This is a genomic window from Microvirgula aerodenitrificans DSM 15089, assembly GCF_000620105.1.
GTDB classification, from domain to species: domain Bacteria; phylum Pseudomonadota; class Gammaproteobacteria; order Burkholderiales; family Aquaspirillaceae; genus Microvirgula; species Microvirgula aerodenitrificans.
In genome coordinates this window covers 203,529-258,899 of the sequence record NZ_JHVK01000003.1, presented here as the reverse complement: position 1 = coordinate 258,899, position 55,371 = coordinate 203,529, and the positions used below count along the sequence as shown (strand labels likewise).

At 64.5% G+C, this 55,371-nt stretch carries 55 protein-coding genes and 1 pseudogene (1 of these 56 cut by a window edge); 25 read left to right on the top strand and 31 right to left on the bottom strand.

The annotated features are described in order from the left end of the window. The 7 genes from Q352_RS19885 to Q352_RS0104855 all read left to right on the top strand — a co-directional run. Positions 1-259 carry the end of a phage baseplate assembly protein gene (locus tag Q352_RS19885; RefSeq protein WP_036385268.1) on the top strand. 815 nt of this gene lie to the left of the window's left edge, so 259 of the gene's 1,074 nt are visible here — the last part of the coding sequence; the start codon falls outside the window, past its left edge; it ends in the stop codon at positions 257-259. 12 nt (positions 260-271) lie between these two features. After that, positions 272-898, top strand: coding sequence for a phage baseplate assembly protein V (locus tag Q352_RS0104880; protein ID WP_036385267.1), 627 nt, complete (start codon positions 272-274; stop codon positions 896-898). Positions 899-1,023: 125 nt separating this feature from the next. Then, complete coding sequence (locus Q352_RS0104875) at positions 1,024-1,383, top strand: phage GP46 family protein (protein WP_028498368.1); 360 nt, start codon at positions 1,024-1,026, stop codon at positions 1,381-1,383. Continuing rightward, a complete protein-coding gene (locus Q352_RS0104870) occupies positions 1,383-2,444 on the top strand; it encodes a baseplate J/gp47 family protein (RefSeq protein ID WP_028498367.1) in 1,062 nt (353 codons plus the stop codon). The genes Q352_RS0104875 and Q352_RS0104870 overlap by 1 nt, the downstream gene beginning before the upstream one ends. Further along, complete coding sequence (locus Q352_RS0104865; protein ID WP_028498366.1) at positions 2,444-3,013, top strand: YmfQ family protein; 570 nt, start codon at positions 2,444-2,446, stop codon at positions 3,011-3,013. The genes Q352_RS0104870 and Q352_RS0104865 overlap by 1 nt, the downstream gene beginning before the upstream one ends. A gap of 13 nt (positions 3,014-3,026) precedes the next feature. Next, a complete protein-coding gene (locus Q352_RS22180) occupies positions 3,027-4,223 on the top strand; it encodes a phage tail protein (protein ID WP_028498365.1) in 1,197 nt (398 codons plus the stop codon). 9 nt (positions 4,224-4,232) lie between these two features. After that, on the top strand, positions 4,233-4,604 hold the full coding sequence (locus Q352_RS0104855; RefSeq protein ID WP_036385264.1) for a tail fiber assembly protein: 372 nt from the start codon (positions 4,233-4,235) through the stop codon (positions 4,602-4,604). Between the two features lie 43 nt (positions 4,605-4,647). Here Q352_RS0104855 and Q352_RS0104850 read toward each other — a convergent pair whose 3' ends face one another. The 18 genes and pseudogenes from Q352_RS0104850 to Q352_RS23240 form a co-directional block, all read right to left on the bottom strand. Continuing rightward, a complete protein-coding gene (locus tag Q352_RS0104850) occupies positions 4,648-5,421 on the bottom strand; it encodes an ABC transporter permease (RefSeq protein ID WP_028498363.1) in 774 nt (257 codons plus the stop codon). A 13-nt stretch (positions 5,422-5,434) separates the two neighbouring features. Then, positions 5,435-6,106 (bottom strand): energy-coupling factor ABC transporter permease, encoded by a 672-nt coding sequence (locus Q352_RS0104845; protein WP_028498362.1) that lies wholly within the window; start codon positions 6,104-6,106, stop codon positions 5,435-5,437. A 71-nt stretch (positions 6,107-6,177) separates the two neighbouring features. Beyond that, a complete protein-coding gene (locus Q352_RS24420) occupies positions 6,178-6,588 on the bottom strand; it encodes a CZB domain-containing protein (protein ID WP_233495217.1) in 411 nt (136 codons plus the stop codon). Between the two features lie 24 nt (positions 6,589-6,612). Further along, positions 6,613-6,891: pseudogene (locus Q352_RS24415) on the bottom strand (methyl-accepting chemotaxis protein); the annotation flags it as partial. Between the two features lie 578 nt (positions 6,892-7,469). Beyond that, positions 7,470-8,987, bottom strand: a complete 1,518-nt coding sequence (locus tag Q352_RS0104835) for a TadE/TadG family type IV pilus assembly protein (RefSeq protein WP_028498361.1) — start codon at positions 8,985-8,987, stop codon at positions 7,470-7,472. After that, entirely contained in the window at positions 8,987-9,568 is a 582-nt protein-coding gene (locus Q352_RS19870; RefSeq protein ID WP_036385262.1) for a TadE/TadG family type IV pilus assembly protein, read from the bottom strand. The genes Q352_RS0104835 and Q352_RS19870 overlap by 1 nt, the downstream gene beginning before the upstream one ends. Further along, positions 9,565-10,110: a TadE/TadG family type IV pilus assembly protein gene (locus Q352_RS0104825; RefSeq protein ID WP_028498360.1), complete on the bottom strand. Its 546-nt coding sequence runs from the start codon at positions 10,108-10,110 to the stop codon at positions 9,565-9,567. The genes Q352_RS19870 and Q352_RS0104825 overlap by 4 nt, the downstream gene beginning before the upstream one ends. Beyond that, positions 10,107-10,886, bottom strand: coding sequence for a tetratricopeptide repeat protein (locus Q352_RS19865; protein ID WP_036385372.1), 780 nt, complete (start codon positions 10,884-10,886; stop codon positions 10,107-10,109). Before Q352_RS19865 ends, Q352_RS0104825 begins: the two co-directional genes overlap by 4 nt. Then, positions 10,886-11,821 (bottom strand): type II secretion system F family protein, encoded by a 936-nt coding sequence (locus Q352_RS0104815; RefSeq protein ID WP_036385260.1) that lies wholly within the window; start codon positions 11,819-11,821, stop codon positions 10,886-10,888. Before Q352_RS0104815 ends, Q352_RS19865 begins: the two co-directional genes overlap by 1 nt. 1 nt (position 11,822) lies before the next feature. After that, positions 11,823-12,800, bottom strand: a complete 978-nt coding sequence (locus Q352_RS0104810) for a type II secretion system F family protein (RefSeq protein WP_028498358.1) — start codon at positions 12,798-12,800, stop codon at positions 11,823-11,825. Beyond that, positions 12,797-14,179 carry a TadA family conjugal transfer-associated ATPase gene (locus tag Q352_RS0104805; RefSeq protein WP_028498357.1) on the bottom strand — a complete coding sequence of 461 codons (1,383 nt, stop codon included), beginning with the start codon at positions 14,177-14,179 and terminating at the stop codon, positions 12,797-12,799. Before Q352_RS0104805 ends, Q352_RS0104810 begins: the two co-directional genes overlap by 4 nt. Positions 14,180-14,181: 2 nt before the next feature. After that, entirely contained in the window at positions 14,182-15,396 is a 1,215-nt protein-coding gene (locus Q352_RS0104800) for a CpaE/TadZ family protein (RefSeq protein ID WP_028498356.1), read from the bottom strand. Continuing rightward, entirely contained in the window at positions 15,393-15,809 is a 417-nt protein-coding gene (locus Q352_RS19860; RefSeq protein ID WP_169735632.1) for a CpaD family pilus assembly lipoprotein, read from the bottom strand. The genes Q352_RS0104800 and Q352_RS19860 overlap by 4 nt, the downstream gene beginning before the upstream one ends. Before the next feature lie 14 nt (positions 15,810-15,823). Next, on the bottom strand, positions 15,824-17,203 hold the full coding sequence (locus Q352_RS0104790; RefSeq protein ID WP_084299854.1) for a type II and III secretion system protein family protein: 1,380 nt from the start codon (positions 17,201-17,203) through the stop codon (positions 15,824-15,826). A gap of 14 nt (positions 17,204-17,217) precedes the next feature. Further along, positions 17,218-18,165 carry a Flp pilus assembly protein CpaB gene (gene cpaB, locus Q352_RS0104785; RefSeq protein WP_028498354.1) on the bottom strand — a complete coding sequence of 316 codons (948 nt, stop codon included), beginning with the start codon at positions 18,163-18,165 and terminating at the stop codon, positions 17,218-17,220. A gap of 17 nt (positions 18,166-18,182) precedes the next feature. Then, positions 18,183-18,710, bottom strand: coding sequence for an A24 family peptidase (locus tag Q352_RS0104780; RefSeq protein WP_051528688.1), 528 nt, complete (start codon positions 18,708-18,710; stop codon positions 18,183-18,185). Positions 18,711-18,730: 20 nt separating this feature from the next. After that, the gene (locus Q352_RS19855) at positions 18,731-18,928 is read right to left on the bottom strand and encodes a Flp family type IVb pilin (protein ID WP_051528687.1); all 198 of its coding nucleotides are present in this window, start codon (positions 18,926-18,928) and stop codon (positions 18,731-18,733) included. A 20-nt stretch (positions 18,929-18,948) separates the two neighbouring features. Beyond that, positions 18,949-19,230, bottom strand: coding sequence for a hypothetical protein (locus Q352_RS23240; RefSeq protein WP_156952472.1), 282 nt, complete (start codon positions 19,228-19,230; stop codon positions 18,949-18,951). Positions 19,231-19,318: 88 nt separating this feature from the next. On the opposite strand from Q352_RS23240, the gene Q352_RS0104770 reads away from it, so the two are divergent. After that, positions 19,319-20,215: an EamA family transporter gene (locus Q352_RS0104770; protein ID WP_028498352.1), complete on the top strand. Its 897-nt coding sequence runs from the start codon at positions 19,319-19,321 to the stop codon at positions 20,213-20,215. Here Q352_RS0104770 and Q352_RS0104765 read toward each other — a convergent pair whose 3' ends face one another. The 4 genes from Q352_RS0104765 to rdgB are packed head-to-tail and all read right to left on the bottom strand — an operon-like array spanning position 20,216 to position 24,025. Beyond that, positions 20,216-21,802 (bottom strand): mechanosensitive ion channel family protein, encoded by a 1,587-nt coding sequence (locus Q352_RS0104765; protein WP_028498351.1) that lies wholly within the window; start codon positions 21,800-21,802, stop codon positions 20,216-20,218. A gap of 51 nt (positions 21,803-21,853) precedes the next feature. Continuing rightward, on the bottom strand, positions 21,854-22,234 hold the full coding sequence (ridA, locus tag Q352_RS0104760; protein WP_028498350.1) for a deaminase RidA: 381 nt from the start codon (positions 22,232-22,234) through the stop codon (positions 21,854-21,856). Between the two features lies 1 nt (position 22,235). Beyond that, on the bottom strand, positions 22,236-23,429 hold the full coding sequence (gene hemW / locus Q352_RS0104755; protein WP_036385258.1) for a radical SAM family heme chaperone HemW: 1,194 nt from the start codon (positions 23,427-23,429) through the stop codon (positions 22,236-22,238). Then, complete coding sequence (gene rdgB, locus Q352_RS0104750) at positions 23,426-24,025, bottom strand: RdgB/HAM1 family non-canonical purine NTP pyrophosphatase (RefSeq protein ID WP_028498348.1); 600 nt, start codon at positions 24,023-24,025, stop codon at positions 23,426-23,428. Before rdgB ends, hemW begins: the two co-directional genes overlap by 4 nt. Positions 24,026-24,287: 262 nt before the next feature. Between rdgB and Q352_RS0104745 the strand changes: the two genes are divergently transcribed. Both Q352_RS0104745 and Q352_RS19850 read left to right on the top strand, forming a co-directional pair. Next, a complete protein-coding gene (locus Q352_RS0104745) occupies positions 24,288-26,474 on the top strand; it encodes a patatin-like phospholipase family protein (protein ID WP_158537413.1) in 2,187 nt (728 codons plus the stop codon). Positions 26,475-26,529: 55 nt separating this feature from the next. Next, on the top strand, positions 26,530-26,892 hold the full coding sequence (locus tag Q352_RS19850; RefSeq protein ID WP_051528686.1) for a hypothetical protein: 363 nt from the start codon (positions 26,530-26,532) through the stop codon (positions 26,890-26,892). 61 nt (positions 26,893-26,953) lie between these two features. Here Q352_RS19850 and Q352_RS0104735 read toward each other — a convergent pair whose 3' ends face one another. From Q352_RS0104735 to aotJ, 3 genes are all read right to left on the bottom strand, one after another. Further along, a complete protein-coding gene (locus Q352_RS0104735) occupies positions 26,954-27,976 on the bottom strand; it encodes a GlxA family transcriptional regulator (RefSeq protein WP_084299850.1) in 1,023 nt (340 codons plus the stop codon). A gap of 309 nt (positions 27,977-28,285) precedes the next feature. Then, positions 28,286-29,413 carry a succinylglutamate desuccinylase/aspartoacylase family protein gene (locus Q352_RS0104730; RefSeq protein ID WP_028498345.1) on the bottom strand — a complete coding sequence of 376 codons (1,128 nt, stop codon included), beginning with the start codon at positions 29,411-29,413 and terminating at the stop codon, positions 28,286-28,288. A gap of 26 nt (positions 29,414-29,439) precedes the next feature. After that, complete coding sequence (gene aotJ / locus Q352_RS0104725) at positions 29,440-30,204, bottom strand: L-arginine-binding protein AotJ (RefSeq protein ID WP_028498344.1); 765 nt, start codon at positions 30,202-30,204, stop codon at positions 29,440-29,442. Positions 30,205-30,742: 538 nt separating this feature from the next. Between aotJ and Q352_RS0104720 the strand changes: the two genes are divergently transcribed. Further along, positions 30,743-35,536: an NAD-glutamate dehydrogenase gene (locus Q352_RS0104720; protein WP_028498343.1), complete on the top strand. Its 4,794-nt coding sequence runs from the start codon at positions 30,743-30,745 to the stop codon at positions 35,534-35,536. Between the two features lie 75 nt (positions 35,537-35,611). Here the strand turns inward: Q352_RS0104720 and Q352_RS0104715 are convergent, their stop codons facing one another. Then, complete coding sequence (locus tag Q352_RS0104715; RefSeq protein WP_028498342.1) at positions 35,612-36,493, bottom strand: LysR family transcriptional regulator; 882 nt, start codon at positions 36,491-36,493, stop codon at positions 35,612-35,614. Positions 36,494-36,608: 115 nt separating this feature from the next. On the opposite strand from Q352_RS0104715, the gene Q352_RS0104710 reads away from it, so the two are divergent. Both Q352_RS0104710 and Q352_RS19845 read left to right on the top strand, forming a co-directional pair. Continuing rightward, the gene (locus tag Q352_RS0104710) at positions 36,609-37,802 is read left to right on the top strand and encodes a serine hydrolase domain-containing protein (protein ID WP_028498341.1); all 1,194 of its coding nucleotides are present in this window, start codon (positions 36,609-36,611) and stop codon (positions 37,800-37,802) included. Next, on the top strand, positions 37,799-38,971 hold the full coding sequence (locus Q352_RS19845) for an MFS transporter (RefSeq protein WP_036385256.1): 1,173 nt from the start codon (positions 37,799-37,801) through the stop codon (positions 38,969-38,971). Before Q352_RS0104710 ends, Q352_RS19845 begins: the two co-directional genes overlap by 4 nt. Here the strand turns inward: Q352_RS19845 and Q352_RS0104700 are convergent. After that, entirely contained in the window at positions 38,961-39,455 is a 495-nt protein-coding gene (locus Q352_RS0104700; RefSeq protein ID WP_028498340.1) for a prolyl-tRNA synthetase associated domain-containing protein, read from the bottom strand. The genes Q352_RS19845 and Q352_RS0104700 overlap by 11 nt on opposite strands. Before the next feature lie 22 nt (positions 39,456-39,477). Further along, entirely contained in the window at positions 39,478-40,158 is a 681-nt protein-coding gene (locus Q352_RS0104695; RefSeq protein ID WP_028498339.1) for a winged helix-turn-helix domain-containing protein, read from the bottom strand. 222 nt (positions 40,159-40,380) lie between these two features. Between Q352_RS0104695 and Q352_RS0104690 the strand changes: the two genes are divergently transcribed. The 3 genes from Q352_RS0104690 (at position 40,381) to Q352_RS0104680 (ending at position 43,366) form a co-directional block, all read left to right on the top strand. Then, positions 40,381-41,352, top strand: coding sequence for a Bug family tripartite tricarboxylate transporter substrate binding protein (locus tag Q352_RS0104690; protein WP_028498338.1), 972 nt, complete (start codon positions 40,381-40,383; stop codon positions 41,350-41,352). A gap of 70 nt (positions 41,353-41,422) precedes the next feature. Further along, the gene (locus tag Q352_RS0104685) at positions 41,423-41,857 is read left to right on the top strand and encodes a tripartite tricarboxylate transporter TctB family protein (RefSeq protein ID WP_028498337.1); all 435 of its coding nucleotides are present in this window, start codon (positions 41,423-41,425) and stop codon (positions 41,855-41,857) included. Between the two features lie 9 nt (positions 41,858-41,866). Beyond that, on the top strand, positions 41,867-43,366 hold the full coding sequence (locus Q352_RS0104680; protein ID WP_028498336.1) for a tripartite tricarboxylate transporter permease: 1,500 nt from the start codon (positions 41,867-41,869) through the stop codon (positions 43,364-43,366). On the opposite strand, the gene dut is transcribed toward Q352_RS0104680, so the two are convergent. Continuing rightward, on the bottom strand, positions 43,363-43,812 hold the full coding sequence (dut, locus tag Q352_RS0104675; protein ID WP_028498335.1) for a dUTP diphosphatase: 450 nt from the start codon (positions 43,810-43,812) through the stop codon (positions 43,363-43,365). The two genes, Q352_RS0104680 and dut, sit on opposite strands and share 4 nt — an antisense overlap. A 97-nt stretch (positions 43,813-43,909) precedes the next feature. Further along, on the bottom strand, positions 43,910-45,091 hold the full coding sequence (gene coaBC, locus Q352_RS0104670; RefSeq protein WP_028498334.1) for a bifunctional phosphopantothenoylcysteine decarboxylase/phosphopantothenate--cysteine ligase CoaBC: 1,182 nt from the start codon (positions 45,089-45,091) through the stop codon (positions 43,910-43,912). 175 nt (positions 45,092-45,266) lie between these two features. On the opposite strand from coaBC, the gene radC reads away from it, so the two are divergent. The 6 genes from radC to Q352_RS0104640 all read left to right on the top strand — a co-directional run bounded on the left by radC (position 45,267) and on the right by Q352_RS0104640 (position 51,039). Further along, entirely contained in the window at positions 45,267-45,941 is a 675-nt protein-coding gene (gene radC, locus Q352_RS0104665; protein ID WP_028498333.1) for a RadC family protein, read from the top strand. 52 nt (positions 45,942-45,993) lie between these two features. Continuing rightward, entirely contained in the window at positions 45,994-46,245 is a 252-nt protein-coding gene (locus Q352_RS0104660; RefSeq protein ID WP_028498332.1) for a hypothetical protein, read from the top strand. A gap of 351 nt (positions 46,246-46,596) precedes the next feature. Continuing rightward, a complete protein-coding gene (locus tag Q352_RS0104655; RefSeq protein ID WP_028498331.1) occupies positions 46,597-47,697 on the top strand; it encodes an ABC transporter ATP-binding protein in 1,101 nt (366 codons plus the stop codon). An 87-nt stretch (positions 47,698-47,784) separates the two neighbouring features. Next, the gene (locus tag Q352_RS0104650) at positions 47,785-48,822 is read left to right on the top strand and encodes an ABC transporter substrate-binding protein (RefSeq protein WP_028498330.1); all 1,038 of its coding nucleotides are present in this window, start codon (positions 47,785-47,787) and stop codon (positions 48,820-48,822) included. A gap of 103 nt (positions 48,823-48,925) precedes the next feature. After that, positions 48,926-50,185: an ABC transporter permease gene (locus Q352_RS0104645; RefSeq protein ID WP_233495206.1), complete on the top strand. Its 1,260-nt coding sequence runs from the start codon at positions 48,926-48,928 to the stop codon at positions 50,183-50,185. Between the two features lie 23 nt (positions 50,186-50,208). Continuing rightward, a complete protein-coding gene (locus Q352_RS0104640) occupies positions 50,209-51,039 on the top strand; it encodes an ABC transporter permease (RefSeq protein WP_028498328.1) in 831 nt (276 codons plus the stop codon). 2 nt (positions 51,040-51,041) lie between these two features. On the opposite strand, the gene Q352_RS0104635 is transcribed toward Q352_RS0104640, so the two are convergent. Then, positions 51,042-51,887 (bottom strand): 23S rRNA (adenine(2030)-N(6))-methyltransferase RlmJ, encoded by an 846-nt coding sequence (locus Q352_RS0104635; protein ID WP_028498327.1) that lies wholly within the window; start codon positions 51,885-51,887, stop codon positions 51,042-51,044. A gap of 385 nt (positions 51,888-52,272) precedes the next feature. Here Q352_RS0104635 and Q352_RS0104630 point away from each other — a divergent pair, with 385 nt between their 5' ends. Genes Q352_RS0104630 through Q352_RS19840 form a run of 3 tightly spaced genes read left to right on the top strand, consistent with a single transcriptional unit; the run spans position 52,273 to position 55,204 of the window. Continuing rightward, positions 52,273-52,929: a heteromeric transposase endonuclease subunit TnsA gene (locus Q352_RS0104630; RefSeq protein WP_028498326.1), complete on the top strand. Its 657-nt coding sequence runs from the start codon at positions 52,273-52,275 to the stop codon at positions 52,927-52,929. Continuing rightward, positions 52,926-54,803, top strand: a complete 1,878-nt coding sequence (locus Q352_RS0104625) for a TnsB C-terminal domain-containing protein (protein ID WP_036385251.1) — start codon at positions 52,926-52,928, stop codon at positions 54,801-54,803. The genes Q352_RS0104630 and Q352_RS0104625 overlap by 4 nt, the downstream gene beginning before the upstream one ends. After that, entirely contained in the window at positions 54,800-55,204 is a 405-nt protein-coding gene (locus Q352_RS19840) for a TniB family NTP-binding protein (RefSeq protein ID WP_084299846.1), read from the top strand. Before Q352_RS0104625 ends, Q352_RS19840 begins: the two co-directional genes overlap by 4 nt. Positions 55,205-55,371: the final 167 nt, after the last annotated feature.

The window sequence follows — 55,371 nt, the reverse complement described above, 5'->3', positions numbered from 1 at the left end:
CGGCAGCTTTGCGCTGACCGCCGTGGTCAGTGGCCATCGCACCAGCGACGGCGTGCTGTGGGAACCGGGCCAGCGCATCCATGTGCTGTGCGAGCCGCACGACATCGACGGTGAGTACTTCCTGATGTCGCGCAAGTTCCAGGGTGGACGCGAGCAGCAGGCGACCACCACGCTGACCCTGGTCGAGGACGGCGTATGGGTCGTGGATGCCGATCCGGGCAAATGGACCCGCCGCGCCAGACGCGGCAGCAAGAAATGACAGGAGAACATGATGTGGAATGATGTGGACCAACGAATCCAGCGGGCAATGTCGGGCGTGCGCCAGGCGTTTCGCGGCGTGCTGACGCGCGCCGACAGCGCATCGGCCACGCAACTGGTCCAGGCTGACGGCCTGGCCGGCGAGCGCTTGCAGGACAACGAACTGTTCCAGCACTACGGCTTTACCTCGAACCCGCTGCCGGGAACGATGGCGGTGGTGCTGCCGATCGGCGGACGAACCAGCCACGGCATCGTGATCGCCACCGAGCACGGCAGTTACCGGCTGAAGGCGCTCGAAGCCGGCGAAGTGGCGCTGTACACCGACGAGGGCGCGAAAATCGTGCTGAAGCGCGGACGGGTGATCGAGACCGAGTGCGACGTGTTCCGCGTCAACTGCAAGCAGTGGGAGGTCAATGCCAGCGACAAGGCCGACTTCAACACGCCGATGCTGACCACCAGCGCCCAGCTGACCGCCCAGGGCCAGTTCAGCGGCAATGGCGGCATGGCGCTGCAGGGCGGCAGCGGTGCGGCGATCACCGGCGGGCTGATCGCGACCGCCGACGTGGTGGCCGGCGGCAAGAGCCTGATGAGCCACACCCACCCGGGCGACTCCGGCGGCGTGACCGGCGCGCCGAACTAGGCTGTGCCATACCCGATGCAGAAAGGCAGCGCGATGCGCTGCCTTTCTGCATTTATGGCCGGCTGTCGCTGTGCACTGAAAGCACCCAACTGAGCGCCATCCGGGCCGCCCGGCACAATCGGTTCATGGACGCTCTTATCGACCCGCAAACCGGCGACTACGCCGGTACCCGCACCGACACCCTGGCCAACGCAGTCTACCTGCGGCTGATGACGCCGCTCGGCAGCTACTGGGCCGATCCGACGCTGGGCTCGCGCCTGCATGAACTGCAGCGCGAGAAGGATGTCAGCCGCGTTGCCGTACTGGCCCGCCAGTACAGCGAACAAGCGCTGGCCCCCCTGCTCAAGGACGGTCGCGCCACCCTGATCGACGTCACCACCTCGCGGCCCGACACGCCGTCGACCGGCTGGCTGGCGCTGCAGATCGGGGTGACGGACGCCAGCGGTCGTCTCCATCACTTCCAACATCCCGTGAAGGTGGCCTGATGCCGTTTACCGTACCCGCTTTCGCCAGCATTCGCGACGCCCTGCTGCGCGACATCAAGAACCAGCTGCCCGACGCCGACACCGGCGCCGACAGCGACTATTTCATCCGCGCCACCTCGGTGGCCAGCGCGGTCGAGGGGCTGTACCAGCACCAGACCTGGATCGTGCGCCAGATTTTTCCCGACACCGCCGACCGCGAGTACCTGGAACTGCACGCCCGCGTGCGCGGCCTGAGCCGCAAGCCGGCGGTGGCGGCTCAGGGGGTGTTGCAGGTGACCGGCACGCCGGGTGCGGCACTGCCGGCCGGTCTGACCGCCCGGCTGGGCGAGCAGAGCTATGTCACCACCCGGGCGGCAGCGATTGATGCGGCCGGCAAGGCCAGCGTCGCCATTGCCGCCGCCAGCGCCGGTACCGTGGGCAATGTCGGCATCGACACGACCGTTGAGCTGACCGCGGCACCATCCGGCGTATCCAGCCAGGCTGTCCTGCATGACATGACCGGCGGCGTCGATGAAGAATCGGACAGCGAACTGCTGGCTCGCCTGCTGGAACTGATCCGTCGCCCGCCGGCCGGTGGCAACAAGTACGACTACCGGCGCTGGGCGATGGAAGTCGCCGGCGTCTCGGCCGCCTATGTGTACCCGTTGCGCCGTGGCCTCGGCACCGTTGACGTGGTCATCACCGCCGGCGGCGCGCTGCCGTCCGATGCCACGCTGGCCGCCGTGCAGGCGCATATCGACGACCTGCGGCCGGTTACCGCCCGCAACAGCCTGGTGCTGGCACCGACGCCGAAGACCATCGACATCGACATCCGGGTCTCCCTGTCCGGGCTGACCCTGCCCGCCGCCCAGGCCCAGATCCAGACCGCGCTGGCCGGCTACTTCAACCAGCTTTCGCCCGGTGACAGCGTGATCCGCAGCCGCATCGAGGCGCTGGTCTCCGACCTGCCCGGCGTGGTCGACCGCGCCATCGTCCAGCCGACGGCCAATGTGGTGCCGCTGGTCGACGCCGGCAAGGTCGAGTGGGTTCGCCTCGGCAACGTCACGGTGGGGGCGCTGTAATGAGCGGACATCGCGAGCTACTGACCCTGCTGCTGCCTCCGGTCAGCTACGCCCCGGACGGCAGCGCGCTGCGTGCCGGCCTGCGGGCCGAGGGCGGCGCGCTCGACGCCACGCAGACCGGCGCCGGCCGGGTCCGGGGTGCGGTGACGCCGTTCTTCGCCGAACAACTGCTGCCGGACTGGGAGCGGGTGTGCGGCATCACCCCGTCGGTCGACATGCCCTACCAGCAGCGCCTGCAGAACGTGCTGGCCAAGCTGGCCGAAACCGGCGGACTCAGCATCCCGTACTTCATCCGCCTGGCGGCCGGCATGGGCTACCGCATCACCATCGCCGAACCCCAGCCGTTCCGCGCCGGCATCAACCGCGCCGGCGACCGGCTGTGGGCGGCCGACATCCACTGGGTATGGCAGGTGATCGTCCATGGCGGACAGCAACTCGTCTACCGCTTCCGCGCCGGCCAGTCTGCCGCCGGCGAACGCCTGACCGCGTTTGGTGACCCGGTCATCGAGGCGGTGATGAACGACCTGAAACCGGCGCACACCTTTGTGTACTTCGCATATCAATCCTGATTGAGAGGCTTCAATGCAACAGATCAATACGCCGGATGGCTTGTTCCATGACGGCGCCCCGTCCACCGGGGAACTGGGAACCATCGTCTCCGCCAGCTGGCTGAATAGCGTGGCGAATGAACTGGAAAACGTCGTCACCGGCCTCGGCGGCACGCTCGACCCGGCCCGTGACGACCAGATCAAGTCGCTGCTGACCGAGACGTTTGCCAGCAAGCACGACGCTGTCCTGACCGGCACGCCGGTCGCACCGACCGCGGCGGCCGGCACGGCAACCGACCAGCTCGCCACGACCGGCTTCGTCAGCAAGGCCATGAGCAAAAATACCGGCCTGCCGCTGCTGTTTCCGCTGTGGTGCCCGAACCGTGCCGCGATTCCGGCTGGCTACGCGCCGGCCGATGGCCAGGCGCTGTCGCGCAGCCTGTACCCGGACGCCTGGGCCGGCATCGCCGCCGGCAATGTGCCGGTTGTCACCGACGCCGCCTGGCTGGCCACGCCGACCGAGCGCGGCAAGTTCACGGCCGGGGATGGGGCGACCACGTTCCGGCTGCCGGACTACAACGGCAAGTCGGCGGGGAGTCTCGGGGCGGTGTTCATGCGCGGGGATGGGGCGCTGTCGGCTGGGGCGGATGGGGTGATTCAGCCGGACGAGCTGCGGTCGCATGTGCACACCATCCCGTATGGCAACCTGCAGTTCCCCATCAGTTCGTCATCCGGGACGTCACTGGCCTACGCTGGCGGAGGCCAAATGACCGGCACATCTTCCGTGGGCGGCGCCGAGACCCGCCCCCTCAACGTCACCGGCTGCTGGGTCATCCGCCTGTTCGGTGCGGCGGTCAATCCCGGTGCGGCCGATGCGGCGCAACTGGCGACCGAGGTCAGCAAGCTGCGGTCGGACAAGGTGCCGTTTGCGGCGTTCCTGGGAGCGAATCAGTCGCTGACCGTGAATGGCTATCAGCGATTGCCGGGGGGCATGATCATCCAGCTGGGGAAACTGACCACCACAGCCGGCGGTGTCGCCACCTGGACATACCCCATCTCGTACCCTGTCAGGGCACTGGGCGAAGTTCCCGGGTCTCCGAATGCCAAAGTTGTCATCCAGGGGGGCGCAGTGGATACCCCGTCGCAGCGTTCATTCAATCTGGTGGACTCCAATAGTGGTGCAGCAATAGGTGCCGGTGTCAGTTTCAATGTCATTTCTATCGGGATTTGAGGGATGAAAATGTTCTATTCAAAATCGAAGTGCGGTTTCTATAACCGGGAAATCCATGGTGACAATATTCCCGCTGATGCCATCGAAATCACCCACGACGAGCACGCCGCACTGCTCGCAGGCCAGTCCGCCGGCCAGCGCATCGAGGCCGACGAGCATGGTCATCCGGTACTGTGCGATGCGCCAGCCCCGGACGACGATGCCCTGGCTGACGCTGCCCGCGCCCGTCGCGATGCCCTGATCACCGCCACCGACTACCTGCTGATGCCGGACTACCCGATCAGCGCCGGGCAACTGGCCGAAGTCCGCGCTTACCGGCAGGCACTCCGCGACCTACCACTGCAACCGGGGTTCCCGCAGCATATCGACTGGCCGCAGTGACAACGTAAGCGCTAGTGAATGCCAGATCCGCCGCCTGCTGACATCAGCGTCCCAGACGGCGGCGGATCAGCACCACGGCCAGCCAGTACGAGGCAGCCGCATAAACAACCATGATCAGCACCGGCTGCAGCACCGACACCGGCCAGCCGCCATTGACCACCGGCCGGACCAGATTGATGGCCTGGGTCAGCGGCAGGGCGCCGGCGACGGTCTGCAACCAGCCGGGCAACTGGGCGACCGGGTAGAACACGCCGGACAGCAGCACCATCGGGCTGATGACCAGGGTGAAGTAGTACATGAAGAAATCGTAGCTCGGCGACAGCGCGGTTATTACCAGCCCCATGGCGGAGAAGGTCAGGCCGGCCAGCAGCACGACCAGCATCAGCCATGGCGCGTCGGCAAGGCGCGTCAGGCCCAGTCCCCACATGACCAGAAAGATCGCCAGTCCGGACAGTACGCTCTTGCTGGCTGCCCACAGCCATTCGGCCAGCACCACGTCGTCGATGTCGATCGGCGCGTTGATGATGGCCAGCCAGGATTTCTGCACGTGCATGCGCGAGAACGCCGAGTACAGCGCCTCGAAGGTGGCGCTGTTCATGGTCGAATAGCACAGCGTGCCGGCAGCGAGAAACTGCAGGTACGGCACGCCGTCGACCTGTGGCAGCAGGCTGCCGATGCCGAAACCGAGGCCGAGCATATACAGCATCGGATCGGCAAGGTTGCCGAGTACCGACGGCACGGCCAGTTTTTTCCACACCAGGAAATTGCGCTGCCAGACCGGCCAGAAGCGCAGGCTGAAACTCGGCAAGGCGGTCATGCGGACTCCGGCATCAAAGAGGGGGTTTGTTGTACAGGTAGCGGCGGTCGTCGAAAGTGGCGACCCAGTGCGGCTTGTAGACGACGAAGATCGACATCATCAGGCCGGTAGTGAACGCCTCGGACCAGGACAGCAGGAAATAGAACGGCAGCACGTCGTACAGCAGCTCGTCGGCCGGATAGGCGCCGGCCAGGCCCAGCGTGGCGACCAGCAGCAGTGCGCTGGCGAAGAAGCTGGCGCCGCCGATCAGAAAGGCGTTGAGAAACAGATAAATGAAATAATTGGCCGGCAGGAAGCGCTGCGCCAGTCGCAGGGCCACGCCGGTGATCGTGACCGGGCAGGCGACGCAGATCAGGAAAATCAGCCCCAGCGACCCCCAGTCCAGCGTGCCCCAGGCGGCCAGGGCAAGCAGCACGATGGCCATGCCGATCATGGCCATCCACGGGCCGGCCAGCAGGGTGAATGCGGTGCTGCCGAGCAGATGGAACGACAGCCCTGGCTTGAAACCGCCACTCAGTTGCCAGAACAGAATGATGACGACGCAGGCGCCCATCCATGCATTCAGCGCCACCGGGTCCAGTTTGCGCCAGCGCACCCGGGTCGCCGCCAGACCGAGCACGGCCAGCGCGCCGGCACCGGCGGTCAGCAGGATCGGGGGGGAGAAGAAGTCGGCGGGCAGGTTCATGCGGCGGCTGGAGCGGGGCAGGGGATAAAGTCATCATATCACCTGTCCCGCATCCGGCCCGCCGCACGGGGTTACTTGCCGGTCGCGGCCTGCAGCCGGGTCTGCATGCAACTGGCCTCGGCCAGTTGCGCCAGCAGCTCGGTCACGTGGTTGGACGCGTCTTCCATCGCGGCCAGTGCGTCCGCCGCGTGCTTGAAATCGCCGGCGTTCAGCGCTGCAACCGCATTGCGGCCATATTCGTGCACCTGCTGGTGCGGCGTTTCCAGACGGTGGAACACGGCGCTGTCACCGCATTGCTGCGCGCCGCGACCGTCGTAGTACCACTTGCCCATCCGGCAGTGCTGATGGCTGCAGATATCGTGCTCGTCCAGTTTGACCAGGCCGAGGAAGGCCTTGTAGATACTGAGCTTGAAGGCAAAGTGGTCGAGACGCACGATATCGAGGAAGCTGGCATGCGCCGCTTCGGCAATGGCGCCGGCCATCTTGCCGCTGTGGCGAACCAGCACGTTGACGGTATGCGTGGTTTCCAGGCTGGTGGCGTGATAGGCGCGGGCCTGCTCGGCCGTGCTTTCCACCTGGTGGCGTGCGTCCTGGGTACCGGTGACGATGGTGTTGACCAGGGTGGCAATCTCGCTGGTGGCCTGGCTGGTGCGTTCGGCCAGCTTGCGGACCTCATCGGCCACCACGGCAAAACCGCGTCCCTGCTCGCCGGCACGCGCAGCCTCGATCGCTGCGTTCAGCGCCAGCAGATTGGTCTGGTCGGCAATGTCGTGGATCAGTTGCACGAAGCGGCCGATATTGCCCGAGTGTTCGGACAGGGTATCGATGCGGGTTGCGGTCTCGGACTGGGCGCTGACCATGTGGTCAAAGCTGTCGGAAATACCGCTCAGCGCAGTTTCGCTGCTGCTCAGCGTCTGCGTGGCTTCACAGGCGGTATCGAATTCGTGGTCGAGCTGTCCGGCCAGTTCGGCGAACGAGGCGCGGATGGCCTCGACGCTGTCACAGCAGCGACCGAGGGCGGCGTTGTAAGCCCCCTGACGGGCCAGCCGGCGTTCGTGTTCGTCCAGTTGCAGCCGGGCATCGGCCAGTTCGGCGCGCGCCTGGACCAGGTCCTCCTCCAGCTCGGCGGCGCGTTGTGTCAATTGCTCATTGCGCTCGGTCAGCGCGGCGCGTTCTCGTCGTCCAGTAAAAATCATGATTATTATGGTTTTCCGTCTGTCCCGGCCCGGGCTGGGGGTCTGTATGAAGTTAGGCGGCTCGTCTTGCGCGGGCCGTTCCGGCCACGCAAGCGAGTCTAATACCTTGTCATTTCAGCGCGGACTTGATCTTGATCAAGATCAAGTTAATGACATTGGGGTTGTGCCTACTTCACCAGACGCAGTTCGCTCAGTTGACCGGCGATGTTCTGGAAGATGGTCTGCAGGTCGCTCCCACTCGGTGCATGGTAGTAGGCTTCACTGGCACAGTTGCGCATGACGTTCTGGATCGATGGGCTACTGGCGTCCGAGCCAAAGGTGATGGTCCAGATTTTGATTCCATCGTTGCGGGCTGCAGAGCAGGTTGCCAACAGCAACCTGTCGAGGGTGCCCTGCGAATCGTCATAATTTTGGTTGTTTTTTAAATACAGACGGCCATATGGCGGCAGATTGGCGCCACCGTCACCTGACACATAATTGTCTACATTACCCACGTAATAACCATTTTTTTGCGGGGGAAGCGCTGACAGCTTTGGCGTGCCAAATTGGTTGAAACGGGCTGCACTCCATCCTCCCAATTGGCCATTTTTCCCATCCGTCATGATAATCATTGCTTTAGTCAGGAAACTGTCCCTGTCTTGAGGTAACGTAGTGCTACCCCAACCATCGCTCCCTCGCCAGGTTGGCGATAGCATCCTCCATCCCCATAGCGTACCCGTTGCAATTGCTGTACCTCCATAGGCGTACATTGCATTGATGCCAGACTTAATGGTTTTTGCATTGCTGGTAAGAAATGTTGTCGGACTTGGAACGCAATAGCCATTATCAAATTGAAAACGTGCCTCCCAATAGCTAGAGACAACATTGGTGCTGTAATAGGGAGTGAAAGATTTGCTGGATGGAGACAATACTTTGGGAGGATTGGGCTGCAAACCATTGCTTTCTTGTGGCTCAACGATGCATCCATCCCATGATCCAATCGAGGTGAATGGTTGGACGGACCCATTCTTGAGCCAGCGCACAGGTTTTGCGCCGCTTGCGTCTCTTACATTGACCGTACTGGCAAATGGTACCAACCCAATATTGAAATTCGAGTCGGTGTCTCCATTGCCAAATAGGGTATCCACTAGCGTGTTGGCGGCTTTTTTCAATGCGGTTAGCCGTGTCTGGCCACTACCAGCCGAGTCGTCCATTGACTTGGTATTGTCCAGAACCATCACCAGCTCCAGATCGCGGCGGTTCTTGCGCATTGCGGTATTGCCGGCGACCAGAGGCATGGTCTTGGTAACCAGAAAGCCGGCGACCAGCAGTGGCAATTCGCCAGTGGCTTGCATGCTGATCGTCTGGCCGGTACGCGCTTCGCCACTGACCGTGACCACAACCTTGCCAATGTCGTAACTGCTGCCCATATAGCCGTCCGGCATGTTGGCACGCAGATAACCGATTGCATCCTGCTTCCATGCATCCTGCGAGGCTTGATTAGGCGAGCTACCAAGGTTGCCGAGGTTGCGACCGGCGGCCAGCACAGCCGAATCCAGCGCACTTTGCATCCGTGACTGCACCAGGTTGTAGCGCATGATGTCGATGGCGGCAAACAGGCTCAGCGTGATTGACATCATGCTGAACAGAAACACGATGGTCACCGAGCCACGCTGACACCGGATGGACAAGGGAAGGTCTGTCATCACTCGAAGGTATCCAGATCGTTGAAGCGTGGGCGGAAATACACGCGCCGGTACAGCTCCGTAGTCGGAAGCTTGTCCTTCGGCAGGAACAGCGCCAGCGCCTGGAATGGGGTGAAGGTGTACATCACTTCGACGACCACGGTATTGTCCCTGGCATAGAACGGAAAGCCGGCCGGCAGCGGTTTTGCGGCACTTATTTGCGTCGTTGCCTTGGACTTCCAGCCAGGAGCGCTTCGCTGCCAGGCAATCTTTGGTTTGGCCACGCCGCCATCATTGACCACGGTGATGACCACCATACCGTTTTCCGCCATATCCAGCGGCTGGGCACTGACCGCCGCTGCCTGCCAGTACACGCCAATATTGCTGCTGTCACTGGGGCTGTTGCTGTCGTGCAGGCTCGGCCGCTGCGCAACCATGTCGCCGATTGAGAAGGCGGTGCGCTCAACGATGCTGAGTGCGCGCAGGTATTGGTGCAGTTCGGAAAAGCCGAGCAGGATACACAGGAACAGTGGAGCGAGCATCGCCAGTTCGAGGCCAGCTGCGCCACGTTCATTGCGGCAGTGAAAGAATAAGCGGCTCATGATTCGTTCTGTATCACGATGCGGCGTTCAAAATGATACAAGCCCATGTTGAGCAGATTGAGGATGCCGGTGAATGATGGACGGTCGAACCAGACCCGGTATGAAACGATGTCGCCGCGGCCACCGGCACCAGTGAGGCCCATGTCCGGATCCCATTTGTTATTGCCATTGATGTCAGTGAAACTGCCGGTACAGGTGCCTGTTTTCTGGTAGGAGTCGTCTCCACACGGTTCCGGTTGGCCGACATTGGCAAACGATGAATAGACCCGGGTTTCAATATGCAGCCGAGACGGATTGCCAACCCAGTCGCCGACACCGGCCCAGATGATGTCGCGGATCGCTTCTTCGCGGGTTTTCCCTGTCGGAACGGAGGTAGTGATGCCGAGTCGGGTTGCGGCACGAACACTGCGTTCAAGGAAGCCGTCGGTCAGCATGGCGATTGCAATATCGAGCGTGCCGATAATCAGCAAAAGCAGAAAGGGCGATACCAGCGCGAACTCGAGCGCTGAGGCGCCGCTGTCGTCGCGCCAGCGCCGGATCATGAGCCTTTGCCCTGCTGGCCGAGCCGGGCTCGCACGGCACGATAGAAGCGCAGATTGTCCTGTACCTGGCTGTCTGGCAGGTCGATCTGCAGGATGCGCTCGGCGGCATCGGCATTGCCGAGCATGCCGTAGGCCAGCGCCAGGTTCTGCCGGCCCTGGGGCGGAGCGGACGGGACATTGGCCAGGTCGAGCAGCATGTTGGCACCGGCGCGCGGCTGGTGCGACAGGATCAGCGACAGGCCGAGATTGTTGCGCAGCGCCATGTCGGCCGGATGGGCGGCCAGCCCGGCGCGATAGGTCGCCTGTGCCTGGGCGTGATCGCCTTTCAGGTCATAGGCGACGCCGAGGCCGGCCAGCGCCTGGGCATCGTCGGGCCGCTGGGCCAGCAGCGCCTGGTAGCGGGGGATGGCAGCGTCCGGCTGGCGCTGGCGCAGGTCGATGCGGGCCAGACCGAGGGTGGCTGCGCGTGCCTCGGCGCCATGGGGCGGCAGGGCGGCATAGGCCTGGCGCGCCTGCTCCAGTTCATTGGCCAGGAACAGGCTGTCAGCCAGACCGAGGCGGGCCGGGGCCGAGTCCGGTGTCGCGGCCAGCACTTTGCCGAACAGCGTTGCCGCCATGCTGGTGTCACCACTTTCGAGTGCACTGCGCGCCAGGCGCAGGTCGGCATCCGGCGACGACAGATTGGATGCCACGGTGCGCGAGGGAGCTGCATAGGTGCCGCAAGCGGACAGCGCGGTGGCAAGCAGCAACGGGAACAGCAGGGATGCGCGGGACATTAGCGGCCTCCAAAAGCGGACATCAGGTTCAGTGCGGCGGGACCGCCAGCAATCAGCACCACGGTTGGCAGGATAAATACGATCATCGGCACAGTGATCTTGGTCGCCAGCTTGGCGGCCTGCTCCTCCAGTGCCAGCATGCGTGTATTGCGTTCGGTTCGGGCCAGCATGCGCAGCGACTGGGTAATCGGCGTACCGTATTGCTGGGCCTGGATCAGCGTCGCCACCAGGCTGCGCACCGATGGCGTGCCGACCCGGTCGGCGAGATTGCGCAGCGCGGTGTTGCTGTCGCCGCTGAGCTGCAATTCGCCGGTGGTCACTGTGAGTTCATCGGCTAGCGCCGGGCACACCCGTTCCAGCTCGCGTGCGCTGCGGCCCATGCTGGCGGCCAGGCTGTAACCGGCGTTGGTGCAGATCACCAGCAGGTCGAGCGCGTTCGGCAGTGCAGACTCGATCTGCCGCTGCCGGTTCTTTACCCGGTGCTTCAGTGCGTACTCGGGCAGGATCAGCCCGATGACAAAAGCACCGATGCCGGCCAGTGCGCGCATCGACAGGGTAGTGCCAAGCAGGTCGGGTGCCGATGTCTGCTGTACCAGCACCAGTGCCATTCCGCAGCCGAGCTTGGCACAGGCCAGGATGGACAGGGCAAGTGGACTACGCAGCCCGGCCTGGCGCAGCACAGTGGCCAGCCGGGTGCGCTGCATCGCATCAAACAGTGGCAGGCTGTCGCCAAACCTGGCTACTCGTCGCAGAAGTCGCTTTAGTGGTGGCATATTGATGCTGGCGCTTGAGCCAGGGCGCGCTTCGGTCAATGTGCGCAGGCGTGTGGAAACGCGATTGCCGACGCCAGAACGTGCACTGATATAGAACAGCGCTGCGGCGCAAATGACAGCGAACAGCAGCAGATCGACCAGAGTATCCAGTTCAATGGGCATGTCAGGTCTCCAGCTTCGACATTCGGTTGATCAGTAGCAGGCCCAGGGTTGCCAATGCAGTGGCGGTCCACAGGATGTGGCGACCACTCTCGGTATGGAACAGCACACCGATATAGTCTGGGCTGCTGACCCACAGCGCGGCCAGAATGCAGACCGGGACGGCCGCGATCACCTTGCTGGCGGTACGGCCCTCGGCCGTCAGTGCCTTGGCCTTGAGGCCCAGCTCGCGCCGGGTACGGATGATCTGCGACAGGTTCTCCAGCGTCTCGGTCAACTGGCCGCCGGTTTCGCGCTGCAACTGCAGGCAGACGACAAAGAACGAAAAATCGGAGATGGCAATGCGGCGATCGGCGTCTTCCAGCACCTGCTGCATGTCGATGCCGAGCCGCAGGGCGTCGCCCATCAGCCGGAACTCGGTGCTGATCGGCGCGGCAAATTCGTCGCCGGCGCTGTGGATGGCCTTGGCGACCGGCATGCCGGCGCGCACTGCACGCACGATCAGGTCGAGCGCGTCGGGAAACAGGTGCAGGAAGCGACGGTTGAAACGTGCGACCAGAAAACGGTAGCCGAGCACGGCAAGCAGCGGTGGCAGGGCGGCGACCAGCAGCGCCGACTGCCACAGCGCCAGCGGCAGCAGCGGTGCCAGCAGCATGCCGGCAACGGTAAGGAGAATGATGACTACGAGCAGGATCTTGCTGTCGCGCGGTCCGGCGACGGTTTTCAGGCGACCCAGGTAGCGGGCGGCAAGCCGCTGCAACAGGCCATCCTGCTGACGGCGCTTGAACAGCGCATCGCCTCCCTGAGCATCGCTGCCGCCGGTATCGACCATGCGTTCCGCCAGGCTGGCAAACAGGCGGTCGCGTATGCGCTGCGGCGGGCGCTGGCGCCACGCGTCGCGGCTCCAGACCACGGCCAGCCCGATCAGCAGCGCGGCGATGAATGCCGCCAGCGTCAGCAGATTCAGGGTGGCCGGGTTCATGACTGCATCGCCTCCAGCAGCGCTGTTTCCAGTCCGTAGTAGGTCGCACGGGTGGCGAACACCGGACGCATGCGCGAGCTCTCGAAACTGCCCTTGACCTCGTCGCCATAGGTGCTCGGATCGTATTTGAACTGGAACAGGTCCTGGGTAATGATCACGTCGCCTTCCATGCCGGCGATTTCGGTGATGCTGGTAATGCGGCGCATGCCGTCGCGCATGCGCTCGATCTGCACGATCAGGTGCACGGCGCCGGCGATCTGGCGGCGGATCGACACCAGCGGCAGGCTGCCGTGCGACATCATCACCATGCTTTCCAGCCGGGTGATGGCATCGCGCGGGGTGTTGGCGTGGACCGTGGTCATCGAGCCGTCGTGGCCGGTGTTCATCGCCTGCAACACGTCGAACGCTTCCGCGCCCCGGGTTTCACCGAGAATGATGCGGTCGGGGCGCATCCGCAGCGCGTTGCGGACCAGGTCGCGCTGCGAGATCTGGCCGAGGCCTTCGGCGTTTTCCGGCCGGGTTTCCAGCCGGACCACGTGCGGTTGCTGCAGCTGCAGTTCGGCGGCGTCCTCGATGGTCAGGATGCGTTCATTGCTGCTGATGGTGCGTGACATCGCATTCATCAGCGTGGTCTTGCCGGAGCCGGTACCGCCGGAAATCACCACATTCAGCCGGCAGGCACTGGCGATTTCCAGCAGTTTCGCCATCGGCGCCGACAGGTTGCCCTGCTGGACCATGCGCGAGAACGTGATGTTCTTCTTGGAAAATTTGCGGATGGCGATGCAGGCGCCATCCAGCGCCAGCGGCGGCAGCACCACGTTGACCCGGCTGCCATCGGCGAGCCGGGCGTCAACCATCGGGCTGCTTTCGTCGACCCGGCGACCGATCGACGCAGCAATGCGCTGGGCGACATTGACCACGTGGGCATTGTCGCGGAACTTCTGCGGTGCCAGTTCCAGCCGGCCATGGCGTTCGACATAGATCTGGTCCGGGCCGTTGACCAGGATATCGGTCACGCTGTCATCGGCCAGCAGCGGCTCGATCGGGCCGATGCCGAACATGTCGTTGAGAATCTCGTCGACGGCCTGGCCCTGCTCCTGGGTGGTGATGCGGATGCGCTCGTGGTCGATCAGGTCGGAGACGATCTTTTCCACATCGCTGCGTACCTGCTCGCGGGTCTTCAGCACCGCAACCGACACGTTCATCGATGCGAACACCGCATTGCGCAGGGTGTGGAACTCGGACGAACGAACCAGCAGTTCGCTGTCGTCGACCGCCACCGGCCGCTCGGGCACGGCCGCCGGCTCGGCACTGCCCGTGCGGGAAACCGGGGCCGGTGCAGCGGCGACCGGCGCCTCGTTCTGCTTGCGTCCGAACATGCTCAGCCTCCCCGTTTCAGCAACTGACGCCAGCGCGACAGCACTTGCGGTTTCTGTGCCGTGCCGCTGAGGTCGTCGGCCAGCCGGGCGATGGCCAGGCCGAAGGTCGATTTCGCCGCCAGGGCCTCGCCAAGATTCTCGGCGGTGGCCACGCTCAGCGCGTCATACGGCAGTTCCTGCAGTACCGCGCGCCGGCAGGCGTCGGCAAGGTCGGCGCTGGCGACATGGGCGGCGCTGACCGGCGCCGGCTGGTTCAGCAGCAGCGACACTACCGGTTCGTTTTCGCGGTTGCCGGCATAGCGCACCAGCCGGGCGATATTGCGCGCCGAGTGGACGCTGCGGTCGGCAACCACGTACACCACCTTGGACTGGGTCAATGCTTCCTCGGTCAGTTCGCCATGGCACAGGCCAGGCGGCGGGGCATCGACCAGCACGTAGTGGAAGTGCTGTTTCAGCACATTGATCAGTTCGGCGGCCGCGCCGGCGCGCAGCGGAAACGCCTGCTCGAAATCGAGTTCGGCCGACAGCACGAACAGCCGGCTGCTGTGGGCAACCAGCGTCCGTTCCATGTACTGGGTATCCAGCCGCTGCACGTTCTGCAGCACATCGGTCAGCCCGTTATTGCTGTCCAGTCCGAGCAGGATATTGACGGTGCCGCCATGCAGGTTCAGGTCGACCAGTGCCACCCGGCGCTGGCTGACATTGGCCAGATAGCGTCCCAGATGGGTGGCGATGGTGCTGACACCGACACCGCCCCGGGTGCCGAGCAGGGTGATGACCTTGCCGGTGCGCGCCTGTTGCAGCGGTTCGGACTTGCCGAGCATGCGCATCAGCAGGTCGACCGTCAGCGGCTTGACCAGATAGTCGCGCACGCCGAGCTGCAGCAGGCTGCGATACAGGCCGACATCGTTCTTGCCGCCGACCACATAGACCTCGACCGACGGCTCGCAGGCATCGGCCAGCCGCGCCAGCTCCGACAGCGGCGTATCCGAGCCGGAGACGTCGATCAGCAGTTGCAACGGCGCCCGTTCCAGCTTCTGCAGGAATTCAATCGCCTGGTCGACGTTGCCGCGTGCCACATGCGCATGCGGCAGCATCCGCTGCGCAACATAGCGCTGAACGATGGCGGCGCTCTCGTCGTCGGCCAGAAAGGCGACGAATTCGGCATGGCTGGCCTGTTTGCCGGCTGACGGGCGCAGCATGTCGATCATGCTCATTGCGATCCTCCGCCGCTGCTGCCGCCGCCCTGCTGGCCGTCAGTCGACGAGGTATTGCGCAGCGGGGTGACCTTGCCGTCCTTGTAGCGCTGGACGGCGCTGCTGGCGGTGGTGGCGTCCTGGCCGGCGTAGTCGCGGCCGCGCAGCAGATCGTTCGGATCGGCAATCATCGTGGCCAGATTGCGCTGGGTCGCGCAGCCGAAAGCTATCACCGGCCGTTTCCTGAATTTGAGCGTGTCCCACATGTATGAGCGCTGGGCCAGCGGTGCACAGTCAGGCACGCTGGCGTGGCCGCTGGCATCGACACGGATGATTGATGCGTCCGGCATTCTGGCGGTGCCAAACGGCGCGCAGGCCGTCAGCATCAGCAGCAGGGGCAGGACACGGAGCAGGGGGAAACGAGAATTCGGCATGAGGCGCTCCCGGTTCAGTAGGCAAAGCCGGCATTGCCGGTCAGGCGCGGCGTGTCGCCATCAAGCGGATCGAGGCCAATCTGCTGCTGCAGCACGGTTTCGACATCGCTGGCCGGGCGGATGCTGTCCAGTGCCGAACGCAGTTGGCCGGCACCGGCCGGTTTCACCAGATACGGCGTAACGATGACCACCAGTTCGGATTTGTTGTTCTGATAGTCGGTCGACGAGAACAGCTTGCCGAGAACCGGCAACTGGCCGAGGCCGGGCAACTGGCTGAGGATGTCGCGCACATTGTTCTGCAGCAGGCCGCCGATGGCGAAGCTCTGGCCGCTGCCGAGTTCGACCGTGGTTTCCACCCGGCGGATCGACAGCCCCGGGATGGTAGAACCATTCATGACGATGCTGTTGGCCTGGCTCAGTTCGCTGACTTCCGGTCTGACTTTCAGGCTGATGCGGTCGTTGGCCAGCACGGTCGGAGTGAAGTCCAGCGCAATGCCGAACGACTTGAATTCGACCGTGATCGCCGCCGAGCCGCCACTGCCGCTGCCGGTCTGGGCGACCGGGATCGGGAATTCGCCGCCGGCCAGGAAGCTGGCGGTCTCGCCGGACACGGCGGTCAGGTTCGGCTCGGCCAGTATCGTCATCAACCCTTCGCGGTCGAGAACGTCGATCACGCCGGTAATCGACGTGTTGCCGGTCTTGTAACCGCCGAGCAGCGAGTAGCCGCCACCGGACGGCAGGATGAGCTTGCCGGCATCGGTATAGGCATCGCGGCCACTGATAAAGCCCCACATCGAGTTGCCGGACGAGCCGATCGCCGCCCAGTTGATGCCGAGCTGCTGTACCACGTCACGCGATACCTCGGTAATGCGTACCCGCAGGTGGACCTGGGTCGGACTGGACAGCGTCAGCCGGTTGATCAGCGTTTCCTTGTCGCCCAGCGATGGCTGCAGGGTCTGGGCAACGGCATTGATTTCCTGCGCGCTGTTGACCGCGCCGGACACCATCAGCGAACCAGGGGCCGATTCGATCTTCAGTCGCAGGTCCGGGAAGCGCTGGCGCAGCAGCCGGGACAGTTCGGTCACATTGTGCTGGACCGCGATCCGCCGCTGCAGCAACGGCCGGCCGGCGGCATCGAGTGCGTACAGTGTGGTGGTGCCGGTCTTCTTGCCGAGCACGAACACGGCATTGGCCCTGGGCACCTGCACATCGGCGATGTCCGGGTCGGCGATAAAGACGGTCGCTGCCGCGCCGGGCAGGTGCAGCAGTTCGCCACTGCCCATCGCCAGTGTCAGCAGTTCGGCATTGGCCGAGACGGCCGATGCGGCCAGGGCCGGCAGTGGCGACAGGGTCAGCAGGCTGGCAAGCAGCAAACGGGAAGGGGAATGCATCATGGCGAGGCTTCGATTCATTGCGGTGGCGGCACGGGAGCCGTGGCAGAGGCGGGCGCCAGCAGCCCGGCAAGGCCGGTGGGCACGCCGGTCTGATTGTCGCGTTTCGACCCGCGCAGGATGACCACGCCTGCCGCATTGCCGGTGGAGAGTCCACCCGACGACGGGGCTGCTCGCTCACTGCGCGGTGGCGTCGCTGCCCGGGCGGCCTGCGAGATGTCGCCGGCCCAGGTCATGCCGCGTGCCGGCGGGATTTCCTCGGTCGGTGCGCCTTCGCGCCCCTCGTTGGCGAAGCTGCGCAGCGCCAGCGACAGTTCGCCCATGCGTGCCGCGACGGTAATGATCTCGGCTGCGCGCGGCGACACTTCCAGTGACGCCGTGCTGGCACGGGTATTGGCGCTGTCGGCGTCCTTGGGACGGGCAATGGTGCTGCCGACGGCAATGACGCGCAGGCCGGTGGCGATGGTTTCGCTGACCACTGCCTGGCCGGGCGACGCTTCGCGCATCGACTGGGTCAGGATCAGATCGATAAAGTCACCGGGCTGGATCAGGCCGGAGTTGCCGGATACATCGGTAATCGGCACCGAGATCGCGCGCATGCCCGGTTTCAGCGCGGCCGCGAGGAAGCCCGGCGTGTCGGCGGCGATCACGTCTTCAAGACGGATCGGCGCACCGGCCGCCAGCGGATGGCGCACCAGCGCGCCTTTCAGTTGCGCCAGCTTGTCGGTCTCGTTGCGGGTGATGGCGCCTTTCGGCACCTGATTGACGGCCATGTCCTGCCAGTTCATTTCACTGTCGCGCAGCAGACGGCCCGGCGGCAGCTCGGTGGCGGCGACACGGACCGGTACCCGTTCCGGCTTTGCGGGTGCGGTCGGGGTGTTGGCATTGAGCAAGGCGGTACGCAGCACAAGCGCAATCACGGCCGCCGCGATCAGCAGCAGGCAGCCTCGAAGTACAAGTTTCATTCAGATTCAGCCGTTGATCATGCATGCATCGAGAAGGAGGTCCATACCGCATACAGACCGCCCAGGGACAGCGCGATGCCATAGGGCACGCCAGGGACCGGTACCAGACTGGACAGAGCCCGATGCAACCGGCTGTCAGGTGCGAGGCGAGGCAGCATTCTTTCCGCCGCCAGCCCGGTCAGAGCAAGCAGCAGTCCGGCCTGGGTAATCAGCAGCAATGTGGTACCGGCAGCAGCAGGACCGGCCCACAACATGACTGTTGCCGCCAACTTTGCATCACCGCCACCAAAGCCGCCGATGGCGACCAATATGGCGCAGAACAGCAATGTGACCAAGGCAATGGCAAGATGGGGAATCAACTGGCCGGGAGGCCAGCCTGCACTCAGGAGCTGTACTGGAAACAGCAGGGCGAGGCTGGCTACCTGCTGATTTGGCAACCGACGATACAGCAGGTCGTGCCACGCCAGCCCCACGAGTATCAGGCTGGATGCACTGGAAATGCCCAATGATGCCCAGTGCTGCGCGCCAGTCCAGAAACTCTCCATCAGTTCACTGCGTTTGCTTATTATTTTGGTGTCGCCTGGGTGTCAAGCTTGCCGACCGCATCGGTTGCCTTTGTGAAGGTAGAAGTGTAAAGCGCAGTAATCTTCGGGCCGATGGCAACCACGGCAACGGCAACCACGGCCGCCAGGATCGCGTATTCCAGAGCACTGACACCACGTTCGTCGCGGGCGAATTTTTTCAGGAAGGATTTCAGTTTCATGGCAGTTTTTCCGGGGTCGTTCACAAAAACAATGGCACTCCCCACAACAGGGAAGCCATCGCCGCTCCGGAACGGCGTTCATGGCGCATGGACGAAGAGGGTCTGCCGCGCACATGATGCCAGGCACTCCGGGGCGTCTGGGATTGGGCGCAATATCGACCTTTCCGGACTTCCGGTGGTTGATGCACATCAATCGTCACTGCATATTTGATGAAATTTGCATCAAATTCAATCCGCAGAAGTACGAATTGACATTTCGCATTTGATGGCTGGCGAAAATCTTGTGTTTGAGCGGCCGCCATGGCTGCAATCTGCTGGCGATTGAAACAGAAGTAAATCGTTCAACTATTTGAGAGTATTGGTGAGTTTTTCCTGTTTTTCGGAGTTTTCATGCCATTGTCCGATTATGCCAAAGCGCTATTGATTGTTATTGTCTGGGGCGTCAACTTCGTCGTGATCAAGTGGGGCCTGGCCGGTCTGCCGCCGCTGCTGCTGGGGGGCGTGCGCTTTACCCTGGCGGCTTTGCCGGCCATCTTCCTGATTCGCCGGCCGGCAGTGCCGTGGCGCTGGCTGGTTGCCTACGGGCTGACCGTCGGCTTGTGCCAGTTCGGCTTTCTGTTCTCGGCTTTGTATGTCGGCATGCCGGCCGGGCTGGCGTCGGTGGTGCTGCAGTCGCAGGCCTTCCTGACCCTGGTGCTGGCGGCCTGCCTGATTGGCGAGCACTGGACGCGGCCGCAACTGGCCGGCCTGCTGTTCGCCGGCGCCGGGCTGGCCCTGATCGGTGCCAGCCACGGCCATGGCATGACACTGCTCGGTTTCCTGTTAACCGTGGCGGCCGCGGCCTGCTGGGCGGCGTCCAATATCGTGGTGCGCAAGATGACGCAGGAAGGCCACCACCCGGACATGCTGGCGCTGGTGGTGTGGTCGAGTCTGGTGCCGCCGCTGCCATTCCTTGCCCTGTCGCTGGCGATCGAGGGACCGTCGACGGTGTGGGCGGCGCTGGCCGGCTTCAGCCTGCAATCACTGGCCGCCGTCGCCTATCTGTCATTCGGCGCGACGCTGCTCGGCTACAGCCTGTGGAGCGGTCTGCTGGCACGCCATCCGGCCAACCGGGTGGCACCGTTCTCGCTGCTGATTCCGGTGGTCGGCCTGAGCACGGCGGCACTGTTGCTTGATGAATGGCCGAGCCCGCTGCAGTGGGGCGGCAGTGCGCTGCTGATCGTCGGGCTGGTGGTCAACGTTTTCGGCGGGGGGTGGATGGCGCGAATCAGGGCAAGGGCCGCCTGATCAGGCCGGCGGGCGGCGGGCCGGCGGCGGATACCAGTCTTCCGGTGCCACCATCTGTGGCGTGTGCGGGTCGTCCTCGTAGTTCGGCGAGGTGATCTGCACGCCGTACTCGTTGAACACGTCGAGAATGTGGCTGTGCAGCTCGTCGAGAATGCGCAGCCGCTCACGCGGTTCGTCCAGCGCCACGCGCAGGCTGTATTCGACATAGTAGTCCGACAGCCGGGTCTGGAATACGAACGGTTTCGGGTCTCGGCGCACGCCGCTGGTGCGATCGGCGGCCATCAGCAGCATTGCCTCGACCTGGCGCCATGGCGTGCCGTAGCCGATGGTCAGCGTGACCAGCTGGATCACGCCGCCATCGTGCGCGAGGCGGGAGAAATTCTTGACGCTCTGGCTGACCAGCACCGAGTTCGGAATGCTGACTTCCTCGCGCAGATTGGTGTGGATCTTGGTCGCGAACAGACCGATATTGGCGACCGTGCCTTCGATCTCGCCAACCGACACGTATTCACCGGGACGGATCGCGTGCGAGTAGATCAGGATCAGCCCGCTGGCGAACTGGCCGACCACGCTCGATGCGCCGAGCGACACCATCAGGCCGATCACCACCGACAGCCCCTTGAAGGCATCGGTGTTGGCGCCGGGGAAATACGGATACATCATTGCCAGCGCAAACAGCCACAGGGCAACGATCAGGAGCTTGCGCGTCGTCCCGGCGGTGTCCTGATCGAACAGGGGCAGGGTCAGCTCGCCGCTTTCGACCCGGGACAGCAGGTAGTGGACGATCTGCACGGCCCAGCGCGTCAGGACGATGATGACCAGCACCACGCCGATGCCGGGCAGGGCGTCGACGGTGGCCAGACCGATGCGCAGCGCAAAACCGAGCAGGGTCACATCGAGGGCCTCGCCCCAGGCACGGGTGATCGGGAAGGTCGACAGCAGCATCGACAGTCCGATATAGAGCACGGCAAGGACCCAGAGTGCACTGGCCAGCCGCACCGTACCGCGCACTGCGCGTTGCCAGAACGGTATACGGAACAGCAAATGGTTGCCGGTCAGGCGGGTTTCGGCCAGCCGCCGCGCACTGGCCGTGGCCCTGGCGCCGGCGGTCAGCGCCAGCGCGACACCAAGCAGGATCAGCACCGAGCGCAACAGGGCAAACAGGAAGCGGGCCGGCGAGCGCAGTTCGCGCCGCTCGGTCATCAGGGTGTTCAGGGTGGTCAGCGCGTGGCGGACCACGTCGGCGCGGGTTTCGCCGGTCAGCGCATCGGCGTCACCGGGGCCGACCATGAACAGGAAGCGGTCATCGATCTGGATCGACGTGCCCTGCGGCAGTTCGCGCGTTTGCAGTTTGCCGTCCGGGTGGCGCTCCAGAACCTGTTCGACCCGCGAGTTCGCGGCGGCGGCCCGCTCTGCAGGCGGATAGCCAAGCAGCACGCTGCGAAACACCACCACGTCGCGATTGTCGATGCGCAGGGTAGCCGGCGGCGGGGCGGCCGTGGCTGTCGTGGCGACAGGGGCCGCGTCCGCCGCCCGGAGTGGTGTGGCGGCGAGCAGGAACAGCCAGAACAACAGGATGGCACGCATTTCGGCTCCAGACTGCTGACAAGGGAACTGCCCGCCGCGGGAGAGGGCGGCTTACAGTGCCATTACGCCTTCCGCCTCGACCAGCGCGCCCTTCGGCAGCGCGGCCACGCCGACCGCGGCACGTGCCGGGTACGGCTGCTGGAAATACTGGCCCATGATTTCATTCACTTTAGCGAAATGGCCCAGATCCGTAAGGAAGATATTCAGTTTGACGATATGGTCGAGCGAGCCGCCGGCGGCTTCGGTCACGGCCTTCAGGTTGGTAAACACCTGATGGACCTGGGCTTCGATACCGTCGACCAGCTGCATGCTGGCCGGGTCAAGCGGGATCTGGCCGGATAGGTAGACGATGTCGCCGACGCGGACGGCTTGCGAATACGCGCCAATGGCGGCGGGAGCGCGATCGGTATGGATGATGTGTTTTTCTGCCATTTCAGTTTTCCTCTCGAAGAAACAGGGTGAGTAGATCATTCAGGAAACGCTGGCCCTGCAGCGTGGGCCGCAGCCGGGTCGGATCCGGATCGAGCAGGCCGCGCTCGACCGCTTCGCCGAGCGGGCGGGCTATGCGTGCCAGCGGCAGACCAGTTCGTTCGCCAAATAGCGAACTCGGCACGCCGTCGATCAGCCGCAGCGCGTTCATCATGAACTCGAACGGCAGGTCGGCCAGTGCGACCTCGTGCTCGTTCTGTACCGGTTCGCCGCGCCCGACTGCCTGCAGGTAGGCGGCCGGTTGCTTGTGACGCATCTGCCGCAGGACACGGTCGTGCAGGGTGATCTTGCCATGCGCGCCGGCGCCGATGCCGATGTAGTCGCCAAAACCCCAGTAGTTCAGGTTGTGACGGCCGGCCCGGCCGGGGCGACAGAACGCCGACGTTTCGTAGTGCTCGAAACCGGCCCGGGCCAGTCTGGCCTCGATGGCCTCCTGCATGTCGGCCGAGGTGTCGTCGTCCGGCAGTTTGGCCGGAACATGGCGGGCGAACAGCGTGTTCGGTTCGATGGTCAGGTGATAGCAGGACAGATGGGTCGGTGCATGGGCCAGCGCCGCATCGACATCGGCCAGGGCATCGGCCAGCGACTGGCGCGGCAGTGCATACATCAGATCGAGGTTGAAATTGCCGAAGATATCGGCGGCCAGATCGGCGGCATGGTGTGCCTCGCGGCTGTCATGCACGCGACCGAGCGCAGTCAGGTAGCGGGCATCGAAGCTCTGGATGCCGATCGACAGCCGGTTGATGCCAGCAGCGCGATAGTCGCGGAAACGGCCGGCTTCGGCCGTGCCCGGGTTGGCTTCCAGCGTGATCTCGGCATCGGGGTCGAGTCGCAGCCGCGCCCGCACGCCGGACAGCAGCCGGTCGATGGCCTCGGCGGAGAACAGGCTCGGCGTGCCGCCGCCGATGAAAATGGTCCGCAGCGGGCGTCCCCAGACCAGCGGCAGCGCGCAATCGAGATCGGCCAGCAGCGCATCGACATAGCGCGTCTCGTCCAGGTCATCCCGGACCTGATGCGAGTTGAAATCGCAGTACGGGCACTTGCGGATACACCACGGGATATGGACGTACAGCGACAGCGGCGGCGGTGCATCCAGCCGCCAGCCCGAGGCGCCGGGCAGGGCCAGGGTCGTGCTCACCGGGCAACAGCCCCGAGCTTGCTCACCAGCGCCGCGAGTGCCTGGCCGCGATGGCTGTCACGGTTCTTGATCACCGGATCGAGCTCGGCCACCGAGCAGTCATGCCCGGCCAGCCAGAACAGCGGATCGTAGCCGAAACCGCCATCGCCGCGCGCCGCACGGAGGATCTCGCCACGCCACAGCGCATCGGCGACGATGGGCTGCGGGTCGTCGGCATGGCGGACCAGCACCAGTACGCAGTAGTAGTGACCGGCGCGATCGGTGCGATCCCCCAGCTCGTCGAGCAGTTTCTGGTTGTTGCGCGCATCGGATTTCGGTTCGCCGGCATAGCGGGCCGACAGCACGCCGGGCTGGCCGCCGAGTGCATCGACACACAGGCCGGAATCGTCTGCCAGTGCCGGCAGGCCGGTCAGCCGGCTGGCGTGGCGGGCCTTGCGCAGCGCGTTTTCCAGGAAGGTGGAAAACGGCTCGTCGGTTTCGGGAACATCAAGCTGTCCTTGCGGGATCACTTCACCGATGCCGAGCGGTGCGAGCAGGGCGGAAAATTCTTTGAGCTTGCCGGCATTGTTCGATGCCAATACGAGTTTCGGGAACATGCGGGGTATCTGGAGTCGGGAGGCGGACAGCGGATTGTAACCTGCCAGCGGCAGCATCGACGCCGATGCGACTGACGCGGGGCGGGAAAATCCGCTCCCGTTCAATATAATGCCGACCTGACGCATGCCGGATCGGCATGTCATGGCCCACCGCGGTCGTATCCACCCTTACTGGTTCTGCATGCCCTTGCCTACGCGTTTCTGCTGTTTCTTCGTTTCGCTTCTGATGGTCGTGGGCGGCTGGGGGCTTGCCGCGCCCGCCATGGCTGACGATGCGCCGCCGGCGACGGGGGCCGACAGCCGTCCCGCGCCGCCCCGGCCCCGGGTCGGGCTGGTGCTCGGCGGCGGCGGCGCGCGCGGCTTCGCCCACCTCGGCGTGATTGCCGAGCTGGAACGGATGCGCATCCCTGTCGACTGTATTTCCGGCGCGTCGGCCGGTGCGCTGATCGGCGGCTTCTATGCCAGCGGCCAGCCGATCGAGGCCCTGAAGAAAGCGTTCGCCGATGCCGACTGGGACGGCATGCTGGCCGGCAGCCCGAATCGGGCCGACGTGCCGTTCAGCGCCAAGCGAGACGACTTCGTCAACTATTTCAACATGCGCTTCGGTTTCAGCGACGGTCAGTTGCGGTTGCCGCGTGGCGCGATCAACTCGCAGGAAATCGACCTGTTCATCCGCTCGCTGGCGCGCGATGCGCGGGTGCCGGACTTCGGCAAGCTGCCGATTCCGTTCCAGGCCATGGCGACCGACCTGATCACCGGCCAGCCGGTCACCTTCAACAGTGGCGATCTGGCGACCGCGCTGCGGGCAAGCATGGCGGTGCCGGGACTGTTCGAGCCGGTCGACTACAAGGACACCCTGCTGGTCGACGGCGGTCTGGCGCGCCAGCTGCCGATCGAGAACCTGAAGAACCAGTGTGCCGACATCCTGATCGTGGTCGATGTCGGTACCCGCGCGCTGAAGAAGGATCAGATCCGCACCGTCTTCGACGTCATTGCCCAGAGTACCAATATCGGCGTGCAGCAGAATGTGGCGCAGCAGATGAAACTGCTCGATGCACGCGATATCGTCATCCGGCCCGATCTCGGCCAGTACACCAGCGCCGACTTCAGCGCCAGTCGCGAACTGGCCGAACTCGGCCAGCAGGCCATTGCCCGGCGCCGTGCCGATCTGGCCTGGCTGTCGGTCGGCGAGGACGAGTATTCGGCCTGGCAGCGCCATCGGGACGTGCCGCTGACTCCGGTGATTGTCGACCACGTCAAGGTGCAGAAAACCCGGATCGCCAATCCGACCCTGCTGGCGGCCGATGTCGAACCGCTGGTTGGCAAACCGCTGGATACCGAAGCCTTTCATCACACCCTGCGCGCGCGTTATGCGACAGGTGACTACGAGCGGCTGAACTACAGCCTGATCGAGGACCAGGATGGCTCGACCACGCTGGACGTCCGGGCCGAGGACCGTGCCATTGCGCCGAACGTGCTGCGCTTCGGCATGGGACTGGCCGGGGAAACCGAAGGCGATTCGACCTTCAACCTGTATTTTGGCCATACCCGGCGCTGGGTGAACGAGGCGGGGGGCGAGTGGCGCAACAGCATCGTGCTCGGCAAGGACAATGGTTTGCGCACGGAGTTCTACCAGCCGTTTGCCGCCGATTCGAACAACTTCGTGGCGGCCAGCATCGGTTATCACGATCGGCCGTATACGCTGTACACCGCCAACGGAGACAAGTCTGCCCAGTTCCGCCTGGCAGCGGCGCGGGCCACGGTCGAGTACGGCCGCTCGCTCGGCAACTACGGCGAAGTCCGTCTGGGCGTGGTGTCCGGCTACGACCGGGTCGAGCGCGACATTGGCGACCCGAATTTCATCGACCGGACCCGGCAGCGGATCGGCGGCCTGACCGCCAGTGCGGTGATCGACCAGTTCGACAATCCGCGCCTGCCACGCGACGGCTTCCTGGTGGCAGCATCCGCGTACAAGGGCGTGCCGGCGCTGGGCGCGAGCGAGGCCTCGCATTCGGCGCAGCTGCGGCTGGACAAGGCGTTCCTGTGGGACAAGGACACCGTGTTCCGCGCCACGCTGAAGGGCAGTTCGATTTCCGACCTGCAGGACCTGAAGAGCGACGATGCATTCTCGCTGGGGGGCTTTCTCAATCTGTCCGGTTACAAGAACGAGCAACTGGTTGGCGACCGTACCGCGCTGCTGCGGCTGATGGGCTACCGGCGGGTGGCGACGCTGCCCTCGGCGATCGGCACCGGCTTGTATCTGGGGGCGTCGCTGGAAGCGGGACGGGTGTGGGGCACGCCGGACGGGCTGACCCAGCGCAACCGCTGGATTCCGGCCGGTTCGGTGTTTGCCGTCGCCGACAGCCTGCTGGGGCCGTTCTTTATCGGCCTTGGCTATGCCGATGGGGGGCAGCTGACCGGCTACATGTACCTCGGTCTGGATTACTGAGCGGGCGGGGCGGATAATCGGCAGCCGCCCCCGTCATCCGGAAAAGGAGCCCCCGATGCCTTCCTGCTGCGACAAACCCGGCAACAACCGGGCCCGCTACTACGCACTTGCGGCCATTGTCATTGCCGTCGTGCTGCTGGTGGCGCTGCTGGCCGGTTGCGGCACCACCCGGCTGACCAGCGCCAACTATGACCAGATCCGTGACGGCATGAGCCGTGGCGAGGTGGCGGCAATCATCGGCGAGCCGTCGCAGATGGTCGGCGGCCAGTTCATGGGCGTCGACGGCGGCGGGGCAATGTGGCGCGAAGGCGATACTGCCGTGCTGGTCCAGTTCATGGATGACAAGGTGGTCGGCAAGCAGATGACCAGAGGCACCGCGACGCGCTTGCTGGGCGTCGGTGGCGATCTGCTGCAATAGGCCGGTCATGGATTGAAAAAAGCGCCCCGGGGCGCTTTTTTCAATCTCGGGGGCATGCGAATCAGGCTTCGGCGGCGTGCCGGCCCGGCAGTGCGCGCTGCGCGCGTTCCTCGCGCGGCGTGATGCCGAAATGGTTGCGGTAGGTGCTGGAGAAATGCGGGCCGCTGGAGAAGCCGCACGACAGGCCGATCTGCACGATCGACTTGCTGGTTTGCTGCAGCGACTGGCGGGCGCGGTTCAGCCGCAGCTCAAGGTAGTAGCGCGACGGCACGGTATTCAGATACTGCTTGAACAGCCGCTCGAGCTGGCGGCGCGACACGCCGACATAGAAGGCGATGTCATCGGTTGACAGCGGCTCCTCGATGTTGGCTTCCATCAGGCTGACGGCTTCGGTCAGTTTCGGCTGGCTGCCGCCGATGCGGGTAGCCAGCGGAATGCGCTGGCGTTCATTGCCGGGACGGATGCGTTCCAGGCTGAACAGCTCGGACAACTCGGCGGCGAACTCGTTGCCATGCTGCTGGCTGATCAGCGCCAGCATGAAATCCAGCGTCGCGGCACCACCGGCGCAGGTAGCGCGGCCACGGTCGATCTCGAACAGGTTCGAGCTGACGATCACATCGTCGAACGCTTCGGAGAAGCGGGCCATTTCCTGCCAGTGGATCGTGGCCCGGTAGCCGCTCAGCAGCCCGGCGCGCGCCATCCAGTAGGCACCGGTCTCGATGCCGGCCAGCAGCAGCGGTTCGTGGGCGAACGGCGACAGCGCCTGCGACAGCGCGTCGATGTCGACATCGACGGACAGGTCGTCGGAGAACAGGAAAATCCCGTCCAGCTTCGGCGCGGTCTTCGGTGTCAGGTCGACGGCCATCTGCACGCCGTTCGCTGCGCGTACCCGGTTGCCGTCGAGCGACAGGGTCAGCATCTCGAACAACGGGCGCTTGGCCCGGTCATTGGCGCAGTCGAGCACATCGAGTGCCAGCGCGTAGCTGGACAGCGAGAACTGCGGCAATAACAGGAAACCGTAGCGCCGGGTCGGCGGTGCGATGCTGTCGTGGGCGGAAGGGCGTTTGCGGAGCGGTGTCGGCACAGAGAGTTCAATGCGTGAGGTTGCTGACAACCCCTTCCCGCCAGTGGTCGGCGGGGCCTTCGCGATGGCGAGGGCGGGGAGGCGAAGTCGTACGGGCTATTGCCCCGTCATGATTTATCGGCCGGGCCGGGTAAAACTTCGCCACCAGGCGTTGCCAACGCGCAGGAGGCACACGCCCCGGGTGGAGCGCACGCCGGGACGGGACGGGAATGTGCGGAGTGTAACCCGAAACGCGACGTCATGCCGGCACATCCGGTTGTGCATCGCAGCGCCTGCGCCCGCCTGCGCCGGCCCCCTGACCGGGGGTGGTCATGCGCTCAGCAACTTGCCGGTTCTGAAGGCTTCCGCGGTCGCAATCTTGGCGACCCACATGCCGGTGGTGGCGTAATGCCGCAGCTCGCGAACGTACAGCATGCCGGCACGCGGCGCGGTCAGCGTGCTGACCCGGCCTTCCAGCGGATCGATGATGTCGGCCACCGCGTCACCGGCGGCGACGGTCTCGCCGGCCGCACGATGGAAGGCGATCACACCGGGGTGCGGGGCGAGCAGGGGCTCCGAGCCGGCCAGCGGCGTGGCCGGATGGCGCAGCGCCGGCAGCGGCGGCGGCGTGCCGGCCACCAGACCGCGATGGGTCAGGAAGGCGATGATGGCGTCGGCGTCCTGCGCGGCCAGTGCGTGGTCGACGTAGTCCTGGCCGCGCAGCTCGACGGTAACCGCAAGGCAGGACAGCGGTATTGGCGTGGCTGGTGTCCGGGCGGCGACCCGTGTCTGCAGCTTCAGCCAGAAGCCGGAGCAGGCTTCGTCGAATGGCGAGTCGCCGGACTCGGTTGCCAGCAACTGTGCGCACGAGCCCAGATAGCGGGCGAGCGGCTCGCAGTCCGGCCACATCGGTGTCAGCGTGTACAGATGCAGGCCGGCGTTGAAATCGCAGTGCAGGTCGAGCACCACGTCGGCATCGGCTGCCAGCTGCATCAGCGTCAGCCGCAGGCTGTCCAGCTCGTTCTGCGGCGCGATCCGCGCCAGGGCCGCGGCCAGCGCTTCCCGCACCCGCCGCACGTTGGCGCCGGCATCGGCGCCGAGCCGGCCGGCGACGGCGTCATGGACCACGTCGGCGAGATCCGGATAGTAGCGGTTGAAGTTCTGGCCGGAGCCGAGTTCAAAGCGGCCGATCTGTACCCCGAGCAGGGTCTGGTCGAGGCCGACCGGATTGGCCATCGGCACCAGCGTCACTTCACCGCGCAGGCGGCCTTCCGCCTCCAGCGCGGTCAGCCGCTGGCGCAGGTGCCAGGCGGTCAGCATGCCGGGCAGTTCGTCGGCGTGCAGCGAAGCCTGGATATAAACCTTGCCCCCGGCGCCGGGGGCGCCGAAATGCAGGCTGGTCAGCTCGCGGCGGGTGCCGAGGCTGGGACTGGTCAGCGGGTGTCGTCTGGATTCCATGCGTGGCTCTCCGGTGTCGGCGCGGCTTACTTGCCGTATACGTCGAAGTTGAAGTAGCGGTCCTGGATTTTCCTGTAGGTACCATCGGCGCGGATCTGGTCAATGGCCTTGTTCAGGCGCTGCACCAGTACGGTGTTGCCTTTCTTCACGGCGATGCCGGCGCCGTCGCCGAAGTACCTGGGATCGTTGTACGACGGACCGACGAAGGCGAAGTTCTTTGCTTGCGGCCGTTTGAGGAAGTCGGTCTCGCCGACCACGCTGTCGACGAACACGCCGTCGATGCGGCCGGCAGTCAGGTCGAGGAAGGCTTCAGGCGCCTTGCCGTACGACACCACCGTCGCCCCGGCCTTGCCCCAGTAGTCGCGTGCGAATTTTTCCTGCGTCGAGGCGCGCAGCGTGCCGATCTTCTTGCCCCGGAATGCATTCTGGTCGACTTTGGTACCGATGCGGGCAACCATGCGTGCCGGGGTGCTGTAGTACTTGTGGCTGAAGTCGACCGCCTTCCGCCGCTCATCGGTAATCTGCATCGACGACAGGATGGCATCGAACTTGTTGGCGTTCAGTGCCGGGATCAGACCGTCCCAGTCCTGCGGCACGATCTGGCACTGGACCTTCATGGCCGTGCACAGCGCATAGGAGATGTCCACATCGAAGCCTTGCAGCTTGCCGTCCGCGCCCTGCTTGGCGAAAGGGGGATAATTGGCGTCGATGCCGAAGCGGAGGGTCTCGGCGCCGGCCGCGGTGGTGGCCAGCATCACGGCGGTGGCGAGGGCTGCGGTGAGTGTCTTCATCTCTTCTGTCTCTCTTGTCTTGACCCGGTCCGGCATGTCTTGTCGCATGCGCCGCCGGCTCCGGTCCTGCCCCGCCATGCTGACGGAAGCGGCCAGCGGATAGTGTCATGAGGATTTTACCCTCACAATGAAAAGTGGATCCGGGCGGGAAGTTCGGTGCAAAAAGGTCGCGGCAGGTGAAAAAACTGTTTTCCGGTCTGTTTGTTGGTTAATCATTGCCTGGATCGCGATAATTGATGAAGTTTCGTGTTTTCTTGTGTTTTTGCGCTGTAAATGCGTGTCGCCAGGGCGAAACTGGCGTTTTCGTCAGCGTCGCTTTCCGCCGGTTTTTGTCGGACAATCCTGCGCTCCGGCTGTAATGCAGCGTCGCAAAACCGAAATGAGTTGCCGCAACTGACGATTAGAATCCACAGGTTGTACGTCCGATGTCAGGGCGTGTCATGTCCCCGCATCCGCCGGCCGGTCACGGTCCGTGTGCGGGGTCATAAGACGCTCTCAGCAGCCTTCAACACAACGCTAAGGCGTTCAAGAGGAGATCATGTCTCTCAATAACAAGACCGAGTTGGCCCAGTTGATCGCGGCAATCGACGACGTAGCCCGTCAGTCGCTGTCCGCAGAGCAGGCCAAACGCATGGCGACGGTATTCCACGCGTACTACGAGGAAGCCGAAGCTGCCGATCTGAAGCGCTCGTCCGCGCAGGATCTGTTCGGCGCGGCGATGGCGCATATCGAATTCGCCCGCGTTCGCCAGCCCGGCACGCACAAGGCGCGCATCTACAACCCGGAGCTTGAACGCCACGGCTGGCAGTCGACCCACTCGGTGATCGAGATCGTCAATGACGACATGCCGTTCCTGATCGACTCGCTGGCGATGTTCCTGGCCCGCCACAACCTGGCGCTGCACGAACTGGTCCACCCGGTGCTGTCGGTCGGCCGCGATGCCGCCGGCGCCATTACCGAGATCCGCCGCACCGAAGACCGCACGCTGCCGCTGGAATCGTTCATCCATATCGAAATCGACCGCGTGACCGACGCGGCACTGCTGGACAGCCTGAACGCCGAACTGGCGCAGGTACTGGACGCGGTGCGTGCCGCCGTGGTCGACCAGCCGGCGATGCGCGAGCGTCTGGGCGAGCTGCAGACCGAACTGGCCGGCCGTCCCGGCGACGCTGAAGAAGCCGCCTTCCTGGAGTGGATGGCCGACAGCCACTTTGTGCTGATGGGCTATTGCGACTATGACCTCGTCGAACGTGATGGTCACGATGCACTGCGCATCGTCGCCGACAGCGGTCTGGGCATCCTGCGCAACCAGGGCGGCAAGCAGTTCTCCGGCAGCTTCGAGCAACTGCCGGAACAGATGAAGGCCCGTGCCCGCGATCCGCAGGCGCTGGTGCTGAACAAGTCGCAGTCGATTTCGCGCATCCACCGCGCAGCCCACCTCGACTACGTGGCGGTGAAGAAATTCGGCGCCGACGGCAGTGTGGTCGGCGAACGCCGCATTCTCGGCCTGTACACCGCCAGCGCCTACCACACGTCGCCGAAGGACATTCCGATCCTTCGGCACAAGATTGCCGAAGTGGTGCGGCTGTGCGACTTCGTCGATGACAGCTACAAGGCCAAGACGCTGAACTTCGTGCTGGAAACCTATCCGCGCGACGAACTGTTCGAAATCCCGACCGATGCACTGCTGACCATCGCCCAGGGCCTGGTCAACCTGCAGGAACGCCCGCGCGTCCGCCTGTTCGCGCGTACCGACATCTACCACCGCTACGTCAGCTGCCTGGTGTTCATCCCGCGCGACAGCTTCAATACCGAACTGCGGGTCAGGGTCGAGAAGATCCTGCTTGACGCCTTCAACGGCAAGTCGTGCGAGTTCTCGGTCTCGGTGGCCGATGCCAACCTGGCGCGCGTGCACTACATCGTCAATATCCAGGACGCGTCGCTGCCGGAATACGACGTCGACGACATCGAAGCGGAAATCGCCCGTGTCGCACGCGGCTGGGTCGATGAGCTGCATCAGCAACTGATCGAGCAGCGCGGCGAGGAAGACGGCAACCGGCTGCAGAACCTGTACAAGGCTGCGTTCCCGCTTGCCTATCGCGATGAGTTTGCACCGCGCAATGCCGTGACCGACATCGCCCGCCTCGACGCGCTGACCAGCGAGCGTCCGATCGCGTTCAAGCTCTACCGCCCGCTGTCGCGGCTTGGCAGCGGCTGGCACCTGAAGGTGTTCCGCTTCGGTTCGCCGGTCAGCCTGTCGCAGAGCATGCCGATCCTGGAAAACCTCGGCGTCAAGGTGCAGGACGAACGCCCGTACCGGGTCAACCGCGCCGACGGCATCGACCTGTGGCTGAATGATTTCGGCCTCGACGTCGCCGCCGAAGCGCTGGAAGACGACGCCACCCGCGAAAACCTGCAGAACGTGCTGATGGCCATCTCGCGCGGGCTGCTGGAAAGCGACGGTTTCAACCGCCTGGCGCTGGTTGCCGGGCTCGACTGGCGCGAGATCGCGCTGGTCCGCGCGCTGGCCAAGTACCTGCGCCAGGCCGGTCTGACCTTCAGCCAGCAGTATGTCGAACAGTGCGTGGCTGGCTATCCGGCCATCACCACCCGTCTGGTCGCGCTGTTCCACGCACGGCAGAATCCGGCCCGCGCCAGCGCCGAAGAGGCGGAACGGCTGCTGGGCGAGATCCGCGATGCACTGGCCAATGTGGCCAACCTCGACGAGGACCGCATCCTCAACGGTCTGCTGACGGTCATTCTCGCCATTCGCCGCTCGAACTACTTCCAGACTGCCCGCGACGGCCAGCCGAAGGCCTACATGTCGTTCAAGCTCGAATCCGGCGCGATCCCGTTCCTGCCGGACCCGAAGCCGCTGTACGAGATCTGGGTTTACGGCACCCGCGTCGAGGGTGTGCACCTGCGCGGCTCCAAGGTCGCCCGCGGTGGCCTGCGCTGGTCCGACCGCATGGAAGACTTCCGTACCGAAGTGCTGGGTCTGGTCAAGGCGCAGATGGTCAAGAACTCGGTCATCGTGCCGCAGGGCTCGAAGGGCGGTTTCGTCTGCAAGCAGCTGCCGCCGTCGACCGACCGCGAAGCCTGGCTGGCTGAAGGCATCGCCTGCTACAAGACCTTCATTTCCGGCCTGCTCGACATTACCGACAACCTGGTGACCGGCAAGGTCGTGCCGCCGGCCGACGTGGTGCGGCTGGATGCCGACGATCCGTACCTGGTGGTAGCGGCCGACAAGGGCACGGCAACGTTCTCCGACATTGCCAACGGCGTGTCGGCCGAATACGGCTTCTGGCTCGACGACGCGTTCGCGTCCGGCGGCTCGGCCGGCTACGACCACAAGAAGATGGGCATCACCGCCCGTGGTGCATGGGAGTCGGTCAAGCGCCACTTCCGCCACCTGGGCCGCGATATCCAGAACGAGGACTTTACCGTCATCGGTATTGGCGACATGTCCGGCGACGTGTTCGGCAACGGCATGCTGCTGTCCGAACATATCCGGCTGATCGCCGCGTTCGACCATCGCCATGTGTTCCTCGACCCGAACCCGGATGCTGCTGCCTCGTTCGCCGAGCGCGCACGGCTGTTCAATCTGCCGCGTTCGAGCTGGGCCGACTACAACGCGGCGCTGATTTCGCAGGGCGGCGGCATCTACCCGCGCAGCGCCAAGTCGATCGAGCTGACGCCTGAGGTCAGGGCGTGGCTGAAGACCGAGCGCACCAGCATGGCACCGACCGAGCTGATCCACGAGATCCTCAAGGCGGAAGCCGACCTGCTGTACAACGGCGGTATCGGGACCTACATCAAGGCCAGCAGCGAAAGCCATGCCGATGCGCGTGACCGCGCCAGCGACGGCCTGCGTGTCGACGGCTGCGACCTGAATGTGCGTGTGGTCGGCGAGGGCGGCAACCTGGGCGCGACCCAGCGTGGCCGCATCGAGTTCGCGCGCAAGGGCGGGCTGATCTGCACCGACGCCATCGACAATTCGGCGGGTGTCGACTGCTCCGACCATGAGGTCAACATCAAGATCCTGCTGGGTTCGGTGATCCAGGCCGGCGACATGACGCTGAAGCAGCGCAATGACCTGCTGGCGGAAATGACCGACGAAGTCGGCCAGCTGGTGCTGCGCAACAACTACCTGCAGACGCAGATCCTGGCGATCAACCGCGCCAACAGCCTGGGCATGCTGAATGCGCAGCAGCGCATGATCGGCCATCTGGAAAAGACCGGCGAACTGAAGCGCCAGATCGAGTTCCTGCCGAACGACGACGAGATCAACGAGCGCCGCCTGGCCAAGCAGGGGCTGACCAGCCCGGAAGTGGCCGTGCTGCTCGCCTACAGCAAGATCTCGCTCGACAAGGCGCTGCTGGCCAGCGACCTGCCGGATGGCGCCGACTTCGAACCGGTGCTGGTCGACTACTTCCCGCACCCGCTGCAGCAGCGCTTCGGCGAAGCGATGAAGTCGCACCACCTGCGGCGCGAAATCATCGCCAACCAGCTGGCCAACCGGGTAGTGAACCGGATGGGGGCGACCTTCGCCTTCCGCATGCAGGAAGAAACCAACCTGCCGGCGGCCGATATCGCCCGCGCGTTCTGGGCTGCCGACCACATTTTCGGTGCCGAAAGCCTGTGGCGTGCGATCGAGGCGCTGGACAACCGGGCACCGGCCGACCTGCAGGTCGAACTGATGGTCGAGATCCGCACGCTGATCGAGCGTGCCTGCCGCTGGCTGCTGCGCAATCGCAAGAACTACAGCGGTGTGGCCGATGCAGTGGCCCAGTTCCACGATGGCGCGCAGACCCTGCTCGCCGCCTTGCCGGACCTGGTGCCGACGACGCTGAACACCCGCGTTGCCAGCCGCCAGCTGGCCTGGATCGAGGCTGGCGTACCGGAAAGCCTGGCACTGACGCTGGCGCGGCTGGAATTCGTTCCGGCGTTCTTCGACATCATCGAACTGGCCCGCGCCAGCGGCGTCGAACTGGTGGTGGCTGCGCGTACCTACTATGCGCTCGGTCGCGAACTGGAACTCGACTGGCTGAGCCAGGCCGTGACGCGCCTGCCGCGCGACAACCGCTGGCAGTCGCTGGCCCGTACCGCCCTGCGCGACGACCTGTATCGTCTGCATCGCGAACTGGCCAGCACGGCGCTGGCGTGCCCGGCATGCGGTGCCGACGACTACGCGTCCAGCTGGCTGTCCGGCCGTGACGGCGCGCTGGTCGCCGTGCGCCAGACCCAGGCCGAGCTGAAGGGCTACGGTCAGCTGGATCTGGCCATGCTGTCCGCCGGCATGCGCGAGATCGCCAATCAGCTGATGGCGTAATCGACCCGCTGCGTTGCAGAAACGGAAAACCCCCTGCCGTATCCGGCAGGGGGTTTTTGTCTGTGCAATGCCGGCTTATGCGAAAACCCGCTCGCAAAGAAAATCAATGAACACCCGCAGCTTTGGCGATGCCTGTCGGCCCGACGGCCACAACAGCCGGAAGCTGCCGCTGTGGTCGACATGCTCGTCGAGCACGCTTTGCAGCCTGCCGTCGGCCAGCGCCTCGCGGATGGCGAAGTCGGGCAGGCAAGTGATGCCGAGCCCGCGCAGGGCGAAGCACAGCCGGGTCTCGATGTTGTTGCAGATCATGGATGTCGGCAGCACCGGCGCCACGGCGTCGCCACCGATGAACGGCCAGGCTTCGAGCTTGCCGGAGTTCGGAAAGCGGTAGTGCAGGCAGCGGTGGCGGACCAGGTCGGCAGGGCTCAGGGGCTGGCCGTGACGGGCAAAATACGCCGGTGAAGCGACCAGTTGCAGCCGGTAGTGGCCCAGCAGGCGGGACGACAGCCGCGAGTCGGTGGGCTCGCCGGTTCGCACCACGGCATCGAAGCCTTCGTCGATCACGTCCACCATCCGGTCGGTGAAATCGAGGTCGAGCTCGATCTCGGGATAGTGATGCATGAAGTCGGCCAGCACCGGCAGCACCAGCGAACTGACCAGTGGCAGGCTGACGCGCAGGCGCCCGCGCGGCGCGGCGGCGCTGTGCGACAGCTCCAGTTCGGCGGCTTCCAGCTCGGCCAGAATGCGCCGGCTGCGCGCCAGGAACAGCGTGCCTTCCGCTGTCAGCGTGATGCTGCGCGTGCTGCGATGAAACAGGCGCACCCCGAGTTTGTCCTCCAGCCGCGCCACGCTCTTGCCCACGGCCGAGGCCGACACGCCAAGCTGGCGGCCGGCCGCGACAAAGCTGCGCGTGTCGGCCACCTGCACAAACACAGTGACCCCGTTCAGGCTATCCATGCCTCTCCCCTTTATTGCGGACATAAAGTTCCGTATATCCAGGAACACTAGCCTACTTTTTCTTTAGTCTGGCGGCTTTCATCATCGGCATTCCACTCATTGCCGAGGTTTCTCCATGCTCCCTCCGTCAGTTCCCCTGCCGGGCAGCCTGTCCACCCGCATCGATCACGTCATTGACCAGGCCCTGCGCGAGCAGCGGCTGGTCGGGGCCGTGGTCCTGGTCGCGCAGGATGGCCAGTTGCGCCATCAGCGCGCCGCCGGTCTGGCCGATCGCGAGGCCGGCCGGCCGATGTCTGTGGACACGCTGTTCCGGCTGGCCTCGGTGTCCAAGCCGATTGTCAGCACTGCGGCGATGGTGCTGGCGGCACAGCAGCGGCTGATGCTGGATACGCCCATCACCTGCTGGCTGCCCGATTTTCAGCCCCGGCTGGCCGATGGCACGCCGGCGCAAATCACGCCACGCCAGTTGCTGAGCCATACCGCCGGTCTCGGCTATCGCTTCCTTGAAGCCGATTGCGATGGGCCATATGCCCGTGCCGGCATCTCCGACGGCATGGATCGGTCCGGCATCACGCTGGCAGAGAACCTGCGCCGGCTGGCCGGTGTGCCACTGGCTTATGTGCCGGGCAGCAGCTGGGGCTATTCGCTGGCGACCGACGTGCTTGGCGCACTGATCGAACGGATCTGCGCCATGCCGCTGGCACAGGCGGTACGGGCGCTGGTGACTGTCCCGCTGGGGATGGACGACACCGACTTTCATGCCGTCGACGCCGGACGGCTGGCGGCGGCCTATGTCAGCGACACGCCGGTGCCGAGGCGCATGCGGGAGCTGGATATCGTGCCTGCTTTCGAGGATACGGCCGGCATCCGCTTTCAGCCGGCACGTGCGGTCGACCGCGATGCCTATCCGTCTGCCGGGGCCGGCATGGTTGGCAGCGCCGGCGATCTGCTGCGGCTGCTGGAAGTGCTGCGCCAGGGCGGGGCGCCCTTGCTGCCTGCTGCGCAGGTGGACGAAATGGGCCGCAACCAGACTGGCGAGCTGGCGCTGGCCAATGCGCCGGGTTTCGGCTTCGGGCTCGGTTTCTCCGTACTGCGCGATCCGCTGCTGGCCGCCTCGCCGGAGTCTCCCGGCACCTGGCGCTGGGGCGGGGCCTATGGTCATTCCTGGTTTGTCGACCGCCAGTGCGGGCTGAGTGTGGTCGCGTTCACCAACACGCTGTACGAGGGCATGTCCGGCCGCTTTGTCACTGAATTGCGCGACGCGGTCTATGCCGGAGGGGACGCGGCAGCGTCCGGCAAGCAGCCATGAACGCCGCCCGCCCGCTGTTCTTTATTGCGCTGGGGCTGTTCGGTCTGTACGCCGTGGAATTTGGCGTGGTCGGCATCCTGCCGCTGATCGTCGATCGTTTTGGCATCACGGTGGCCCGGGCCGGCTGGCTGGTGGCGTTGTTCGCACTGATCGTGGCCGTGTGCGGACCGTTCATGGTGCTGTGGCTGTCGCGATTCGACCGTCGCCGGGTCCTGGCGGGATCGTTGTTCGTGTTTGCCGCGTGCAGTGCGCTGTCGGCCTGGGCGGCGGATTTCGTCACACTGATGCTGCTGCGCATCGTGCCGGCCCTGCTGCATCCGGTGTTCTTCGCGCAGGCCTTTGCCGCCGCCGTGGCGCTGTATCCGCCGTCGCGGGCCACCCACGCCACCACCATGGCCTTTGTTGGCACCAGCATGGGGCTGGTGCTGGGGGTACCGCTTGCGGCCTGGATCGGTACGCGCTTTTCCTGGGAGGCGTCGTTCCTGTTCTGTGCGCTGGTCAACGGCGTGGCGGGGGCCGGCCTGCTGCTGATGCTGCCGGCAGGGGCGCCGGGGAGCCGATCCGCCGCCGGGCGGTCATCGGCGGTCCTGCGCAAACCCGCGCTGTGGCTCAACATCCTGTCCACCGTGCTGGTGTTTGCGACGATGTTTTCCGTCTACAGCTATGCGGCGGAATACCTGGCCCGCGTGACCGGTCTGGGCGGCGAGGCAATCAGCGTCCTGCTGGTGGTGTTCGGCGTTGGCGGCGTAGCCGGCAACCTGCTGGCCGGTCGCCTGCTCGGGCGAAACCTGGTGCGAACGGCCGTGCTGTATCCGCTGGTACTGGGCGGGGCCTATCTGGTCCTGTTCACCCTGGGCTCGCCCTCGCTGGTGGCGATGGTCGTCATCTGCCTGCTGTGGGGGGCCGTGCACACCAGCGGCCTGGTGGTCAGCCAGGTCTGGCTGACCAGCGCGGCGCCGGAGGCGCCGGCCTTTGCCACCAGCCTGTACATTTCAGCCGCCAATCTGGGGGTGATGCTCGGCTCGGCGGTGGGCGGCGGCTTTATCAGTGCGAACGGCATGCAGGGCGCGCTGTGGAGCGGCTGGCTGTTCGCCGCACTGGCCTTGCTGTCGATGCTGCTGAAAGTCCGGCTGTTCGATCGCCGGCCGGACGGGCTGCTCAGGCACTGACGCGGCGTGGAACATGGCCGGTATGGTCGATAAAACGCAGGAAATCGGCGTAGGACAGGCAGACGGTCGAGTCGTTGACCAGCGGGTGGAAACCGACCAGCTTGTCGGGGTCCAGTCCGTCGTCGAGCAGCAGCTCGACGGCCTGTTCGCCATCGTTGATCAGGCCGAACGGCGTGACCGAGCCCGGCTTGACGCCCAGGAACTGTTCCAGCCGTTCACTGGAGGCAAAGCCGAGCCGGTTGACGTCGATCTGCGCCGCAAGCCGTTCGAGGTCGACAGTCTTGTAGGCGCCGACCACCAGCAGGAAATAGCGCTTGCCCTTGCGATCGCGCAGAAACAGGTTCTTGATGCCCTGGCCCGGCAGCGAGATGCCGGCTTGGTCAAAGTCGGCAATGCGGTCGAGAGCCGGGTGTTCGATGCGCTGAAACGGGATACGCAGGGTATCAAGCAGCGCATACAGGTCGGATTCGGTATGCGGAGTCATGTGGCCAGTGTAAGCCCCCCGCTCAGCGCGGTGAAGCCCCGGCCGGTTCGAGCAGGTAGCCGATGCCGCGCAGGGTCAGGATCGAGGCGCCACTGTCGGCGAGTTTCTTGCGCAAGCGATGCACGTACAGCTCGATGGTTTCGACATTGGCCTCTTCGTCGAGCCCGAAGACCTGATTGAACAGCTGGTCCTTGCTGACCGGCCGCCCGCTTTTCTGCATCAGGATTTCCAGCACGGCCTGCTCGCGCCGGGGCAGGTACAGCGGTGCCTCGTCAAGCTGGAACAACCGCGATGTGGTGTCCAGCGTCAGCGACCCGCAGGCCAGAACCCTGGCATTGCCGGCATGGGCACGGCGCAGCAGGGCGCGCAGTCGCGCCCCGAACTCGTCCAGGGCAAACGGGCGGCTCAGGCAGTCGTCGGCGCCAAGATCGAGCATGCGCGCCCGGTCGCCGGGCTGCTCGCCGCTGACCAGCATCAGGACCGGCAGCCGCTGGCCTCGCGCGCGCAGACGGGACAGTACGGCCTGGCCATCCATGCGCGGCAGGGCGAGGTCGAGAATGGCCAGCGCGTAGTCCTCGCTGGCCAGCGCAATGTCCGTAATTGCGCCATCGTCGATGACGTCGACGGCATGACCGGCATGCCGCAGCGGTCCGGCCAGCCGGTCCGGGCATGGGGAAAAGGGCTCTGCCAGCAGAATGCGCATTCGGGGTCCGCAGGGGGGAAGAAAGACGGCGTTTCGCCATCGCCAGACTCCGGTTTTACCCACTTCCCATCGACAGGTAAATGCGGGTCTTGATGAAAGTCTGACGAAAGCTTTTGCCAATTAGCATGCAGGTTCCTTGTTTGAAAGTTGCTGAAATTAATAGTGTTTTTTAGAAAACCAATACTGGATTACCTCCGGAATCCCGGAAACAGGAGCCTCAGCATGACCCCCCGAATCGCATCCCTGTGGTTGCTGCTGGCCGTACTGGCCGGTGGCCAGGCCCAGGCCGCGCCGACCCGGCCGGAATGTATCGCCCCGGCCAAACCCGGCGGCGGTTTCGACCTGACCTGCAAGCTGGCGCAACGCGCATTGCTCGATGGCCAGGTGATCGACGCCCCGATGCGCGTGACCTACATGCCTGGCGGCATTGGTGCCGTTGCCTACAACAGCGTGATTGCCCAGCGCGCGAGTGATCCGAACAGTGTGGTTGCGTTCTCCAGTGGCTCGCTGCTGAACCTGGCTCTCGGCAAGTACGGCAAATACGGCGTGAACGATGTGCGCTGGGTGGCATCCATCGGCACCGATTACGGCATGATCGCGGTGCGCGCCGACTCGCCGTATCGCTCGCTGAAGGCGCTGATGTCGGCGCTGCGGGCCACGCCGGAGCGGATCGTGTTCGGTGCCGGCGGCACTATCGGCAGCCAGGACTGGATGAAGTCGGCACTGGTCGCGCGCCAGGCCGGCGTCGACTACCGCAAGATGCGCTATGTCGCCTTCGAAGGCGGCGGCGAGGCCTTCACTGCCTTGCTGGGCGGGCATGTGCAGGTGGTGTCGGGCGATATCGGCGAGGCGGCGGCCCAGATCGATGCCAAGCGGGTACGCATCCTTGCCGTGCTGGCCGACCAGCGCCTGCCGGGCAAGTTTGCGGCAATACCGACTGCACGCGAGCAGGGCTACGCACTGAGCTGGCCGATCATCCGCGGCTTCTACGTCGGACCGAAAGTCAGCCAGGCCGACTACGACTGGTGGGTCAGCGCGTTTCGCAAGGCCGCTGCGGCACCGGGCTTTGCCGCCTTGCGCGAGTCGCGCGGTCTGTTCCCGCTGTCTCTCGATGGCGCCGAACTGGATGCCTTCGTCAAAAAGTCGGTAAGCGATTACCAGCGCCAGGCGCGCGAGTTTGGCCTGGTCCGCTAGATCCCGCTCCCTCCCGTTTTCCCATGCCTCACGCCAGCATCGACCGCTGGCGTGATGGTGGAGTGCTGTCATGAGTGATCGTGTTTTTGCCCTGGTGTGGCTGGCGCTGTGCGCCGTCGCAGCCGGGATCGGCTGGCAGATCGAAGCCGCATTCTCGTACGAGCCGATCGGCCCCCGTGCCTACCCGTTGCTGGTCATCGTGCTGATGGCGCTCTGTGCCGGCTGCCTGGCCTGCCGGCGGGGGGACCGTGCCGACTGGCCATCCGCGGCGACCCTGGGCCGTCTGTCATCGCTGGCGCTGCTGCTGCTGGCTTATGCGGCGGTATTCGAATGGCTCGGCTTTCCGCTGGCGTCGGCGCTGCTGATCGTCGGTATCGGCCGTCTGTTCGGCGGGGGCTGGCTGGCATGCCTGCTGCTGGGGGCCATTTCCGGCATCGGGCTGTACTACGGCTTTGACCGGCTGCTGGATGTTACCTTGCCGGCCGGCCGGCTTCTGGATCGATAAGGACTGGATATGGATACGCTTTCCCACTTGTGGCAGGGCTTCATGGTTGCCTTGCGGCCCGACAACCTGCTGGTCGGTTTCCTGGGCGCCTTTATCGGCACCATTGTCGGCATGCTGCCGGGACTCGGGCCGATCAACGGCGTTGCCATTCTGCTGCCGCTGGCCTTCGCGCTGAAGCTGCCGCCGGAGACGGCACTGATCCTGCTGGCGGCGGTCTACATGGGCTGTGAGTACGGCGGGCGGATCTCGTCGATCCTGCTGAACGTGCCCGGTGACGCCGGTGCGATCATGACCGCGCTGGACGGCAACCCGATGGCGCGCCGGGGCTGGGCCGGCGTGGCGCTGTCGATCTCGGCGCTGGCCTCGTTCGTCGGCTCGAATATCGCGATCATTGGCCTGGTACTGTTTGCGCCGCTGCTGGCGGAATGGGCGCTGGCCTTCGGCCCGGCCGAGTACTTTGCGCTGATGATTTTTGCCATTGCCTGCCTGGGCAGCATGGTCGGCGACAAGCCGGTCAAGACGCTGCTGGCGGTGCTGATCGGCCTGATGATGGCGGTGGTCGGCGTCGACGCCAACTCGGGGGCCTACCGCTTCACCTTCGACCTGCTGTCGCTGTCGGACGGCATCCCGTTCATCGTGGTGATCATCGGCTTCTTCTCGGTCAGCGAAATTCTGCTGATGCTGGAACAGACCCGGGACGGCCAGGCCGTGATCCGTCAGACCGGGCGGATGATATTCAATCTGCGCGAACTGGCGCTGACCTGGGCGACCATGCTGCGCTCATCGCTGATCGGTTTCGTGGTCGGGGTGCTGCCGGGCGCCGGGGCAACCATTGCCAGCGCCATTGCCTACATGACGGCCAGGCGGCTGGCCGGGAAGGGCGGGCGTTTCGGCAACGGCGACATCCGTGGCGTGGCCGCACCGGAGGCGGCCAACAATGCGTCGGCCTGCGGTTCCTTCGTGCCGATGCTGACCCTGGGCGTGCCCGGCTCCGGCACCACGGCAGTCATGGTTGGCGCGCTGACGCTGTACAACATCACGCCGGGACCGATGCTGTTCATCGAGCAGCCGGACATTGTCTGGGGGCTGATCGCCTCGCTGTTTATCGCCAATGCGATCCTGCTGGTGCTGAACGTTCCGCTGATCGGGCTGTTCACCCGCGTGCTGTCGGTGCCGTTCTGGGCACTGGTGCCGCTGATCGCCGTGATCAGCGCGGTCGGGGTCTATGCGATCCACAGCACCACGTTCGATCTGCTGCTCATGGTGTTGTTCGGCGTATTCGGCTACCTGCTGCGCAAGATGCATTTTCCGATGTCGGCGCTGATTCTCGGCTTCGTGCTGGGCGAAATGCTGGAGCAGAACCTGCGCCGGGCCCTGTCGATCTCTGATGGCGCGATCGGCATCCTCTGGTCGGGGCCGATCGCGATCTCGCTGTGGGGGCTGGCAGCGTTCATCCTGCTGGCGCCGCCGCTGTGGCGCCGTCTGGTCCGGCGCCCGGTGCTGGCCTAGCGCTTGCCGGTCGAGCCGAAGCCGCCGCTGCCGCGCTCGCTGACCGGGAATTCGTCGACCAGCCTGAAGTCGACCTGGACCACCGGCACCACCACCATCTGCGCGATGCGTTCCAGCGGCGCAAGACGGAACGCTTCGTGACCGCGGTTCCAGATCGAAACGAAGATCTGGCCCTGGTAGTCCGAGTCGATCAGGCCGACCAGATTGCCGAGCACGATGCCGTGCTTGTGACCGAGTCCCGAGCGCGGCAGGATCATGGCGGCGAAACCGGGATCTTCCAGGTGAATGGCGATGCCGGTCGGCACCAGCTGGGTTTCCCCCGGGGCAATGACCATGTCACTGTCGATGGCGGCGCGCAGGTCAAGGCCGGCCGAACCGGCCGTGGCATAGGCCGGCAGGTGGGACTGCAGGCGCGGGTCGAGGATTTTCAGGTCGATGGTGGGCATGGCGTTCCAATCGGGTTGCAGAGGGCAAAACGGGCAATTATCCCGCAGTTCGACATCTCGGGCGACCGGTCGGCAATGTCCGCCGTCCGCTTGAGGCTCAGCGCGAGGCCAGTGCCCGCGCCAGATGGGCGACGATGGCGCGGGCCGTGTCATCCTTGCTCTGGCGCGGCAGGGGATGACGACCGGCATCGTCGAGAAGCACGACCTCGTTGTCGTCGGCGCCCATCGCCTGCTGTGCCAGGTTGGCCACCAGCAGCGGTACGCGCTTGCGGGTGCGTTTCTGCTCGGCAAAGTCGAGCAGGTTCTGGCTTTCGGCGGCGAAACCGACGCAGAACGGCGCATCGGCCCGGGCCGCCACGCTGGCGAGGATGTCCGGGTTTTCGACCAGCGTCAGCGTCGGCGGACCGCCGTCCTGTTTTTTCAGCTTGTGCTCGCTGGTATTGGCGACCCGGTAATCGGCCACGGCGGCGACCGAGATGAACACATGCTGGCCGGGCAGGCTGGCCTCGACTGCCGACAGCATGTGCTGCGCCGATTGCACCGGGATGACGGTGATGCCGGTTGGTGACGGCAACGCGGTCGGGCCGCTGACCAGCGTCACCTCGGCGCCGGCATCGCGGCAGGCGCGGGCCAGCGCATACCCCATCTTGCCGCTGGAGATATTGGTGATGCCGCGCACCGGGTCGATGGCCTCGTAGGTCGGGCCGGCTGTCAGCAGCACCCTGCGTCCGGCCAGGCTGTCCGGCACGAAAAAGCCGTCCAGCAGATCGAACAGCTCGGCGGCTTCCAGCATGCGGCCGTCGCCGACCTCGCCGCAGGCCTGGGCACCGGAACCGGGGCCGAACACGGTCACGCCGTCATCGACAAGGCGGGTGATATTGCGCTGGTTTGGCGGGTTGTCCCACATCTGGCGGTTCATGGCCGGTGCCACGATCAGCGGACAGGTCCGCGCGGCGGCCAGCGTGCTGATCAGATCGTCGCACAGACCGTGGGCAAGCCGGGCAATCAGGTCGGCGGTCGCCGGCGCGATCAGGAACGCATCGGCGCGGCGGGTCAGCTCGATATGCGCCATCCCGTTGTCCGGCCGCGTGTCCCACTGATTCAGATAGACCGGGTTGCCGCTCAGCGCCTGGAACGTGGTCGGGCCGACGAAGTGGGTGGCGGCTTCGGTCATGGCGACTTCGACGCTGTGCCCCGCCTTGACCAGCAGGCGCACCAGTTCGCAGGTCTTGTACGCAGCGACGCCACCGGCGACGCCAATCAGGAAATGTCGGGACATGAATCTGGCCTGGAAAGGTGGGAAAAATCTCCGCCGGTCGGGGCGAAGTCGACTGCAAGTGTAACCAAGCTCCGGGCCCGGGGCGACCGTTAGGCGCCGGGTGCCGGCATCGGCATAATGAATCGGGGGTTTTCCAGCCACCTGGCGTTTTTCCAGCTAATACGAAGGGAAAGGAATGCCGATTACCGACTGGCCGCCGGGCGAGCGCCCGCGTGAGAGGCTGATATTGCAGGGGGCGGGGGTGCTGTCCGATGCCGAGCTGCTGGCCATCCTGTTGCGGACCGGCACGGCGGGACGCAGCGCGATCGACCTCGCTCGCGACATGCTGTCGCATTTCGTGTCACTGGGCGGATTGCTGCATGCCCCGGTCAACGAGCTGCTCGAACAGCCGGGACTCGGGCCGGCCAAGCTCGCGCAACTGGCGGCCGCGGCCGAGATCGGCCGTCGCTGCCTGGCGGAACGGGTGTCACAGGCCAATGCGCTGAGTCATCCGGACGCGGTGCGCGACTATCTGCGGCTCAGCTACGGCTTCTCGGTGCGGGAAACCTTCGTCGCCGTTTACCTGTCGGCACAGAACCGGGTGCTGGCGGTCGAGGAATTGAGTCGTGGCACGCTGACCGAGGTCCGCGTGTACACCCGGGAGCTGATCAAGTCGGCATTGCAGCATAACGCTGCCAGCGTCATCCTGGCCCACAACCATCCGTCCGGCGAAACGGAACCGAGCCGGGCGGACCGGGATCTGACGGTAACACTCAGCAAGGCGCTGTCGCTGGTCGATATCAGGCTTGTGGATCATCTGGTGGTCACGACAACGTGCTGCACATCGTTCGCCGAGCGCGGCTGGCTGTAACGGGCTCCGGGGGGACGAACCCTATCGACCGGGACGTGAGAGGAGAATCGTCATGAACATCTTCACGATGCTGGGCGGCGTGGACTATATCGTCGTCAACAACCAGCTGGCGGTTCCCGATTTCATCTGCGGATCGGACGACTGCCCGGATGACGATGATGTGGCACTGTCATGCAAGGTCGACGGGCGCGACATCCGCTTTACCGTGGCCGATCTCGAAGATGCCGAGCCGATGACCGACGGCGCTTTCTGGGTCGAAGGGGTCGGCAGCGTGCGTTTCCTGAGCCGGGCCGGCCTGCACTGAGCGACGTCAGGACACCCTGCCGCCACCGTCGATACCGGCGGTGGCGGCACTTTCCATTGCGCAAACCTGCGCACATCCATGATGCCGATGGGGTTTATCGGGGACCGGTTTTCGGGCACAGGTCTACGGTAAATCCAATACCTGCATAAAATAATTTCTTTTCATATCAGTGACATGGGCGCTTTCCGCCCTGGCTGGCATGCTGCTTGCTGCACTGCAGTAAACGAATCAACGGCTGGAACGGTTAGAGCAAATACTTTACGTCCTGATGAAGGCGGCTATATTCTGTTCCAAATAATAGAACCGTGTTCCGCATAGCGGTATTTCTGGTGATCAAAGCAGGAGAGACAGATGGAGCAGCAGACGCAGTCCGATACGCTGGTCAGCTTCCGTGGCGTGCAGAAGAGCTATGACGGCGACAGCCTGGTAGTCAAACGCCTGGACCTCGACATCCGCCGCGGGGAGTTTCTGACCCTGCTTGGCCCGTCGGGGTCCGGCAAGACCACGGTATTGATGATGCTGGCCGGGTTCGAGTCGCCGACCGCCGGCGAGATCCGGCTCGATGGTCAGCTGTTGAACCGCATGCCGCCGCACAAGCGCGGCATCGGTATGGTGTTCCAGAACTACGCACTGTTCCCGCACATGACCGTCGGCGACAACGTGGCCTACCCGCTGACCGTGCGCGGTGTCGCCAAAGCGCAGATTGCCGAACGGGTGCAGAAGGCCCTGGGTATGGTCGAACTCGGCAAACTCGCCCATCGCTACCCGTCGCAGCTGTCGGGGGGGCAGCAGCAGCGGGTGGCGCTGGCCCGTGCGCTGGTGTTCGAACCCAAGCTGGTGCTGATGGATGAACCGCTTGGTGCGCTGGACAAGCAGTTGCGCGAACACATGCAGCTGGAAATCAAGCATATCCACCAGACACTGGGCGTGACCGTGGTGTTCGTGACCCACGACCAGTCCGAAGCCCTGACCATGTCCGACCGGGTTGCGGTGTTCAAGGACGGCATCATCCAGCAGATCGACAGCCCGGCCGCGCTGTACGAAACGCCAGCCAACAGCTTCGTCGCCCAGTTTATCGGCGAGAACAATGTGCTGGCCGGGCAGGTGGTGTCGCTGGACAACGGCTACTGTGTGGCCCGGGTCGAAGGGCAGGACCTGTCCGCCCGCGCCATCTGTGTCAACGCGCCCGGCGACGCGACCACGCTGTCGATCCGCCCCGAACGCGTCCGCCTCGACCAGGCTGCGGCTGCCTGCGACAACCGCATCGAGGGCACGCTGACCGAAACCATCTATCTCGGCGACCACGTCCGCCTGCGCGTCAACGTGCCGGGACAACCCAATTTCTTTATCAAGGTGCCGATCGCCGATCTGACCGACAGCATGCAGCGCCACGGCGCGCGGCTGACGCTGGGCTGGCGGCGCGAGGACCTGCGTGCGCTCGACGCCGCCTGAGTACGGGATTTTCCCGCCGGCCGCCGGGACAAGCGCGGTCACCCGAACACTGTCACAAGACCCAGTTGTATCCCGAGGAGAAATGGAATGTCGAAGTGCATGAAACTGGCGGTTGCCGCCGCCATCGTGGTGGCGGGTTCCCCTGTGCTGGCCAAGGACCTGACCGTGGTGTCGTTTGGCGGCGCAAACCGGGTGGCGCAGGAAAAGGCGTTCTATCGCCCGTTCGAGAAGGCCGGCAACAGCAAGATCATTCCGGTCGATTACAACGGCGAAGTCGCCAAGGTCAAGGCGATGGTGGAGGCCGGCAAGCCGACCTGGGACGTGGTCGAGGTCGAAACCCCGGAACTGCTGCGCGGCTGTGAGGAAGGCATCTTCGAAAAACTCGACTGGAGCAAGCTCGGCGCCAAGTCCGGCTACATGAAGCCGGCCACGGTCAGCGAGTGCGGCATCGGCATCTTCGTGTGGAGCACGGCGATCGCCTACAACGCCGACAAGCTGAAGACCGCGCCGACCAGCTGGAGCGACTTCTGGGACGTGAAGAAATATCCGGGCAAGCGCGGCCTGCGCAAGGGCGCCAAGTACACACTGGAATTTGCGCTGCTGGCGGACGGCGTCAAGCCGCAGGATGTGTACAAGACCCTCGGCACCAAGGCCGGCGTCGAGCGCGCGTTCAAGAAGCTGACCCAGCTGAAGCCGAACATCCAGTGGTGGGAAGCCGGCGCGCAGCCGCCGCAGTTCCTTGCCTCCGGCGACGTGGTGATGAGCTCGGCCTATAACGGGCGCATCGAAACCGCGCAGAAGGAAGGCAAGAACCTGAAGGTGGTGTGGAACGGCTCGATCTACGACGTGGACAGCTGGGCCATCCCGAAGGGCTCGCCGAACAAGGCCGAAGCGATGAAGTTCATCGCCTTTGCCAGCCAGCCGGCGCAGCAGAAGACCTATTCGGAAAACATTGCCTACGGCCCGAGCAATCTGGCCGCCATCAAGCTGATTCCGCCGCAGGTCGCGGCCGAACTGCCGACCTCGCCGCAGAACCTGAAGGGCGCGCTGGCGATGGACGTCCAGTTCTGGGTTGATCACGGCGAAGAGCTGGAAGACCGCTTCAACGCCTGGGCCGCCAAGTAAGACGGCTGCTGCCGGCGCCCACCGCGACGGGGGCCGGCAGCCCGCCTGCAACACTTCGCCATGACGGCGTTTCCCACAGACCGTAACGAGGACGTCGATGGACATGACTCTTCCCCGCAATGCCGCAGGGCAATTGATGTCGCTGGACGGCGAGCCGCTGGCAGTACAGCTGAAACGGCAGCAGCGGCTGAAAACCGTGCGCGCCCTGCTGCTGATCGCACCGCTGGCGGTGTTCCTGCTGGCGGTATTCATTCTGCCGATCGCCGGCCTGCTGAAGCGGGCGGTCGACAATCCGGAAGTCGTCGGCACGCTGCCGCATACCGTGGTCGCGCTGCAGGACTGGAATGGCAAGGCGGTGCCGGGCGAGACCGCCTTTGCCGCACTGGCGCGCGATCTGGAACGCGCCCATGCCGACAAGACCGTGGCCCAGGCCGCCAAGCGGCTGAACATGGAAATTGCCGGTTCGCGTTCCCTGCTGACCAGGACTGCGCGGCATATGCCGCTGGACCCTGCCGCCGGCCCGCTGAAAACGCAGTTCGTCGACATCGACGAACGCTGGAACGATCCGGCCATCTGGCACGCGATCGCCCGCAACGGCTCGTCCTATACCCCGTACTACCTGCTGGCCTCGCTGGACATGCGCGTCGGCGACAGCGGCCAGGTGGAACGGATGTCGGCCGACGAATCCGCCTACCTGAGCATTTTCGGCCGCACGCTGTGGATGGGCGTCGTGATTACCTCGCTGTGCATCCTGCTTGGCTATCCGATTGCCTACTGGCTGGCCAACCTGCCGACGCGCAAGGCCAACCTGCTGATGATCGTGGTGCTGCTGCCGTTCTGGACCTCGGTGCTGGTGCGGGTCGCCGCATGGATCGTGCTGCTGCAATCGGAAGGACTGGTCAACTCCGGGCTGATGGCGCTGGGGCTCATCAATGAACCGCTGCAACTCGCATTCAACCGCGTTGGCGTCTACGTGGCGATGGTCCACATCCTGCTGCCGTTCGTGATCCTGCCGGTGTACAGCGTGATGAAGTCGATACCGCCGACCTATCTGCGAGCCGCCGTGTCGCTCGGCAGCCATCCGATCGGCGCGTTCTGGCGGGTGTACTTCCCGCAGACCCTGCCGGGCATTGCCGCCGGTGGCCTGCTGGCATTCATCATCTCCATCGGCTACTACATCACGCCGGCGCTGCTCGGCAGCCCGAACGACCAGATGGTCAGTTACTACGTGGCCTTCTACACCAACAACACCATCAACTGGGGCATGGCTGCGGCACTGGGTGGCCTGCTGCTGCTGGCGACCATGGCGCTGTACGCGGTGTACAGCAAGCTGGTCGGCGCCAACCGGTTGAGCCTGGGCTGAGGCCGGCGAAAGGAGTGAATGTCATGTTGCCTGTCTATGCAACACCGCTGGAGAAAGCCTGGTTCTGGGCCTTCCGCGTATTCTGTGTCGGCGTGCTGGTGTTCCTGATGCTGCCGCTGCTGGTGATCGTGCCGCTGTCGTTCTCGTCCAGCACCTTCCTGCTGTACCCGATCGAATCGTTCTCGCTGCGCTGGTATGAAACGCTGTTCACTGCCGACGAGTGGATGCGCTCGCTGAAGAACAGCCTGATCGTCGGCCCGGCTGCCACCGTGATCGCCACCGTGCTCGGCACGCTGGCCTCGCTCGGACTGGCGCGCAGCGACTTTCCCGGCAAGGCCCTGCTGATGAGCATCCTGATCTCGCCGATGGTGGTGCCGGTGGTCATCGTCGGTGTCGGCACCTACCTGTTCTTCGCCCCGCTCGGCATCGCCAACAGCTATACCGGGCTGATTCTGGTCCATGCCGCGCTCGGGGTGCCGTTCGTGGTCATTACCGTGACCGCGACGCTGCGCGGTTTCGATCTGAACCTGCTGCGTGCCAGTGCCAGCCTTGGCGCCGACCCGGTGCGGACCTTTTTCCGCATCACCCTGCCGCTGATCGCACCCGGCATCGTGTCCGGCGCGCTGTTCGCATTCGGCACCTCGTTCGACGAAGTGGTGGTCACGCTGTTCCTGGCCGGACCGGAGCAGGTGACGCTGCCCCGGCAGATGTTCGCCGGCATCCGCGAGAACATCAGCCCGACCATCGCCGCTGCCGCCGCCATCCTGATCCTGATGTCGGCCGTCATGCTGCTGGTGCTGGAATGGCTGCGCGGCCGGGGCGAGCGGCTGAAGCGTGGACCGAAACCGGCCTGAGGCTACGAGATGCGGTGATCCAGCGTAAAGCGTGCCCGGTCGTCCTGGCCGAGCACGCTGACCAGGTATGGCATCAGCGTCGCCAGTGTGTCCGGCAGGTTCCACGGCGGATTGAGGATGAACATGCCGCTGCCATGCATGCCGAAGCCGTCCGCTGACGGCGCCTGCACGCTCAGCGTGACATTGAGCCAGCCGCTGGCCGGCAGCCGCTTCAGCGCCGCCGGCAGCTCGCGCGCTTCCAGCCGCTGCAGCAGCGGATACCAGATGGCGAAGGTGCCGGTCGGGAAGCGCTGCAGGGCGTCCGCCAGTGCCTGCACCACGCGCTGGTAGTCGCGCTTGTCTTCGTACGGCGGGTCGATCAGCGTCAGCGCCCGCCGCGGCTGCGGCGGCATCACGCTCTTCAGCCCGTTGAAACCGTCGCCGACCACGACCTGCGCCCGGCGACCACTGTCGGCGAAGTTTTCTTCCAGCATGCGGCTGTCGGCCGGGTGCAGCTCGAACAGCCGCAGCCGGTCCTGATTGCGTACCGCCCGTGCCGCCACGTACGGCGAGCCGGGATAGAAGCGCAGCACGCCATCCGGATTCATCTCCCTGACCAGGTCGACATAGCGCGCCAGCGGTGCCGGCAGATCGTCGCGCTCCCACAACCGGGCGATTCCGCTCTCGAATTCGGCATTCTGCGTCGCATAGCCTTGATCGAGCGCGTAGCAGCCGGCACCGGCATGGGTATCGACGTACCAGTACGGCTTGTCCTTCTGGCCCAGATAGTCGAGCAGCAGCAATTCAATAGTGTGTTTCAGCACGTCGGCGTGGTTGCCGGCGTGAAAGGCGTGGCGATAACTGAGCATGGGAACCGGTGGGGGTGTGGCGGGCTGCGGGTAAATGGGGTGGTCCGTGACGGACCGATGGCGCGGGCGCCGATTATACCCCGGCACGGACAGGCCGCATGAGCCGCCATGCGTTCCTGCGCCGGCCGGCAAGACAGGCAGTGAAGGCACGGGCGCTGACCGGCTCCCGCAAAAAAGCCGGAAACGCATCGTCTGCGTTCCCGGCTTTTCTGTCCATGCCGTTGCCGGCAGAGGGAGCGGGTCAGGCCATGTGACTTCCAACGCTCGTTTGTACTGAAAGTGCATTTTCCTACCCGTTCTATATCGCTGCTCACTACTGCCCCACACCGCTTTTTTGTACCAACTCATGATTTACAGTGCTATTGTGTACTGAGTGAGGTCAATCATGCCCGTGCGCAAGATCCCCAAAAACTACCGTAACGTGACCGGCATTGCCGCACATACCAAGGCAGACGGCCCGGCCATGTTCGAATCGACGCTGGAGCGCGATTTCATCGCACTGCTGGAATTCGACCCCGCGGTCGAAACTTTCGAAGTTCAGCCACTAACGCTCGACTGGACGGATTCGGACGGCAAACCGCGCCGCTACACCCCCGACGTACTCGCCACATTCAATCTGCCGCATGGGCAGAGCAGCAAAACGCTCTACGAGGTCAAATACCGCGACGAACTGCGCAATGACTGGTTACAGCTGCGGCCCAAACTGCGTGCTGCCGTGCATTTCGCCCGTCCCCAAGGATGGCGCTTCAAGATCGTCACCGAGGTAGAGATCCGCACTCCCTATCTCGACAACGCCAAGTTCCTGTTGCCATTCGTCCGACAAGGCCCGGCCGAGGATGCGCACATGGATCTGCTCGATGAGCGACTGCGCCAATTGCGCCGAACTACGCCGTCAGAGCTACTGGAGTCGGCATTCCAAGATCAATGGAATCAGGCACGCCTGCTCCCGTCCCTCTGGTACTTAGTCGGCACCCGCCAAATCGGTACCGACCTTTCGACCAAACTGACGATGAGCAGCCCAATCTGGAGCCTTCGCAAATGAATACGCCGAGTACGATGCTGCAGCTGCAACCAGGGACCGCGGTCATCTATCAAAACCGGCTTCATCGCATTACCCATGTGCTCGATCTGGATGAGGTGCTGCTGGTCGATGAGGAAACCGACCAGGTCTGCCATGCCAAGGTATCCGCGTTGGAAGCGGTAGTCGGTAATGCGCAGCCTGCAAACCGTCCCGAGCTGCTGCAAGTGCTCGACAAAGACTGGGAAGAAGCCAAACGGCGCTATGAAATCATCCGCCCATTGCTCGACAAACCGGATCGCAGCCGGCAAGACGTCACCGAGCGCGGTAAGCTGTTCGGCCACCATACGAACACGCTCTACGAGTGGATACAGCGATACGACGACAGCCACTTGCTGACTGCCCTACTGCCGCGCACTCGTAGCGACAAAGGCACCACCAAGTTCGCGCCGGAAATCGAAACCATCATCCAGGCAGTCGTGGAAAGCGAATACCTGACCAAGCAGCGCAAGTCGCAACAGAAGGTGTGCGACGAAGTGCGCAAGCGTTGCTTACATGCAGGATTCGAACCTCCGCACGACAACACCATACGCAATCGCCTCAAACAACTTGCCGGCGAACAGGTGATGGCCAAGCGCAAGGGCCGCAAAGCAGCCGATCATGCCTACTCGCCGATCGAAGGCAGCTTCCCAGGCGCCGAGTGGCCTTTGGCCGTCGTCCAAATCGATCACACGCCGCTGGACATCATCCTGGTGGACGACATCGACCGGCGTCCGGTTGGCCGTCCGTGGATCACGCTCGCCATCGACGTATTCAGCCGGATGGTTGTCGGGTTCTACGTGTCGTTCGACCCGCCAGGCGCGCTATCTACTGGCCAGTGCCTCGCCAACGCTATCCTGCCCAAGGAAGCCTGGCTAGCCAAACACGGTATCAAAGGCGAATGGCCGTGCTGGGGCGTACCCGCGAAGCTGCACATGGACAATGCCAAAGAGTTTCGCGGCAACATGCTGAAGCGCGCCTGCGACGAATACGGCATCGATATTGAGTGGCGCCCGGTAGCGCGCCCCCATTTCGGTGGGCACATCGAACGGCTACTCGGCACCTTTGCCAAAGAGATCCATACCTTGCCGGGCACCACCTTTTCGAATACCCGAGAACGTGGGGACTACGACTCAGTGGGCAAGGCGGCATTGACGCTGACCGAATTTGAGGAATGGCTGGTGACGTTCATCGTCAGTGTCTATCACCAGCGCGTGCACTCCAGCCTCAACATGCCGCCGATGGAGAAATACCGCCAAGGCGTCTTCGGCACCAAGGACGCACCGGGCCGTGGACTACCAGCAAGAATGACCGACGAGAATCGGCTGCGGCTCGACCTGATGCCCTACGAAGAACGGACGGTGCAGGACTACGGCGTGGTGATCGACGAGATCCATTACTATCACGACGTGCTACGCCGCTGGATCAACGCCCCTGACCCGGTCGCCCCCAAATACAAACGCAAATTCATGTTCCGGCGCGACCCGCGCGATATCAGCACGGTTTGGTTTTACGACCCTGAGGTGAATATCTATTACCCCATTCCCTACCGGAACACTTCACATCCGCCGATCAGCATTTGGGAAATGCGCGAGGCCAAGCGCCGTGCCGAGGCAGACGGCAGGCGTCACGTCGAGGAGCGAGAGCTGTTCGAAGCCTATGACCGCATGCGCGAGATCGAGCAGACGGCCCAGACCAAAACCCTATCGACCCGGCGCGCCGCGCTGCGCCGGAAGCACAACCAAGAGGTGCCCCGCCCGCCTGCAGAGCAGGTTGAACCAAAGACAGTACCAATCCCAATGCCGATACAGACGACGCCGGCCATCCTGCCATTTGATGAAATGGATGACCTGACATGAGCCGCTTGAACGAATCGACTCTCAAGTTGCTCGCGCTCAGCGATGCCGAACGGATCGAGCGTATTCGCGCACCTCGCTGGATCGGCTACCCGCAAGCGAAAGCCATCCTGGCCAAGCTGGAAGATCTGCTGACCTATCCGCAATCGCACCGTATGCCCAATCTGCTGGTAGTCGGCGACACCAACAACGGCAAGACCATGCTGGTACAGCGGTTCTGCGCCCAACATCCTGCCGACGACAACCCTGAAGGCGATGGCATCCGCGTACCAGTCCTGTGCATGCAGGCGCCGCCGGTTCCCGATGAAGGGCGCTTCTACAACGCCATCCTTGAGCTGCTGTTTGCGCCGTACAAGCCAAACGACCGGGTGGACAAGAGTAAGCGCCCGGGCAACCCATCTTGAGGCCATGTTCAGTCCTGCTTAGTGTCCACCTCTTTTTGGTGGACACCATGCCGAAGACCGAACTCCCCACGTTGCGCCAGCGACGCTCTTATCCCAAACCCCTCAAGGCGCAGATCGTTGCCGAGTGTGCCCAGCCCGGCGCCTCGATTGCCGCGGTAGCGCTGTCA

What these genes read in the sequence shown, in the direction of transcription:
- Q352_RS0104770 (WP_028498352.1), top strand. Translation starts at nt 19,319, where the DNA reads ATGCCATTGTCCGATTATGCCAAAGCGCTATTGATTGTTATTGTCTGG.
- Q352_RS0104880 (WP_036385267.1), top strand. Translation starts at nt 272, where the DNA reads ATGTGGAATGATGTGGACCAACGAATCCAGCGGGCAATGTCGGGCGTG.
- radC (WP_028498333.1), top strand. Translation starts at nt 45,267, where the DNA reads ATGCCGATTACCGACTGGCCGCCGGGCGAGCGCCCGCGTGAGAGGCTG.
- Q352_RS0104710 (WP_028498341.1), top strand. Translation starts at nt 36,609, where the DNA reads ATGCTCCCTCCGTCAGTTCCCCTGCCGGGCAGCCTGTCCACCCGCATC.
- Q352_RS0104635 (WP_028498327.1), bottom strand. Translation starts at nt 51,887, where the DNA reads ATGCTCAGTTATCGCCACGCCTTTCACGCCGGCAACCACGCCGACGTG.
- Q352_RS0104645 (WP_233495206.1), top strand. Translation starts at nt 48,926, where the DNA reads ATGACTCTTCCCCGCAATGCCGCAGGGCAATTGATGTCGCTGGACGGC.
- Q352_RS0104685 (WP_028498337.1), top strand. Translation starts at nt 41,423, where the DNA reads ATGAGTGATCGTGTTTTTGCCCTGGTGTGGCTGGCGCTGTGCGCCGTC.
- Q352_RS0104875 (WP_028498368.1), top strand. Translation starts at nt 1,024, where the DNA reads ATGGACGCTCTTATCGACCCGCAAACCGGCGACTACGCCGGTACCCGC.
- Q352_RS0104850 (WP_028498363.1), bottom strand. Translation starts at nt 5,421, where the DNA reads ATGACCGCCTTGCCGAGTTTCAGCCTGCGCTTCTGGCCGGTCTGGCAG.
- Q352_RS0104810 (WP_028498358.1), bottom strand. Translation starts at nt 12,800, where the DNA reads ATGAACCCGGCCACCCTGAATCTGCTGACGCTGGCGGCATTCATCGCC.
- Q352_RS0104680 (WP_028498336.1), top strand. Translation starts at nt 41,867, where the DNA reads ATGGATACGCTTTCCCACTTGTGGCAGGGCTTCATGGTTGCCTTGCGG.
- Q352_RS0104790 (WP_084299854.1), bottom strand. Translation starts at nt 17,203, where the DNA reads ATGATGCATTCCCCTTCCCGTTTGCTGCTTGCCAGCCTGCTGACCCTG.
- Q352_RS24420 (WP_233495217.1), bottom strand. Translation starts at nt 6,588, where the DNA reads ATGGCCGGCGCCATTGCCGAAGCGGCGCATGCCAGCTTCCTCGATATC.
- Q352_RS0104845 (WP_028498362.1), bottom strand. Translation starts at nt 6,106, where the DNA reads ATGAACCTGCCCGCCGACTTCTTCTCCCCCCCGATCCTGCTGACCGCC.
- Q352_RS0104700 (WP_028498340.1), bottom strand. Translation starts at nt 39,455, where the DNA reads ATGACTCCGCATACCGAATCCGACCTGTATGCGCTGCTTGATACCCTG.
- Q352_RS19865 (WP_036385372.1), bottom strand. Translation starts at nt 10,886, where the DNA reads ATGTCCCGCGCATCCCTGCTGTTCCCGTTGCTGCTTGCCACCGCGCTG.
- dut (WP_028498335.1), bottom strand. Translation starts at nt 43,812, where the DNA reads ATGCCCACCATCGACCTGAAAATCCTCGACCCGCGCCTGCAGTCCCAC.
- Q352_RS23240 (WP_156952472.1), bottom strand. Translation starts at nt 19,230, where the DNA reads ATGGCGGCCGCTCAAACACAAGATTTTCGCCAGCCATCAAATGCGAAA.
- Q352_RS0104780 (WP_051528688.1), bottom strand. Translation starts at nt 18,710, where the DNA reads ATGGAGAGTTTCTGGACTGGCGCGCAGCACTGGGCATCATTGGGCATT.
- Q352_RS0104640 (WP_028498328.1), top strand. Translation starts at nt 50,209, where the DNA reads ATGTTGCCTGTCTATGCAACACCGCTGGAGAAAGCCTGGTTCTGGGCC.
- cpaB (WP_028498354.1), bottom strand. Translation starts at nt 18,165, where the DNA reads ATGAAACTTGTACTTCGAGGCTGCCTGCTGCTGATCGCGGCGGCCGTG.
- Q352_RS0104730 (WP_028498345.1), bottom strand. Translation starts at nt 29,413, where the DNA reads ATGGAATCCAGACGACACCCGCTGACCAGTCCCAGCCTCGGCACCCGC.
- rdgB (WP_028498348.1), bottom strand. Translation starts at nt 24,025, where the DNA reads ATGTTCCCGAAACTCGTATTGGCATCGAACAATGCCGGCAAGCTCAAA.
- Q352_RS0104650 (WP_028498330.1), top strand. Translation starts at nt 47,785, where the DNA reads ATGTCGAAGTGCATGAAACTGGCGGTTGCCGCCGCCATCGTGGTGGCG.
- Q352_RS19855 (WP_051528687.1), bottom strand. Translation starts at nt 18,928, where the DNA reads ATGAAACTGAAATCCTTCCTGAAAAAATTCGCCCGCGACGAACGTGGT.
- Q352_RS0104695 (WP_028498339.1), bottom strand. Translation starts at nt 40,158, where the DNA reads ATGCGCATTCTGCTGGCAGAGCCCTTTTCCCCATGCCCGGACCGGCTG.
- Q352_RS22180 (WP_028498365.1), top strand. Translation starts at nt 3,027, where the DNA reads ATGCAACAGATCAATACGCCGGATGGCTTGTTCCATGACGGCGCCCCG.
- Q352_RS19845 (WP_036385256.1), top strand. Translation starts at nt 37,799, where the DNA reads ATGAACGCCGCCCGCCCGCTGTTCTTTATTGCGCTGGGGCTGTTCGGT.
- Q352_RS0104805 (WP_028498357.1), bottom strand. Translation starts at nt 14,179, where the DNA reads ATGTTCGGACGCAAGCAGAACGAGGCGCCGGTCGCCGCTGCACCGGCC.
- Q352_RS0104800 (WP_028498356.1), bottom strand. Translation starts at nt 15,396, where the DNA reads ATGAGCATGATCGACATGCTGCGCCCGTCAGCCGGCAAACAGGCCAGC.
- Q352_RS0104865 (WP_028498366.1), top strand. Translation starts at nt 2,444, where the DNA reads ATGAGCGGACATCGCGAGCTACTGACCCTGCTGCTGCCTCCGGTCAGC.
- Q352_RS0104765 (WP_028498351.1), bottom strand. Translation starts at nt 21,802, where the DNA reads ATGCGTGCCATCCTGTTGTTCTGGCTGTTCCTGCTCGCCGCCACACCA.
- Q352_RS0104815 (WP_036385260.1), bottom strand. Translation starts at nt 11,821, where the DNA reads ATGCCCATTGAACTGGATACTCTGGTCGATCTGCTGCTGTTCGCTGTC.
- Q352_RS19870 (WP_036385262.1), bottom strand. Translation starts at nt 9,568, where the DNA reads ATGAGCCGCTTATTCTTTCACTGCCGCAATGAACGTGGCGCAGCTGGC.
- Q352_RS0104870 (WP_028498367.1), top strand. Translation starts at nt 1,383, where the DNA reads ATGCCGTTTACCGTACCCGCTTTCGCCAGCATTCGCGACGCCCTGCTG.
- Q352_RS0104690 (WP_028498338.1), top strand. Translation starts at nt 40,381, where the DNA reads ATGACCCCCCGAATCGCATCCCTGTGGTTGCTGCTGGCCGTACTGGCC.
- Q352_RS19850 (WP_051528686.1), top strand. Translation starts at nt 26,530, where the DNA reads ATGCCTTCCTGCTGCGACAAACCCGGCAACAACCGGGCCCGCTACTAC.
- ridA (WP_028498350.1), bottom strand. Translation starts at nt 22,234, where the DNA reads ATGGCAGAAAAACACATCATCCATACCGATCGCGCTCCCGCCGCCATT.
- coaBC (WP_028498334.1), bottom strand. Translation starts at nt 45,091, where the DNA reads ATGTCCCGACATTTCCTGATTGGCGTCGCCGGTGGCGTCGCTGCGTAC.
- Q352_RS0104745 (WP_158537413.1), top strand. Translation starts at nt 24,288, where the DNA reads ATGGCTGACGATGCGCCGCCGGCGACGGGGGCCGACAGCCGTCCCGCG.
- Q352_RS0104715 (WP_028498342.1), bottom strand. Translation starts at nt 36,493, where the DNA reads ATGGATAGCCTGAACGGGGTCACTGTGTTTGTGCAGGTGGCCGACACG.
- aotJ (WP_028498344.1), bottom strand. Translation starts at nt 30,204, where the DNA reads ATGAAGACACTCACCGCAGCCCTCGCCACCGCCGTGATGCTGGCCACC.
- Q352_RS0104660 (WP_028498332.1), top strand. Translation starts at nt 45,994, where the DNA reads ATGAACATCTTCACGATGCTGGGCGGCGTGGACTATATCGTCGTCAAC.
- Q352_RS0104720 (WP_028498343.1), top strand. Translation starts at nt 30,743, where the DNA reads ATGTCTCTCAATAACAAGACCGAGTTGGCCCAGTTGATCGCGGCAATC.
- Q352_RS0104835 (WP_028498361.1), bottom strand. Translation starts at nt 8,987, where the DNA reads ATGACAGACCTTCCCTTGTCCATCCGGTGTCAGCGTGGCTCGGTGACC.
- Q352_RS0104630 (WP_028498326.1), top strand. Translation starts at nt 52,273, where the DNA reads ATGCCCGTGCGCAAGATCCCCAAAAACTACCGTAACGTGACCGGCATT.
- Q352_RS0104825 (WP_028498360.1), bottom strand. Translation starts at nt 10,110, where the DNA reads ATGATCCGGCGCTGGCGCGACGACAGCGGCGCCTCAGCGCTCGAGTTC.
- Q352_RS0104655 (WP_028498331.1), top strand. Translation starts at nt 46,597, where the DNA reads ATGGAGCAGCAGACGCAGTCCGATACGCTGGTCAGCTTCCGTGGCGTG.
- Q352_RS0104855 (WP_036385264.1), top strand. Translation starts at nt 4,233, where the DNA reads ATGTTCTATTCAAAATCGAAGTGCGGTTTCTATAACCGGGAAATCCAT.
- Q352_RS19860 (WP_169735632.1), bottom strand. Translation starts at nt 15,809, where the DNA reads ATGCCGAATTCTCGTTTCCCCCTGCTCCGTGTCCTGCCCCTGCTGCTG.
- Q352_RS0104625 (WP_036385251.1), top strand. Translation starts at nt 52,926, where the DNA reads ATGAATACGCCGAGTACGATGCTGCAGCTGCAACCAGGGACCGCGGTC.
- Q352_RS19840 (WP_084299846.1), top strand. Translation starts at nt 54,800, where the DNA reads ATGAGCCGCTTGAACGAATCGACTCTCAAGTTGCTCGCGCTCAGCGAT.